The following is a 54,852-nucleotide window of genomic DNA, read 5'->3' as shown; positions in this document are numbered from 1 at the left end:
GCGCGGGCAGCGCGGATCCGGCGCGGGCAGCGCGGATCCAACACGCGAGTCGGTCGGTCCTGAGTCGGTGAGCCGGCGCGCGGGCAGCGCGGATCCGGCGCGCGAGTCGGTCCTGAGTCGGTGAGCCGGCACGCCACTACACCCGTCGCCGCATGCTCCCTACACCGCGCTGGCATCCGTTCGGCGGGATGCAATCACCATCGGTGCCCCGCCCCGGTTGTCTCCGCCCGCTGTCTCCGCCCTGCTGTCTCCGCCCCGCCCCGCCCCCGCTGTCTCCGCCCCGCCCCGCCCCGGTTGTCTCCGCCCCGCCCCGGTTGTGTCCGCCGTGCTGTCTCCGCTCCGGTCTCGGCCTCCGCGAGGTTCCGATCCGTCCTCCGCTTCGGTCTCCGGCGACTTCGTCACCGCTTGCCCGTCAATACGGCGACGGGTCAGGGTGACCGTGACGACCGGTCAGGGTGACCGTCAGGGTGACGGTGACGACCGGTCAGGGTGACGATGACGGTGACGAGAGCCCGGCAGCCATCCCGGCGAACGACCACCCTCTACCACCCGCCACCCATACCGCAGGACCACGGCCGCTCCGGAGGTCCGGCTACGCCAGACGTGTCCACACCGACTGACTCAGGGCACCCCGTCCTGCTGAACACTTGCTTCTGTGCCTGGCTTCCACCCCGAGAAATCGAACGTCCCCACCAACAAGCATCACCGCTACGGGCAATAACCCTTGCGTGCCGCCGGTTGCGCCTTTTCGCTGGCCAACAAACAGTTGAGACGCCTTCAGGGATGTCGACCGCAGAAGCCGGATGCAACGCTGGCGTCAAGCTGACCAGTGTGGACGGAGCTCGGCTACGAAGCGGCGCATGACCGAGACATACGCGACCAGGCGCGTCTTGCCAGCAAGTCCGACTGTCCGCAGGAGGGGCACCTGGCTGAGCGTCGACAGTGTTCGCGCCAAGAACACGGCGCCCGGCAGGGCAGCCTACGTGCAGGCGTCGCGCAAGATCAGCAGAGCCGCGTTCGTCGACGACGGCATCGGCAGGCACAGTCGCTTGAGGTTCCAGCGCGCCGCCCTCCTAGCCTTCTGGGTCGGAGACATTCCGGCATCGCACCTTCTTAACCAGGACGCTATGCGGCTTTCGAGCCATTTGTCGCCGCGACCGAACGGGGAGCCAGAGGTGATTCACATCACGTCGATCTTGCCTTGCGCCGCAAGGCCCGTCCACCTTCAACCTGAACCCCCACCCGGAGAGGGCGCCGCCGCATCCCCTCGAATTCACAGAGGGTAACGGCCAGCCGCAGGCGACGACGCCCCCCAGAAGTAGACATTCAACGATATGCTAGCCCTGGCTACTTCCGCACCTGGCGAATCGCGCCGCCGCCGCCCTTCTGGACGTCGGCGACCTCCGCCGCCGTCTTCGAGTTGTACTCGCCACCGGCACGGCCGTCCTCGTAGGACAGCACCCACACGGTGCGCCGCGCCTTACTGCCGCGGTTGCAGCCCACCAGCTTCCCCCTTACCTGCTGTGCACCTCGGCGGCCAATGCCGCCACGAGCGTGCGCCGGTCGCGGCCGGTCGCGGCCGATCGTCGCGGCGATCCTGTCGGCGACCGCCGCGTTCGCGACCCGCTGCCGCTCGGCGGCGAACCCGGCGGCGACCGCACGTCGCACCGCTGCGTCCAGAACGGCCGGGGACAGTCCGGCCGCGTCCTGCCGGCCGGCGGCCGGGCTGGTCACCTTCCAGCCAGCCCAGCCGGAGGCGATCATCGCGTAGGCCCGCCCGCCCGACGACCGTCCCCGGACGACAGGGAACCCGCCGACGTTGACGCACAGCGCCGCCACGAGCTGCCGGGCTCCGCCGATCCACCGCCAGTCCCCGGACAACGGCGACCGGCGCAGCAGCTGCACCTGCTCCTCCGTGGCCTCCGGCACCAGCGAACCGGCGACCCACGTGCCGTGCGCGTCGCGGCCGGCTCGGACCACCGCCACCTGCGTGCCGGTGTCGTCGTAGTGCGCCACCGCACTGGCCGCGCTGGCCGCCAGGTCCGCGTGCCTGGTCGACGCCGTGATATGCCCGACCGCGACCAGCCCCCCTTTGGCGGTCTGGACCTCCGGCCGGTGGAACCAGTCGAACCCGCCCTCGGCCGGCGGCAGCACGCACTGCCCGCCCGTCAGGAACGACAGGTGGCAGTCGTTGTCCGCGAGGTGCCCGAACACCCGCCCGTCTGCGGTCACCTGGATGGGCGTCAGCTCGGACAGGCCCGGGTCGTCGAACCACGCCCGGGGCGGGTACAGCGGCGCGACCTGCTTCGGCGTGCTGCCCGCGCCGGCCGCGGTGACGGCGGCTTCCTCGTCCTCCGCCTCGTCCGAGGCCGACTCCTCCCCCTCGTCGTCGTCGGCCGCCTCGTCGTCGACCAGGTCCAGCCGTGCCTTTATGAACGCCTGCGTGCCGAGCATGGTCACCGCCATGACCGGCCCTTCGTCACCGTGGTGTACGGCTCCTCGCCGGACTCGATGAACGCCCCCACTCCTCGTCGCTTATGTCCTCGATCCGCGTGCCGTCGGCGTCGGCGTCGGCGTCGGCGTACACGAACTCGAAGTCGTCCAGATCCACGCTCGGGAACAAAATCCCGGCCCGCCGCAGCTCCAGGGCCTCGGCCAGCTGCGTCGAATGCACCTCACAGGCCGCGATCCGTCCGGCCGGTGAGCGGAGTGCGCGAGAGGCTGCTCACCCTACAGCGGCATTTGCACCAAGAGCATCTGGTAGCAGGTGCAACAGCCATGCGTACGTGTCTGGAGCTAGGTCTTCGGGTACTTCGGCGTCGCGTGCGTTCATGAGTTCGCCGAGTAGGTTGCGGAGTTCGGCGGAGTGTCCCTCGATGTAGGCGGCGCGCATGAGGTCGTGCCATGGCCCGTCGTCGCCTCTGTGGGGGTCGGCTGCCCAAGCTTGTTGTACGGCCCAGCGGGCGTTCGTTGTGTCGCTGGCGTCCAGGTACATGGTCGCGAGTTGGTGGGCGGTGTCCACAATGGCGGAGGTGATGTGTCCGGGGTAAATGTCGGATTCGGCGAGCCATGTGTATGGGTTTCTGGCTCCTGCCGCGTAGGCACGGTCGGCGCCGTCGAGCGGTACGCCACGGACCAGTTCAAGGGCTGCGCGTAGGTCTCGGATTCCGGCTGGGCCGTGAGCTTCGCCGCGACTGCGGAGTCGCTTGAACAGATGCCAGTCGAGTAGGTAGCCGTCTTCGAGGCGGTAGACGCGGTCCGGGCCCATCTCCGGTAGCCACGGGCTGCCGTCTAGTGTCTCGCCGAGCCATCTGCGGGCGCGGGTGATGGCCACGCGGCGGGAGGTGTCTTTGACTTGTTGGTCTGGCCACATGGCTTCGGTGAGTTGTTCTCTCGTGGCGCCGCGGGCTCCTCGTTGGGCGAGGTAGACGATGAGTTCCCCGTGGAATCGGCGGCGTTGGTCGGGGACGGCGCCCGGGGCGTCGACGGTGACTGGGCCGAGGATTCCGACGCGGGGTCGGGTGTGGTCGTGTTGCTGCCAGGCGTCAAGGTCTGCGTCGAGGTTGGGGTCGGCCTGCTTGCGGCGCTGGCGGGCGGCTGCGGTGAAGGCTCGTTGGGTGGCGGTGGTGGTTGCTGGTCCGGCGGTGAGCGGCTGATGCGGGATGTGGAGGATCGAACTCGGTCGGCGTTCGGGTTCTGCGGAGGTGGGGCGCTGCGCCGTCTCATCGTTCGGGTCGGGTAGGTCCTCGGCGAGTGGGAGAAGACGGCCGGCTGCGTCGGTGTCCGTCGCCCAACATTCGGTTTCGGCTGCTACGGGGGTGGGCTCGTCGATGGCGGCTCGGGCTTGGCGCATGATGTCGGCGAGCGGTTCCAGCTCGGCTGCGGGCAGTCCAGCTGCGGTGGCGGTGGTCTGGAGGAAGGGCAGCGCGACGTGCAGTGTGGCGTCGCTGTCGACCGTGATGTTGATCGGCCTGATGCTCTGGCCAGGCTTGGCGATGGTGACGACGGCGACCGCGCACCGGCCGCGGTTGTCGAGGTCGTTGGCGAGGTCGGTGAGGCTGGCCATTGTCTGCTCGTCGGTGTCGGCGACGAGCAGGAGTTGCGGGGCCCATGCATCGCCGACGTCGGCGATGCGGCCGTGCAGGGTGTCGCTTACATCGGCGTGGCGGAGGGCGCTGGTGATTGCCGCTGCTCGTCGCCGTAGCCGTGCGGTCGTTTCCGCTGTGTTGCTGACGGCTCGGATGCGGTCGGGGTTGAGGGCGATCAGTTGCTCGGCTTGGTCGAGGGGGAATCCGGCCAGGATGACTTCGACGTCGTCGCTCCACTTGTTGCAGGCCGCTTCGCTGGCGATGTATCGGAGAAGAGCGAGGGCGCGTTCGGCGTCGCCGCCGATGGTGAGGCTTCCAAGACGTTCGAGGTCGAGCATGAGGTGGCGGCCTGGTTCGGAGCCGACGGCGACGAGTATGGGAAGCGGGGCGAGTTGTCCCTCGGCGGCGGTGAGGGTGGCGTCGGCGGGCAGGGTCCAGTGGGTGCCGTCCGCCGTCCAGGGCGCCGGTGGATGGGGGTGGGGGCGCGTGAGGATCAGGTTGATGGTGCCGTCATGGATCGAGGCGGCGGTGACGTCGGGGAGATCTGCGGAGTCTCGGTCGGAGAGGGTCTCCGTGAGGCTGCGCAGTGCGGTGTCGAGTCGGTCGACGTCGGCGGGTTGTTCGGCGACGAGGAGGGTCTTCTCGATGGCGCCGTTTTGGGGGTGCGGTAGGCGTCGCCCTGGTCGGCGGTGTTGACGCTGCTGGCGACGGAGCCGACGGACGGTGGTCAGGATGAGTGCGGCCACGAGGGAGGCGCTGGTCAGTGCGGTGACCGTGACGATGGCGTTGCTGTTGTCGTCTTCGTCTGTTGAGGGCTGGTCATGGGCGCCGGCTTCCGGATTCTCGGTGGTGCTGTGGCCGGCGTCCGGCTCAGCAGGTGGTGCTGGGGCCGGTGACGAAGGCTCTGGTGTATCCGGTTGCTCTGATGCGGTGTCTGACGGCTCGGGGTTGGGCTGCGGGGCGGGTGCTTCCAGGTCGGTTGAGGGGGCGGGCTGTTGTGGGGTGGGTGTGTCGCTGGCGAGACGTCCTCGGGCGTGACCGCGGAGTCCGCGGTCGTGTGCGTCGGAGGGAAGTCGGATCTGCTGGCCGCGGACGATGTGGTCGGGGAACCGTGAGTCTTTGGCTTTGAGGTCGGGGTTGAGTTCGGCGATCTCGGGGTAGCGGTCGCCATCACCGAGGAACCGTTCGGCGACGTAGTACAGCCAGTCGTTGCGGACGACCGTGTAGACGAGTTCGCTGGTGGCTGCCTCGGTCGCACCCTGGGCCACTGCCTTATGGGTGTGCTGACCGGTGCCGCCTGTCGGCACTCGCACCGTCCACTCCGGGTACACGCGGGTGCTGCCTGGTTGTAGTTGCCGGCCGTCGGGCTGTTCGATGCCGTGGGTCGCCTCGGCGATGCGTTTCCAGGGCACGTTGTAGCGGTCTGCGATGTCGAGCAGACTCTCGCCTCGACCGACGCGGTGGTCGACGTACCCGTGGGTGGGCTGCGGTTGTTCGCGGGTGCTGGTTGGAGTGTGGGCTTCGGTGGCGCTGTGGTTGGCGGTGATGGCGGCCGGGGCGGGTGCCGGGGTTGTCGATACGGACGCCGACGACAGCGCCGGGGCGGCGAAGACGCCGATAGCGGCGGCGACGAGGAACGCGGCGGCGCGCTGTTGCAGGCGCATGCCGGGGATTCGTCGGGGCTGAGGTGGGATGCCACCGGTGCGGCGGCTGCGGAGTTGGGTGGGGATCTCGACGGTGAGGGCGGCCAGGAAGCTGAGCCAGCCCCAGCCTGCGAGCGCGAGGGCGATCCAACCGAGGAGGGTGAGGGCGTGGATGAACAGGGAGCCGTCGTCGGGGGTCGTGATCGCTTGCCCGAGTTGGTGGAGGCTCTCACCTGGGTCGTTCCATGTTTGCGTCGCCCATGCAGCGAGGTCGGGGAGCGGGTTGCCGGCCGCCCATAGCAGGAGCAGGGGCAGGGCGACGATGAGCAGCATGGTGGCCAGCGCGCCGAGCCCGGTGAGGATCTGGCTGAGGCGGCGGTTCCTCGCCGGTGCGGTTGGTGCCACGGGTTGCTCCTTGTTTGCTGCTATTGGGACACGAGGGTGACGGTTGCTGTTCCGGTCACGGTCGTGCTGCCGAGGGCGCCGAAGAGGTCGAGCAGGAGTGGGTCCCAGGTCAGAGACACGGTGGCGGTGAGGTTCTGGCGGTCCGGCGCTACCGTCACGGAGCCGGTGACTCCGTCGAGGTCGGCGAGGTACGCCTGGGCGGCTTCTGCGGCGAGCGTGGGGTCTACTTCCTTGGTTCCGCCGGTTATGGCCTGGCCCGCGTTGATGGCTTGGCCGGCGGTGCGGGCGGTTTCGGACGCGATGTTGTCGGCTCGCTGGAGGGCTCGTACCTTGGCGCCGCCGTCGACGATGAGACCGAGCATGGCGAGGAACGCGGGCGCGAGGATGGCGAAGTACACGGTGACTCGGCCGTGGTCGTCGCGGAGCCTGGTGCGTGCCGCGCGGGTCATCCTCGGCTCCGGTATTGGTCGAGCGGGCTGGTGAAGGAGGCTGTCAGGGGTGCGCTGCCGGGCATGCCGGGCAGGGCGATGTCGGTGAAGGTGGCGTGGCAGGTCAGCGTCGCGGTGACGGTGGCGGGTTCACCGACCGGCACGCTGAAGCCCTGGGTGCTGATGGTGACGGTGAGGCTGCTACAGCTCAGTCCTTGTGCGTCGAGGGTCGAGGTTGCGGCGGCGGTCGCCTGGGACTGGGCGGTGCTGGCGTCGCGGGCCAGCGATGCTGTGCGCGCGGCATCGAACGCGGCGGCTTCGATGGACTGGCGGGCCAGGTTCACCCGGCCCCCGATGAACAGCGCGGCGATGAGCGCGAGAACGGCGGGGGCGACCACGGCCAGCTCGACGGATGCCGAGCCGCGGTCGGAGGGCGGAGCTGGGGCAGGGGTCATGGTGAGGGGTCTGTGACGCGTTCGATGCTGCCGTGGGCGGTGCGGCTGATCGAGAAGGTCATCCCGGGTAGTAGGGAGATGGAGTTTCCGGTGACGGTGACGCGGACATCCGTCGTGGTGCGGGTGACGCTGACCTGGGAGTGTGACAATCCCATTCCGGCGCTGGTGAGGAAGTTGTTCGCGTGGTCGGCGCCGCTGCCGGGTGGGGCGTTGTAGCCGCGTTCGACGTTGACGCCCTGGGTGGCGGCTGCCAGGGCGATCGAGTTGGCGTAGTACACGATCCCCACCTGGAAGCCGCCAAACCCGAGCAGCAGCATCGGGGCGGCGACGATGACGAACTCGACGGGGGAACTGCCCCGCTCACGCTCCGAGTGGAGTCTCCGCCGTAAGCGGGCCGGCCACCGCGCTCTCGGCGGCCGTCGGGCTCCCGATGACAGGACCATGGTCACTCCCCTGCCTGGGGAATCAGGGCGACCCAGCCATTGGCGGCGGCGACGATGAGGCCGGCGATGGTGACAGCCAGCCCAGCGATGATCGCGGTGATGATGGCGGTGGAGATAGGGCTGTCGCCGCGTTCGCGCTGCTGCGGGTCGATGATGTCCTGCCAGCGCTGTGCCAGTACGACGAGCAGTCGACGTCCCTGCTTCATGTCGTTTCCTTTCGCTTCGATTGCCCTGTTAGTGCTGAAACAGTTGGGTCATGAATGGATAGATGACGAGGACGAGAACGATGAAGATCAGGGCGGCGGCGGGAACGTCCAGCTTGCTGGTGCGAAGTTCCGCCTCAGCGAGCGCTTCCGTCCGGAGTTGGTCGCGGAGGGAGTCCGCTCGTGCCCGCAACGTGTCGTACACGTCGGCGCCGTCGGAGCCTGCGGTCCGCATGATGTCGGCGAGGTCGCCGAGTTCGATGACCTCGATGTCACGGGAGAGGGCTTTGAGCTGGTCCCACGGCGGTGAGAGTTGCAGTTGTGCGTTCAACAGCGAATCTCTGGTGCGGGCGAAGACCCAGCCCTGGCAGATCGAGGCGGCACGATCGAGGGATTCCACCGGGCCGTGACCAGCGATGACCTGGTGTGCGGCCAGATCAAGGTAGGTGCACATAGCCCGGCGGAACTCGTTGCGGGCTGCGGTGGCCTTGGTCAACACCTCGCGGTGGGCGAGCCAGGCGGCGCCGAGCGAGGCAAGGATGGCCCCGCCTGCGGGGATGGCGGGCGGAATGGGGATCCGCAGAACGATGACCGCAATGGTGAGCAGTGCCGGGAAGGCGAGCGCGAGCAGCGCGGACAGGCCGAGCGTCAGGTAATACTGCTCTGGGGTGCGGCCCAGGAGACGCAGGTCGGTGTGTGGGACCTGGGTGTAGCGGCGGAGCCAGCCGACCATGGGCGGTGGTGGGGTTACGCCGGCTACCGGATGGAGTCGGCGCAGGGCCGGTCCGAGGGCGGGCGCTGCGGGTATCGCCTGCATCAGCAGCAGGAACACGCCAAGGCCGAGCATGCCTCCCGCGAGGAGCATGGCGATCTGCGTGCCGCTCACGCCAGGGCCTCCGTCTGCTGGGCGCCGGTGGGCGGTAGCAGGCGTGGTCGGGGTGGCGGCAGGCTCAACCGCCGGACGAGGACCATGAGGAGCACGTACAGCCCGGCGAGTCCGAGGAGGACGAGTTGACCGAGTGGTGTGCTGTAGGGGCGTAGGTAGTCCGGGTTGAAAGCTCCGTAGATGATCAGTGCGAGGGTCATCCCGGACAGGAAACGCACGGCGAAACGTGGGCCGGCCCGTTTCGCGTCGATGGTGCTCCGCATGTCGATCTCGGCGGCGATTGAGCGGGAGATCGCGGCGAGCACCTCGTGTAGTCCTTGGCCTCGGTCCCTGAGGTGCAGCATCAGCGGTGCGATGACCTGGTCGCACGTGTAGTCGTCGACCTCGTCGGCGAACTGTTGCAGCGCGGTGGCGGGCTCGACGTTGGCCTGTATCCGCGCGGCGAGGTCCCGTACTTCCTGCTCGATGGCGCTGGGGGCGGTGGCGACGGTGGCGACGATCGCCTGCTGGAGTCCGATGCCTTGGGCGACGATGTCGGCCAGCCGGCGGGTCCAGAACTCGACGCCCTTCAACCGGCTGAGTGCCTTCTGTTCGATGCTGGCGGCTGAGAACAGCCACGGGATGCCGGGTAGCGCTACCCCGACGATGAGCCCGGCCGCGGGCCATCCGGACAGCAGCCATGCGATCGCGCCTCCGCCGACTCCCGCCACGATCTTGTATTGGTGGGAGCGTTGTTCACGGCGCGTCCGGCCGGCGCCGGTCCACAGGTCGAGAAGACGCGCGGCAAGCGCGGACGGTGGCCGGGGCGGGCGGGTGGTGCCGACCACGCCGACAATGCCGACCACGACACCACCGATGGCGAGCAGCCCGGCGAGGATGGCGGTCAGGTCCAGGATCATGCCCGCCTCGTGAGGCTGATCAGCGGCGTTGTCCAGGTGCCGTGGTTGGCGTTGCCGAGCTGGATGTAGCCGGTGAGCACCCGTGGGTCGTAGCCGGCACGGACGAGCTGGTCGCGTAGCCGGTCGGGAAGGTGGCGGGGCACGGCGCGCCCGTCTGGTCCGGGTCCGAAGATCGTTGTCGTGACCATGAGGTCGTCGTGCATGCCGCCGACCTCGACCACCTCCGAGACGTGGCGGTGCTTGCGGCCACCGAGGCGGGTCTCGTCCTCGACGGTGATGTAGACGATCAGGTCGATGGCGCCGGCCGCCATGCGCCGGGCGAGGTCGGCGGTCATCTCCGGGCCGTGTTGCAGCGCCAGTTCGATGATGCGGTCGATGACCGAGCGCGCGTTGCGGGCGTGGATGGTGCACATCGATCCGCGGCTGGTGGACATGGCTTGGAGCATCGGCACGATCTCGCGGGACCGGACTTCACCGACGATGATCCGCTGCACCGACAGCCGCAGCGTGATCGGGATCATGTCGGAGATGGTGACTTCCCCGGCAGGTCGCCCATCGGCGGCGCGGGCGCCGTGTCCTTCGCGGGCTTCGAGGCTCATCACCCACCGCCGTTTGCGGTGGGTGCCCAGCTCCCGGCTCTCTTCGAGGGTGATGTACTGCTCATCCTCCGGGATCCGGGCGGACAGCCCGCGCAGCATGGTGGTCTTTCCCGCGTCCGCCAGGCCGGCGATCATGATGTTGAGGCCGGCGTCGACGGCAGCCGCCAGGAAGTCGTACAGCAGGGCGTCGATCGCCCCGTACTTGTCGCGGAGATCCTCCAGCGTGACGTCGATCAGGGTGTGCTTGCGGATGACGACGTACGGTCGGACCGCGACCTGGTAGATGACGGTGAGCCGGCTGCCGTCGGGGAGCTGCATGTCGAGCCACGGCTTGCTGGCCGACAGCGACCGCTCGGTGGCCCCGGCGCGCATCGCGAGCACCTGGCACATGCTGACCAGTTCGTCATCGCTGTCGGCCACCGGCGGCCCGCTGCTGATGTGCCCGTCGGTGTGTTCGATCCGAACGTTGTCGCAGCCGACGATGTGCACGTTCACGATGTCTCGGCGGTCGAGCAGGCTCTGAAGGCGGCCCAGACCAAACAGGTCCGCGGCGACCGCGTCGAGCAGTTCGGTTTCCTGCCGCAGGGAGACCGGCTGGCCGGCTTGCCCGAGGGCGTCGACGTGTTCGCGGACCACGCGCGCCGCGATCCGCTCCCCCTCCGCCTGGCGGTGCTCGTGCGACACGTTCGGCGTTTCGCGCAGGACGGCGGTGAGCTGCTCCGAGATCCTGCGGCGCAGTTGCCGCACAACCGTGTAGTCGATCGACGCCGAGGAAGCGGGTTCCTCCAGAGTCGGGGTGGGCGGCCTGGGTGCTGGCGGGCGCGAACCGTTCGCCGTCATGGCGGGCGACTGCCAGCCGGCGCCGTTGAGGTGCTGTCGGTCAGGCACGACTCACCTCGCTCCGGGAGGCCGTAGCGGAGAACCGGGCGCGGCGCGCCGCGATGGCGCGGCTGGCGACCGGCTCGATCGACGCGGCGGCCCGCAGCAGTTCGGGGTTGCGTCGTAGCCGGCCGCCGTCGCTGAGTACCGTCGCGGTACGCGGGTCGTCGGGCACGCTGGCCAGAATCGGGAGTTGAAGCCGCTGTTCGAGGTCCCGGCTGGCGTAGGCGCCCTCGCCGATCGTCACCAAAGCTATCGCGCTGGGATCGCGGCCGTGTTCGGTCAGCTCGCGGCGTAGGTGCGCGATCGCCGGTAGGACCGGAGAGATCGTGCGTAGAGTCAACGGGCGCAGGACGAGCAGGATCAGGTCGGCGCGATGCAGCAGCGGCCACGGCGCGGCCGACGTCGTCAGCCGGCCGCAGTCGGCGATGACGTCCACACCCCGGCCCTGATATTCGAGGTCGGCGAAGAAGGTCGTCAGCCGCTCCCACGTCGGGCGCAGGGTGCCGGCCTGGACCGGATCGGTGATGCCGGGCAGGACGAGCCGGCGGCCGGGATCACCCGAGTCGAGGTCGATCAGTTGGCTCGGGAACTCCTCGCGTACCCGCCCCCGCAGGTCGGCGACGGCCAGGGGCAGCAGCCCTCTGGGTGGGATCTCCAGGCCCGACAGGTAGCCGGCGAGGATGTCCCCGCCAGCCGGATCACATTCGGCAAGCAAGGTGGGACGGGACCACGAGAGGGTGCAGGCGAGCGCGAGCGTGCTCACCCCCGGTGACCCCTTGGACGAAACCATCGCAATCACTGCCATGACCGTCAGTCCCCGGGGATCAAGACGACGGCAATCCGACCCGCGGCGGCACGGGCCGCGACGAGAGGCCCGTCGCGGTCGGCCACGGCAACGTTGACGAGCATCGTCCCGTCCTTGCTGCCGTCGGCCACATCGGTAACGGTTGCCGGGATGTTCACTGGCGGCCCGGCGGCCGGCTGCTGCTGCGTTCCGTTGTCGTCAGTTGTAATCACCAGCAGGACCGAGGCGCCCGGGGCAAGACGCTCGTGGGGTAACCGGTTCTGCGCCAGGCTGATGCCGACGAGCTGCTGTCCCGGCCCCGGGTATGCCTGCTCGGTGAGCTGATCGGCAGCCAGCAACGTGCCGGGTACCAGGCCGACTGCGGCATGCCGCCCCACGGCCTGGTCGGGCTGGTCGGCGGGGATCGGCTTGAGCGCCGGGTCGACGGTGATCCGGACCGTGGTGAGGTGTGCCTCGGTGATTGCCTCGCCCATCGCGACAGGCCGGACGACCGCCAGGTACTCACCGGTGGCGCCGATGGTGAGGAGGACTCGCCAGGCGATGAGTCCCCCCGCTGCGATCAGGGCCACGGCGAGCCAGACCAGGGCGGGACGCCACCGTCGTTGCGGCGCCACCCGAGGTACGGCGATCGCGGCGGCTACCGGAGACGTCGTGCCCCGGGCGGAAGGCTCCGTCGCGGTCGTCATCGTGTAACCACCTGCAACTCCTCGATCGCGATCGTTGTCGACGATGTGCGTGTGACGGTGAGCGCTCCGGTTTGGCCGCCGCCGGCCCACGTCACCTGCCAGGTGGTGGTGCCTTCGATGGTGTAGCGGCCTCCGGGCCGGGTGCTGCTCGGCTGGCGGTAACCCTGGTGGTATCCGCATGTCGGCGACGTGGCCCGGCCAAAGGACGCCTTGTAGGCGGTGCCGGGGTTGTCGCAGGTCACGCGGTTGCCGTCGCCCAGGCTCCAGGTGATCTTCTCGGCGCGGGCCGTCGCGGTGACCGACAGCCCCGGTACGGAAGCGGTGGCGCTGGCGGGCCCCCACGTCGCCGCAGAGGCGGGCGTCCACAACCAGACGGGTAGGCCCACCAGACCCGCGCTGCCGGGCGAGTCGTCGGGGGCGATCCCGATGTCCGGGCCCCGAATCGGAAGCTGGTTCACCGCCTGGGCAGCCAGCTCCGCCGGTGTGGGCAGGCCACCGAAGCCGGGTGGCGGTGCGGCCCTCCAGAACGGTGTGAAGCCGGTGAGGCCGGGCCAGCCACAGGCTGCGAGGTAGATGCGGCCGTCACCTGGTGCGTGGCCCTGCCAGATGGGGTCGCCTGCCGGCGGCTGCGGATCAGCCAGCTCCCAGAAGCACTCGTCCTCTGGGTTGTACCAGCCGAGGCCGGGCTTGTAGCAGCCGGGCCACGGCTCTCCCTCGCAGGTCTTTGAGGAGCCTCCGCCACCGCTGCCGCCGCCGGGGTCGCCAGGGCTCCCTGGCCCGCCCGGCGTCTCCACCACGATGTAGCAGTCCCCACCGTCGGGCGGGCAATAGACGTAGTCGGCGTAGGCTGGCGAGCCGCCGAGGGCCAGGCCGCCTGCCAGCATCACCAGGCCGATCAGACCGACTGCGATGCGTCTCAACATGGTCGCTCCCGCTGGGCGCTGGATTCCCGGATGAGCCAACGACCGTCGTCGTACAGAGCGGCTTCGGCGGTGACGATGTACCGCTTCGCCTGTCCCGGGACGCCGGCAGGCTTGCCGTTCGACTTGTAGACGGTCTGCCAGTTGGTGCCGTCAAAGCAGTCCTCGATTGTGGCGGTGAAGGGGCGGCTGTCGACGTTGACCTCGGTGACCTGTGCGTTCCAAACCGGTTGACCCTTGGTGGTCAGCCCCTGGTCATGCTTCTGGATCAGCTCGTACCTGAGTTGTCGCAGCAACGGGTCGGCCGTGTACTTGGCCAACTCGTCGCCATCGAGGTCTTCGGCAGCGGCGGCGGTGACATATGCCTTGCGGTAGTTGTCGTAAGCCGCCAACGCGCTGGTACGCGCCTCCTGCTCAGCCGTGTCAGCCTGAGGCGCAGTCGTCGACGGCGCCGAAGTCGGCGATGGCGTCGTACCGGGGTCGGTGCCGGGGTCTGCGCTACAGCCGGCCAACAGAGCAGCCGTCACCGCTGCCGCGATGGTGAATCGGTGCCGTCGTCGTGCGATCACCTGAGTGCCTCCTGCCTCGTGTAGCCGCCAGTTGGCGGCGTTAGGGCAGGACGACCGGGCCGCAGCTGTCCCGCCCTACGGCAGGATCTCACCGGAGTTGCGGCACTGCCGATGCCCCGATCAGCGACCGCGCATCGGTATCCCCGATGCGGGCACGGCTCGCGGCGCGATGAACGGGACGTTGTCCCGGTGTGGTCGCCGAACGACAGCAAAGGAACCGGCCGGAACAGGCTGCTGGCCACCACGTCACCTCCCCCCGACGGCGTGGGCACCCGTTAGGTCCTACCTCATCCTGGAGCCGCACCGCTACGCACCGTTATGTACGCACCTCCAAGGACAACCTCCGTGTTCGCACACCGAAGAACGCTCACCGGAGTACGCACCCTGGAGAGCGGAGACGGGCCTACTGCACAGCACCGGCTCGGGAGAAGGCCCCTGGGCAGCGCAGGTTTGCAGGATGAGGCAAGGTGACCACTTGTCGCCTGACGAATCGAGGTCCACACTGACGCCAGCGCGGCATGCACCCGCACCAATACCTAGCTCTGGATGGATCGAATGGACGTCGCCGAGGAGCGCGGTGACCTACGACACGCCGTCGAGTTCTTCGCGACACCGCTGATCGTTGATCTCTTGAGAGCTGTCAGAGACAGCACCAAGGCGGACGACTGCCTCACGGTTCCCAGCGATGACGAGATCGTGCGGCACGCCGTCGAGGTGTTGACCGCCAACGGGACCGTGAGGTGCGTGGACGGCCCACCCTCGGCCGACGCACAGCAGCTAACCCTCACCCCCAAGGGCTTCCAGGTCTGCGACCTGGTAGACGAAGTGGTGGGATCCGGCTACGACGTTGGCGAATGGTTCGTTGATCGCCATGGCGACCATGGGCGGACGCAGATGGAGCCGTCGGAGCCGACCACGGATCGAGCTTCGACGGAATGATGCATGGCTAACTTTCTTTTCAGGTCATTCGGGTGCAAAACCTGGCAAGCACGGTCTTTCTTTGCCGCCAGGCATGGCCTAAACCCTTGACAGCACCGCCGTACGCCGATGACATGGCATGCGCAATGTCAGATGCCCGACACCTGGAGTAAGCGGAACCGCTCGGGGTCGACGGGGGGGCCGAGGGATGGTGCAGTGGAGTTTGCCGACCTCATCGAGATTCGCGAACTGGTCCAGTATCAGCATGTCGTCGCCGCCGTAGCCTGCCTCGGCGAGCGCCCCATGCGTTACGGGGAGCTAGGAACTGCCATCAGCGAGTGGACGGGTTCGCGGATCGCCGATGGCGAGCTAACCCGCACCGTTCGTCGCCTGGAAGCCGGAGGGTTGGTAAAGGTCGTCCCGGACAACGACGGGCATCGCCTCTTCATGCTGACGCCCGAGGGCCACAACCGCAGGAAGAAAGCCGCCGCACTGGGCAAGGTCTTACGTAGCTGGACTGGTGATTAGGAAGGGGAACAGAGTCCGGAGGTAGCATCTCCGTCCAGTCGGCCTGCCTCAGACACCAGAGGTGATGCGATACGCGTCGAAGACACAGTCGACCTTGCGGACCGCGGCGAGCAGGTGCCCGAGGTGCTTCGGGTCGGCCATCTCGAAGCTGAACCGGCTCACCGCCACCCGGTCGCGGGTGGTGGTGACGGTGGCGGAGAGGATGTTGACCCGCTCCTCGGAGAGCACCCGGGTGACGTCCGCGAGGAGCTTGTGCCGGTCGAGGGCCTCCACCTGGATGGCGACCAGGAACGTGGAGGCGGAGGTGAGCTTCCAGCTCACCTCGACCACCCGCTCGCCCTGGGCCCGCAGGTCCTCGGCGTTGGCGCAGTCGTCCCGGTGCACGCTCACCCCGCCGGAGCGGGTCACGAAGCCGAAGACCGAGTCCGGCGGGACCGGGGTGCAGCAGCGGGCCAGCTTGATCCACACGTCGCTGACGCCGCGTACCACCACGCCCGGGTCGTGGCTGGAGGCCCGGCTGCGCGGTGGCCGGGTGGCCACGGCGGTCTCGGCGATGTCCTCGGCCGCGCCCTCCTCGCCGCCGTAGGAGGCCATCAGCTTCTGCACCACGGACTGGGCGGAGAGCTGACTGTCGCCGACCGCCGCGTACAGCGATGCCACGTCGGCGAGGTGCAGGTCCCGGGTGATCGCCATCAGCGCGTCCGAGGTGAGCATCCGCTTCAACGGCAAGCCCTGCTTGCGCATCGCCTTGACGATCGCGTCCTTGCCGGCCTCGATCGCCTCCTCGCGGCGTTGCTTGTTGAAGTACTGGCGGATCCTCTTACGGGTCCGAGGGCTCTGGACAAACCTGAGCCAATCCCGGACCGGGCCGGCCTTATCCGGCTTCGAGGTGAAGATCTCGATCACGTCGCCGTTGGACAGCGTCGACTCCAGCGGCACCAACTTGCCGTTGACCCGCGCGCCCACGCATTTGTGCCCCACCTCGGTGTGCACCGCGTACGCGAAGTCCACCGGCGTCGAACCTGCGGGCAGGGGAATGATTCTGCCCCGGGGTGTGAGAACCTGCATCTTCTGGTTGGACAGGTCAAACCGCAACGAGTCTATGAATCCACCGGGATCGGCTGCCTTCAACTGCCAGGCCAGCAGTTGGCGCAGCCAGGAGCCTTCCCCCGAATACGCCGCCTGACCCAGTTGGCCCTTCCTCTGTTCTGCGTGAGCCCAGTACGCCGCGATGCCGAACTCCGCCGTGTGGTGCATCGCGTACGTTAGGATCCGCATTTCCACCGACTCACCGGTTGGTCCGACCACCGTAGTATGGATCGATTGGTACATGTTGAGCTTGGGCATAGCGATGTAGTCCTTGAACTGATCTGACACCGGCTGGAAATTCGCATGAATAACGCCTAGCGCCGCGTAGCAGTCCCGCTCCGTGTCGACCAAAATCCGAACACTCGCCGTGCCATAGGCACCCTTTGAATCCCGCCCACGCACGATCATCTTCTGATAAATCGAATGGAGGTGCGGCGGTTGTTCGACTACCTCAGCCTTAACACGCGCCCAGCGCAGCATCGTCAAGACACTCTGTGTAACCGAGCGCACTATCCCAGACCACCGCGACCGACGTACACTAAGCAGTCGTTCGACTTCCTCATAACGTTCCGGGTATGTGGCACGGAATGCCAGGTCATCCAACTCCTTATGAATTCGATAAATTCCCAGCTGCCGCGCTAGAGGGCTGTAGGCTGCGAGAGCTTCCCTTGCTATCCGGCGCCGCTCAGGTGCAGACCATAAGGCCGGGGATCGAAGTGCCTGCAACGAGGTCGCTAGTCTGATTAGCAAAACGCGAGGCTCAACAGCAGAACATATGATCGACAGTTGAGCAAACTCGAAGCCGGCCGCAAAATTGAGGTTGATGGACGAAATTCTGGATGCGCCATCAACGAGGTCGGCGACCTCATACCCGAAGATATCTCGGAGGTCGGCCCTCGGGAAATTCGTTAGGTGTAACAGAGTCGCCGCAAGAACGGCCGCATCCATACCTAGTTCAATTAAAACCTTGAGGACCCTCAGAGCGAATTCAAGTAGGGGGTCGTGACCACTCTTACTTCTTGAAGTTTGCAGTCGTTGCGAGAAGTCGTACGCCCGTTCGAGCAGAATTATGTCCTGCAGCGATTGGGCTTGCCGATAGTCCCCGAGAACTTGGCCCAAATCGTCGCTTCGCCCCGAAGCACCACCAACGGCACGTCGCCTGAAAGGCTTCGGAAGAGCACGCCATACTAACCTCAACCCACGGGTACAGGGCAACGGGGTTCCCGCGCGTTCGCTAATGAGATCAATGGTAAGAGATCCCGCCGTAGAATCTTTCCTGTGAACTTCTTCTAAAGCCAACCTCCGATCAAAAGCCGGAACTGTGGCGTCCTTAGAAATTCTGCGCAGGAGTGGCAGACCTCGCCTATCATCGACTTCTACTAGCGCCTCTGCACACCATCGCCTATCGACGCCATCCATCGTTGGATCGTCCGCAAGCATCGCGAGCAGGTCTCGCCAAGACGTTAAGGGTAAGCGGGCAATGGCACGCACCGAGCCCTTACTATACGCCTGCCTCCTCGATGTAACAGACCTCGGACCACCTGCTTCTTGGACAAGAACATCAAAAAGAAGCGCAATCGCCCACCGGCGAGTGCCATGATCAAGCCTTCGCCTTAGTGATGCCACTCTGAGTGCAGCCTTTGCTTGCTCGACATCTAGAAGGCAAAGCAACTCAATCGCTGGTTGCAAGTTCTTGCCAGACCTCGCACTTGCCATCTCAGTCAGGACTTCCGTAGCCTTCGCAACGACCCTATTGTCCAGAGCAATTCCGTCGGAACCGAGTGCGCATACCAGCCGGCATCCATCTACCCCCCCTTTGGTTGTCAGCCGCTTCAGTAAAGGCGTCAAATCCTTTTCTCTAGCCCAGCCGTCTATCAAAAACCTTAGAAATGACTGTCGTGTGGTTAACCACTCCTGGTTGTCAAACCATGAGCGGCGGCTCCAGACGCTACGAAGCTCGCGAGCGCTTTCCCTCGGATCTTTGACAACGAGGCGGGCAGCCAAGTACTCTTCTATCGTCTTGTGTGCGAACACAAAGTCCCCGCCACGTTCGGTTAAGACCCCGCTTCGTCTAACCAACTCCCGCAAGAGAGACTGCCACGCACGGTCAGGCAGATTCTCCGGCTTGAGGTCACGGGTCCATAAGGTCAATGCCCCAACAGCTGTATCCGATTTCCCGGACTGGCGCAACCAAGCCAACCGCTCCACAAGCTTTGTCGCAGAGCCTAGCAACTGCTCTCCTGCAGCGATTGCATCAACTCCATAGTGTTCGGTTACGGAATTGATCTGCTGACGGATTCCGCTGGGCAAGGCACTGTACTGACGCTCCAACAAAAGGTTCACAAAGGTGTCGTAGAGCTGGCTACGCCCTGTAGGGAAGAGCTGCTCAGGGTAGGCAATGTGAAGCTGACACAACATCACCGCCATGAGTGGGTTGCGGGCAAGCTCGTCGAGACCGGCTTCATTAATCTTGTCTACGAAACGATGTGCGGCCTGTTCTGACGATTGCTCTTCAAGATGCGCTAACCAACCTTCAGCGAAATTGAAAAGTTGCTCACCACTGAAGAGTAGAAGCTCGAATAGCGCAAGCTTAGGAAACATCCGTCGAGGTAACAGATTGTCAGGCCGACTGGTAATAATAAACTGTCGAACTCCACTGTCAGGCTCGTCAACCCACTCGTAAAGACGCCTAATGATGGCGACCCGCTGGTAAGAACTCATCACCTCATCAAGCCCGTCGACCAGCAGCAGCCAGGAGGCGTCGTTCGTAGGCGGCCTGTGGAAAAAATCTGCAGAATAACCCACTGCGAGCCCCACGCTGCTGAGATCCTCGTTCACGCTCTTAGCGATTGCTTCCGGCAGCGGCTTACCAGGAGTCAGATCTGCAGCCAGCACGTGCACTGGTATTTTCGAACTAAGGCCATCCTCGAACTTGCCTATTAGTGAACCAGTTGCGGTGCGAAGTAGGCTAGACTTGCCAGATCCGGCATCACCTAACACAATTGCGTTAGCCGCGCTATCGAATATTTCCTCCGCGCGGATGGCTTGCGTCGAATGATGCGACCCCACTTCTTCGGGGCTCTCGTTCGGCTCCACGAGTTGCTGGACGTATACTGCAGATAGTGGGGGCTGAGGAGTTTCCGGAAAGACTGCCGGATAGGGGTGAAGGGTGGTTGCCTTCTTAGCCACTCGCAGGTACTCACGAAGACGAGGCCCAGGGAAGCGCCAGCCTCCGGCAGCTATCTGCGCATCAGTAAGCCTGATAAGCCAGTTGTGGTATAACTGCGGAGTTCCTTGCAACAATCTGGCGCCATCAGCTCGATCGAGAATTTCGTCGGCCGAAATAAGGTGGGCGCTACCAGCGTTGTCCGACATGCACACAATACCACATATGGCACCGGTGCGCCTGTTGAGGACCGGGCTCCCACTATATCCGCTGCCTATCGGTACTCCGTAGAGTCGACCGAGGTCGAGATCACTCGCACCTTCTCGCAGCGACTCTCCTTGGTAGTCAAAGGAAGCCGCTTGGCCATTACGAAACTTTCCGACCGGGTATCCGTACGTCCACATGGGGTCGGAGGAGGCGGCGGCGCCTAAGAGCAAGACGGCATGCCTGTTTAGAGAACTTTCCTTCGCGGGTATCTTCAGAAAGGCCAGGTCAAGGCCGTCAGCGTTCCGAAAGTATTGACTGTGAGAGGTTTCGAGGGTTATGACCCGACGGCTTCCGGCGCGCCTCGCTGTAACTTCGGCGGGCAAGGAGTCAGGTGAAGTTCCTAGCACGTGTGCGCAAGTCACAATTGTATCGGCACCGATCAAGAAGCCTGTCCCGAAGCGCGCCTTACTCGCACCGTGAGGTGGGACATCAATCGCAACAGTCGCCAACTTAGTCAAGTACTCTAAGCTGTCTGGCGCATCGACATGCAACTTCGCAGGGTTGTCCATTCTTGTCGATCATCACCCCTACTCACGCTTTAAGTAGAACGAACTTCGCCGGATGGGCGTCACGTGGGCTACTAAGCTTCGGCACAGATCCTTATAGTCGCCTCGATTAACCAACCTCCGGTCGCGACCATTCAAGCATAACCTTGAATGACGATCTCGCACTCGCCTTACCAATTACCGCCACAAGCGAGCCGGAGTCTAAGGCGAACTCACATCCAAATTCAATGGCGATTTTTGATATTGCTTCATGCTGGAGTTTGTTAGAGAATTTTTGTGCGAGCTCCGCCACCGCATCTAACGCCCCGTCAAGAGAGGGGCGCTGCCCCGCAATTTCGACCTCGTCGCGCACATAAGGCCGCCGGCCAACCTCTTTACTTACCACGAATATCGTGTGATCGTCGAGCTGCACTTCAACGATTTGTTCATCGTCCCGTGAGGCATTACTGGACTCGATCAAGTTCCTCACCCTTCGTCGACATTTCACCAGCGAGATCGAGCAAGATCGTAGCGTTAGACCACAAGAGAGGAATCCTCCGTTGGCTCAGGGTGCCATCAGCATGGTGGATGGCAGCAACCGACCCGGTTGACCGGCAGGCGCACCAGTCGACGCCGCGCCTGCTGCGGCACCCGCGACGTCGTGATTAGTCTTCATGTTAGGCATCGGCTGTCCGAAGCAGGTTGGATGACGCGGATACGATCGCCATCGAGCTTGCCCTCAAGGCGTCACGATTGTCACCCTGATGCACCGAGTCGGGCTCGCCCCTGCTCGGCGGGCTCGTAGTCACCTGACAGTAATTCAGACCTGGGTGTATAGGGTGCAGCGGGCCTGCTTGGAGGGTGACTTGGGACGGGTGCGGCCCGTCGATGGTCAGGAAGTTGCTGAGACAACATGACACCCACAAGGACCACACGCGTATGTCACCATCGCTGATCGACGTGATTCGCCGGCACGCCCCTGCCCCGACCGACTCCCGGCCATCTGGTCGTAAGTCGCATGGGACTGTTGAAGGCCCTGGCGCGGTTCCTGATCCGCATCGTCGTTCATGGATCACCGACTGCCTACGAAACCCCTGGCTCGGTTCGCCGAGCCCGGCTTCGGCGGGGCGAAATGGGATGCTCTTGATGGTTTGGCCGTAGACGCACCCTGGGGCGAGGGTGCGCCGACTGGTGACTGCCAGCTGCGGCTGGAGGAGGCCTGGCGGCTCGGAAATAGGGCACCTCGCCCTACGTCAGCGATGCGTCTCCGCAGTTTCAATGATCGCGCCTGAGCTGCGCTTATGTAGTGAACGATCTTGCGTAGGAGGTTTCCGCGGGTGGTCGGGGGCGGCCATGGATCTGCCAGCGGTAGGTCGGTGTGGGCGGTGCGGTGACCGACGGCGATGCGGAGTTGGGGATTGGGTTCGCCGGTGGCGCCGAGGCTGATGTAGACGCCGTTGTAGGCGAGTCGGGCGCCGACTCCGCCGGTGCGGCGTACCCATTCGATCATCGTGTTGAACGCGTCGATGGCCTGGGCTGGGGTAAGTGGCTGGGGTGGCTGGCCGGGTCGGTGGAGGTACATGCCGGGGTGGTTGGTCGTTGCGGCGAGTTGTGTCCATCGTTCGTACATTGCCGCGCGGTCTTCCCACTGGCGGAGGTCGTCGGGTTCGCTGCGGGGCGGGGTGGGGCGATGGGTTGCGGGTCGTTCGGGAGTGGCCGTTGGGGTGGGCTGCCGGGTACGTGTGGTTCGGGTGGGCGGTGATGCTGGTTCCCGGCGGCTGGTGGAGCGAGGTTCGGCGGGCTGCTGCCGGTGTCCGCTGGGGGTTGGTGGCGGGGTTGGTTGTGGTGGGGCGAGGTGTGACGGCGCCTGGGCGTGGCGGGCTGCGGTGATCCGTGCGCGGATGTCGGTCCAGGTCGTTCTGGGTGGTTGGTAGTCGGGGGATGCGGTCTGGGCCTGGTCGATGAGCGCTTGGGCTGTGTCCAGGTCGCCAGCTTTGAAGGCGCGGTAGCTGGCCTTGGAGAGGTTCTGAGCCTGCTCGTTGCGTTGTTGTTGGCGCTGGTTGCGCTGCTCGTCGGTGAGGCGACCCGTGTGAAGGATCTCTGGGTGGGCGTCGAGGTGGGCTTCGACGGCTGCCATGACCTCGGCGAGGGAGTGTCCCTGGAGCTGTTGGAGGTGGCCCTCGGCGACGTACCGGATCGCGTCCTGCCGGCCGAAGGTAGAGCCGGTGACCTGTCCGTGCCAGTTTGCTGCCCAGTCTTCGGTGGCGTGGGCGATCCGGGCGGCTTCCACGGGGGTGAAGGGCGCGAACGGGTCGGCCGGTGCGGTGGCCGGCGTCGCGTCGTCGGCTGAGTCCTGTCGGGGCGTGGTCAGGTCTTCTGCTTCGTGGGTGGGGTTGGCGTGCAGCCGGTCACTGTTCGGAGGGCGCGCCGCGTTGTCGCCAGGGTCCTCTGCGTGCGGTGTGATCGGCGCCGGGGGCTCTTCAGCTGTCTGCTTCGTCTCCGGCAAGGCTGGCTGCGCGGACTGCCCGGCGGGCGAGGATTCGTCGTCGGCGGTTGTGGAGTCGTCTGCTGTGGCTGGGCTTGGTGGGGTTTCGGGGGCTGGTGTGGGGGGTTGGTGGTTGGCTGCTTCGGCCCGGATGAACTGGCGGTATTGATCCCAGGGTTCGATGTGTAGGTAGAGGGGCTCGGCTTCGTCGACGATGGCGAGGGCGGTGTCGTAGTCGCCTGTTTCGAGGGCTCTCTCGGCGCGGACGGACAGGTCTTGGGAGGCAGCGCGGTCGCGTTCGCGTAGCTCGTCCTGGCTCAGCGGTCGGCGGTGGAGGATGTCGGGGTGTTCGGCGATGTAGTCGGAGATCCATGTCCACTCCTCGTTGCTGGCGCCGCCGGGCACGTGGGTGGTGGCGACGTATCGGGCTGGGGAGTTGACGTATCCGTTGGTGTTCTGCGCGGTGTAGCGGGACGCGTGGTCCTCGATGGCCTTGATGAGTTGGGCTCGACGCGCTGGCGTTGGCCATGCCGAGGGCTCGGAGGTGTCGTCGGCAGGCTCGGGCGGGACGTCGCCGGTGGTGGCGAGGATGGGGACAGGGTCGGGTACTGGGGCGGCAGGCGCCGCAGCGGTTTCTGCGGTGGGGATCGGGTCGTGAGCGGCCGGCGGCGAATCGGCCTGTTCCTGGGTGGGCTCGGTGGTGGCTGCCGCAGGGTTCGTGCCGGATTCTGGCCGCGGCGTCTCGCGAGCGCTGTGATCGACAGCGCTATCCTCCGCTGATAGGGCTGATACGTCGACGTTTTCCGGGTCGAGGTTGACGGGCTTCGGTAGCGCGGTGGTGGAGGCGGGCTGAGGTAGGTCGTTGGGAAGTTGGGCGGCAAGCCAGGTGCGCTCGTCGGCGTTGAGTGGGCGCCGTGTGTTTGGGCTGCGCCAGTCTTTGGCGTAGTACCACTCGTCAGTGGTGGGATCGACGAAGGCGTACGCGGAACCTGAGTCCTCCACGACCTTGATCCAGCGTTTGCCGCGCTCGACGCGGAAGGTGCTGTTCACCGACGTGTATCGGGTCATGACGGCTACTGGCGTTGAGCCTGGTCTCAGGTTCGGCGGGTCGTCTTGGGCGACAGCGGGCTCCGGTGGCTCCTCATCGGTCCCGGACTGGTGCGAGTCGGCGGATGAGGGCGGATGCTCGCCTTCCTCCGCACCTTGAACTGGCTCCGGGTGATCGTCCTCGGGTGTCGGCGGGCCACCGGCCTGTTCGCGGGCTGGTTCATGCAGCGGCGTCGCCGGGGTCTGGTGGTGCTCCTGTTCATCTTTGGTGGTGGCCGTGTTGTCGGTAGGCGGGACCGTCGCGAACAGGTCGAGTTGCTGCGGCGCTGCCTCGGCGGCGGTTTGGGTGGCGGGGGTTCGGCCGGTGTCCGGTGTCGCCGCAGTTGGTGGGGAGCCGGCGAGGTTCTGGATCCAGTCCAGTGATCCGAGGTCGAGGCGTTCTTTGGCTCGGGTGGCGGTGACGTACGCCAGGCGCAGCATCTCGGCGGCGGGCAGAACGACTTCTCCGGTCTCGGTGCTCTCCTGCGGTTGTGGAAAGTCGTCGGCGATCCGGACGTGGGGCCACTCACGGCCCTTGGATTTGTGGGCGGTGCTGACGATGACGTCGTATGCGGGTTTGCCGTGGTCGTCGGTCCGCTCCTCGGGGACGAGTTCCTTGGCCATGTAGATCAGTTCGTCGGCGCCACGGCGGTCGACGAGGCGGACGAAGGCTCGCAGGGACTGCGCGTCCTCGTCCGACTCGACGTACTCGCGCACTTCGCCCCAGTGAGCGAAGCCGGACAGTTCGGGGTGCGTGGTGGGGCGGCCGGCTTGGAGATCTTTGGCGGCTTTGGCGATGTCCTCGATGGTGCGTCCACCGCCGACGAGGGCCACGGTGCGGCCGGCGTCGAACGACTCGTACACGGCGGCGACCGCCCCGGCGTTGGTCCAGGCGAGAATCGCGTCTGGCTCGGTGACGGGTCCGATGGTGGAGGTGAGGGCGGGGTTGCCGACCAGGCGCCAGGTGGAGTCGAGCAGCGCGAGGAACTGGTTGCCGATGTCGGCGACCGCAGGCCCGAACCGCCAACTCTGGGTCAACGGAAGGACCACGTCCGCCGGCCAGCCCCGCAGGGCGTCCACCGCACCTCGGAAGCCGTAGATCGACTGGTTGGAGTCGCCCACGACGACCTTCTGCACCGGCTGGTCGTTGATGACCTTCGCTAGGACCGGCGAGATGTCTTGGGCCTCGTCGAAGAAGATCACGTCGTAGGGCAGACGGGGCCTGCCCAGTGCCCAGACCTTGACGTAGTCGTCGTGGTCCATGCGCAGGCGGCCGTCGGGACTGGTGAGGTCGGCCCATGCCTGCTCGGCGAGTACGAGGACGGCGGCGGCGACCGTGTGCGCCTCGGGCTGCCGGAGGGTGTCGGGCAGGTGCTGTGGCCTGATGGTGTCGTCGGCGCTCTCGCGGAACTTGCGGACGGCGGCCATGACGAACTTGGCCACTGCTTCGGGAGCGAGGGCCTGTGGACCCAAGGGTTCGGTGATGCCGAGGGTGTCGGCCCATTCCTCGGGCCACCGGGCGCCTTCGCTGCGTGGTCCGACCTTGGCGACCTTGTCGCGTAGTGGCGTGTGGTGGAGTCCGGCGCGGGCGTAGGCGTGGGAGGTGTCTGCGGTGACGTGGCGGGGGAACTTCCGTTGCGCCTCGTCGGCGATGCTTCGGTTGAAGGCGATGTAGGCGATGCGCCGGGTGTCGAGGCGGGCCAGCATCAACAGGGTGCTGGTCTTGCCGGTGCCGGCCAGGGCTTGCACGACGATCGTCTTGCCCTGCTGATAGGCGTCGAGGATGCGCTGCTGCTGCTCAGTGGGGGTGATCTGTGGCAGCGGGGCGTCGCCGGCCTGCTCCGCGTCATCGTGTTCCTGCAACCAGGTGGTGATGTCGTCGAGCGCACGGTCACGGTCGGCGCGGCGCCCGAAGTATCGCCATCGGCCGTCGACGTAGCGGAACCGGTGGCCCTTCAGGACGGAACGCAGGCCGTCCTCCTGTGGGCCTCCCCGCGTTCCGGTGATGGTGATACCGGCGTCGTCGACGGTGATCTGGATACGGCTGCTCCAGGTGTCGCGGAGCAGGTACGGGTCGGGGTCGGGGCGTAGTGCCGGCTCGCCCGCCGGCAGTTCGTCAGCCGGCGGCTCGGCTACGGCAGCGGGAGACCGAGGTGTGTCGGTGACGGCTGGCCCGGTTGGCTGTTGGGTGTCGTCGACAGCCTGCACGACGGGTGAACTCGGTGAGGACGGTGTGGCCGTAGAGGGTGGCTCGCCACTGGAGGCTATGTCTTTCGACGCGAGGGGCTGGACTGGTGGTAGGGGCGGGGTGGCTGACGTGGGGAAGATGCGCTGCCAGGTTTTGGAGTTGGCGGCGGTGGCCACCAGGTTCGCGGCGAGGGTGGACGAGATTCGGGCGAGGTCGTGCAGCATCGCCAAGACAGGGTCAACGCCGGGCCGGTCCCGTGCTGCGCGTACGGCACGGGACTGGCGTGCCAGTTGTACGGACAGGTCAAGCAGTGCGTGCGGATCGCTGTCGACGGTGAGTGTCTTGAACTCGTCGATGGTGGCCGCGAGCTTCTTCTCGGCCTGGTACTGCCCGGCGGGCGACTGGGTCATGGACTTCCAGCGGGGCAGGCGGACGACCTGATTTGCCGCCGTCTTGGTGCTACGCAGTGGTCCCCGGATGCGGTTGCGGCTCGTGTAGGGGGTGCCGCCGGGGAAGGCTGCCGTAATGTCGCGGTCGAGGGGTGGAGGTCCGCCGGTTGGGCGGGTCGTGCCGCCATCCGCGGCATCAGCAGCCGGCGGGGCGTCGTCGGTGGGCGGCTGTGGGTCGATGGCTTTCGGGGCTTCGGCGCGCTCAGGTGGGGCTGGGGCCGGCGCGACGGAAGAATCGGTGTCATGGCCCGATTTGTGGGGCACGGTGGGTGTTGGCGGTTCCGGTTCGGTGTGCGGCAGCGATGGGCTCTGGTCTGCCTGTGGGGCTGGTTCCGCAGCTACAGCGGTCGCTCGGGTGTCTGCCCTCCAGCCGGGCAGGTTTGCCTCACGGGCTGGTTTGGGAGTCCAGTGCAGGTCCCGCTCAACGATCAGTAGACCCCGGTTGGCGCGGATCTTTTCGAGTTCGACCAGGCTGACGTAGCCCCATTCCGTGTTCTGGTCGTCGCCGTTGGCGCAGAGGTAGCCGAAGCCCAGGCCGGTCTTCGGGTCGTACTCGGCCAGCCACCAGTCGCTACTCGGGCTGAAGTAGTGCAAGAAGATCGTCTTGTCGCCGGGAGATTGCCGTTCGGTGGCATACAGCGGTGGCACTGGGAGGTCGGCAGGCGGGTAGAACGCGTGCCCACGTCGAACCCGCTGTGTCTCCGGAGGTATGCCGTTCGCCTGGTCCTGCTGCTCTGGCCGGTTCTCGTCGTCATTGATGGAAGGAGCACGCGTTGCGCCCTGGTCGTGCGGCGGCTCCGGTTCGATTGGCGGCTGCTGGTGCGACGGCGGTTGATCGTTGCTGTCCGGGATGTCGGCGGTCGTGGGCTCTGTCTGCCGATCCGGCGTCAGCTGCCCTGATGTGCGACCAGCGTGAGCAGCATCGTGCGGTGCCGCGCCGCCGGTCGTGTGCTCACCGTGGGCGGTCACCGGCGAAGCGGGTGGTGCCTCGTTCGTGTCGGTGGAGCCTTCGGCTGACTGCGGGGCCGGCTGCGCAGCCTGCCTGGCGGGGTTGGTGGGCTTCTGGTCGGTGCTGGCGTCGGCGTGGGTTTCGCTGTCACGAGGCGCGTTGTCGTGGTGTACCCGATGCCGCACCTGCTCGCCGAGGGTTTGTTCGAGCTGGCGCACGACGCGAGAGTCGGCGAGGTAGGCGCGGGCCAGTTCGTTGTTCGGGTCGGTGTCGAACGTAGCCATCATCTGGTCGTTGAGCCAGGGCGCGATCACGTGGACGAAATTGTCCAGATCGTTGACGTGGGCCGCCTGCCGCAGCCGGTCATCGTCGCAGGCGCGAGCCAGCAGAGCGGCAACGTGAGGATGGTCAGCGCCGAGGGCTTCCTGAGCCTCGTCGGACTCCTGGCCATCCAAATTGCCGAAAGTGGCTCCACCGGACTGGGAGGTGACGCGCTCCGGAAGGCCGGGCGCGTCGGGCTCGCGAGCGGATGCCGTGGGTGCGGCGGTGCCCCCTACGGCCGGGACCTGTGCTGGGGCGTGCAGGTTCGCGTCGTGCCGGGTGGTCGGCGCGGAGGCGACCGAGGTTGACGGCGGGTGATGGTCGACCGGGTCAGGTACGGGCTCGACGTCAGTGGCAGGGGTGGCGTCAAGGATTTTCAGCTCTGCCTGAAGTTCTCGCAGCCGGGCCGCGTTGTGGTCAAGGTCGTCTTGACGCGGAAAGGGCTGACCGACACGGCTTTCTGCCTGCTCGATGTTGATGCGTAGGCGTGCGATGTGGTCGGCGTCGCGCTGGCGGACGGTGTCGACGTTGGTCAGCCGGTTCTCGATCTTGCGGATGAGTCCGGTGGGGTCCTGGTCGGGTAGGTCTTTGACGTCGAGCCAGAGCATCCCCTCGGGTACCTCGTGAAGGGTGATCGTGGCGATGGTGGAGCCGATGACGGGGTATTCGATGAGGGCGCTGAGCGGAAACGGGCCCAACGTGCCGAGTTCGAGGTGTTTCTTGCCGCCTCGGGACAGGTTGCGGGCGGCGGCGTGCAGGCCACCGATGAGCGCGGCGCCTGCGTCGGCACGTCGCTCGTAGGTGCGGTCGGCGAGGGTGATGGAGAACGCGTCGCCGCGTAGGTCGGGACGGCGGGCGATGACGTGGTCCGCCTGCTGGAGTCTGTGTTCAAGGTCGGTGATGGTGCGGCGGCTTTGGGCGATGGTGGTCTTGAAGGTGAACTGCTCGTTGTGCCAGATGCGCCGCTCCAGTTCCAGGGCGCTGAAGGTTTCTTCGACTCGGGCGAGTTCGAGGAGTTCGGGTCGTCCGGCGCCGACGGCGAACATGACGGCGGGTTCGATCCGTCCGCCGGTGTCGTCCTCGGCGGCGTCGATGGTGCGGGCGGTGTTGTTCGCGTCGAGGATCTGGTCGGTGAACTTGGCTTTGGTGTCGACCTTCTGCCAGAAAAACGGATCGTAGGAGTTCTCGGTGACCAGGAAGATGTGGTGGATGGCGGGGTTGGCGTTGCCCTGCCGTTGGCCGCGTCCCAGGCTCTGCGTGATCGGGGTCAGCTTCCAGGTGGGGTCCATCTGGATGATGGCGATGACCCGGCGTTGGATGTTGACGCCGGTGCCGAGTTTGGCGCGGCTGCCGACGAGGACGGAGATCTTTCCGTCGCGGGCGTCCTGCTGGAGCAGGGCCTTTCGCCGTTGGTCTTTCGCTTCCTGAGCGAAACGGATCTCCGCGGCGGGGACTCCTCGGCTGACGAGTTTGTCACGCAGTTCCTCGTAGACGTTCCAGCCGTCCTTGGGCACGCCGAGGTCGCAGAAGACGAGGATGAGGCTGCCTCGGCGGGGCTCGGGCTCGCCGTTCGCGTCGAAGTAGACATCGTCCTTGTGGTCGGACCAGATGTCGGCGATCCGGTCGGCGGTGACGTCGATCTTCTGGGGTTGGCGGGTGGAGCTGCCGACGAGGCGCAGGTCCAGCGATCCGGCCCGACCGTCGTTGGAGATCCACAGGATGTTGTCTTCCTTCATCTCCCCGTTCACGGTGAGGCGCAGCGGTGGCCGGCCGCCGCCGGTGACCGCGCGGGCGCGCATCGCGAGTCCGGCCATGTGGGCGCGAAGTTGCGGCGAGGCGGGGACGGTGAGGATCTCCTGTTGGCCACCGATGATGGTCGGCTCGCCCAGCTTGAGGTCTTTCTTGGTCTTGATGTCCGCGTAGCTGAACAGGAGTCGTTGCAGCTCGGGGATGTTCACGAAGCGGGCGTAGCGGGTCTTGGACTCGAACCGGCTGCCGTCGGCGGTCATCTCCACCCGGCGTCGGGGTTGGATGAAGGTGGCGTGGAACTGGTCGTCTTCCTCGATGCCGGCGTCGGCCAGTAGCTCGGGGGCGGCGTACTTGGTCATGGTCATGATCTCGGCTGGGGAGTTGTCCAGCGGTGTCGCCGTGGCGAGGGTGACCACCCGGCGGCCGTAGGTGCGGCGTAGGTAGCCGAGCTTCATATCGAGGTCGGCGGTGATCTGGTTGCCCTTGTGGGCCAGCTCGGTGATGGACGAGATCACGCGCAGGTTCTTGTAGACGTGCGCTTCGTCGATGAACAGGTAGCCGATGCCGGTGCGCTCGAACTCAACGCCCGCGTCGCTGGGCTTGGCGAGCAGTTCCTTGATCTCTTCCTTTAGGTTTTCGACCTGCTTCTCGATGTCCTTGACGGTGAACCTGTCCGCGTCTTCGGCGTTGGTCAGGTGCGCCTGGAGGCGGTCGAGTTGGGCGTTCATGTAGTCGACCTGGACGGCTTTGCTGACCGGGATCTTCTTGAAGGCGTTGTGGGACAGGATGATCGCGTCCCAGGTGCCCGTCGAGCAGCGGGCTACGAACTGTCGCCGCTTGTCGCCGCGGAGGTCGTCGGAATCCGCCGCGAGGATCCGGGCCCGGGGGTAGGCGCGCAGGAACTCGCGTTGGAACTGGCCGAGGACGTCCTTGGGGACGACGTAGGCGGGCTTGCTGACCAGTCCGAGGCGGACGAGTTCCATCCCGCCCACGATCATCTCCAGCGTCTTGCCGGCGCCGGTGCCGTGATACAGGCCGACGCCAGCGGTGTTGCGGATGCGGGCGACGGCCGCCATCTGGTGCGGGAGCAGACGGTATGCGGCGGAGGACATGCCGGGCGCGGTGACGATCTCTCCGTCGAAGGACTGCGGGACGAGAGCGTTGAACCGGTCGTTGTAGGTCGCGCTGAGGGCGGCGGAACGCTGCGGTTCTTCCCACAGCCAGGCACGGAACCGGGCGTCGAGTTGCTGCGCTTTGGCCTGGGCGAACGCGGTGGCCTCGGTGTCCTTGACCGTGGCCTTCTTGCCGCCACCGACGTCTTTGGTCTTGGTGACCTCGATGGCCTGGCTGTTGAGCAGGTTCGCCGCGATGTCCTGGGCGCAACGGGCCTTCGTGCCCCAGACCGTGTGGGCGAGGACGGTGTCTTTGCTGCCCCCGCTGACCGACCAGCGGGCGCCGATGTTGCTGACGGTTATCCGCTCGTCTTCCAGGATCTCGCGGAGGAACTGCTGGACGTAGCGGGCGTCGATCCACGGGGAGCCGAGGCGGGCCTCGATCTCGCCGGGTGTCAGGTCCCGGGGTACCACCCGACGGAGGGCCTCGACGTTGGTGGCGAACCGCGCGTCGGTCTGCGCGGCGGCGTGGGCGGCGGCGAGTTTGCGGCGCACGTTGCCGGACAGGTACTCCGCCTTGCGGATGAGCTGTCCGGTGCCGGGCTCTTCGTAGACCAAGTCGCCCAGTGCCTCGCGGGCCTGCTCTTCGTTGTCGAGGTCGAGCAGCGCGGCGATGTGGTCGAGGCGGATCTCGTTGTACGTGTCCCAGCAGATGACGAGGGCGTCGTCCGGGGATTCCGCGCGGGTGATCGGTGACGGGGGGACGACGACGCGGGTGTGGAAGACGTCGGCTTTGGTGCTGTCCTGTGTCTCGTCGTCGAAGTCCTCCAGCGCGCTGACGTACGGCCAGAACGGGTCAGAGCGGAAGCCGCCCATCGGCGGGTACCGGCGTTGTTCGCTCTCGACCTGCTGGCCGGTCTTGGCGTCGCGGCGGGTGCTGGTGGAGGACTTGTACCGGTTGATGTGGCCGTACAGGGAGACGTAGGTGTCGTAGGAGCGGTTGAGGTCGGTGCGCAGGGTGGCCATCGTGGGGGTGTCTTCGCGATGCGCGGCCTCTTCGTCGAGCAGCGCGACCACGGTGGCGCGGAGCCGGATCAGCGCCCGCAGTTCCGCGAGCTGGGTCTTGGGCGGGTCATGGCAGGCGGGCCGTCCGTTGATGATCTGGGTGACCCGTCCGTCGCCGAGGTCCTCGAAGAGACCTTCCTGCCGTTGGAGTTCGCCGTGGAACACGATGTCGGGCTGGTTCTCGACGGCCGCAGCGGCGGGGGTGACGACGAGGCCGCGGGTACGCGCATCGGTGGTGATGTGGCGCAGCGCGTCGATGAGCGCGTCGTCGGTCGGCCCGGTGCACCGCACGGTGAGTGCGGGTCCGGTGCGGCTGGTGTCGACGACGATGTCGCCGAGGACCAGCTCGGGGTGGGCGAGGAAATATTCGTTGACGGGGATGTTGGCCGCCTCGATGCCGTCGCGGGCGCCGGGCAGGACGGTTGGCTGCGCGGTCAGCCAGGTCGCGGGTGTGGGGGTGGCGTCCGGTGGGCGGCGACGCAGGATCAGTAGGTCGGTGACGACCTCGGTGCCGGCCGCGACGGCGTGTGCCGTGGCGGGCAGCCGGACGGCGCCGACGAGGTCAGCGAGGTCCGCCATCTGTGCACGGGCTTGGTGGTGGGCGGTGTCGGTGCCGTCCATGGTGTAGCGGGAGGTGATCAGGGCGACGACACCGCCGGGCCGCACAAGGTGCAGGGCCTTGAGGATGAAGTGATTGTGGATGGAGTGTCGACGGTCGGGGTTGTACTGCGGGTCGTGGGGCCTGTGGCTGCCGAAGGGCACGTTGCCAATGGCGGCGTCGAAGGTGTGTTCGCTGATGCGGGTGTCGGCGAACGACTCAGCGAGGATCTGAGCGTCCGGGTAGAGCGCCTGGGCGATCTGTGCGGTGGTGGGGTCCAGTTCCACGCCGACCATCTGGACGCCGTCGGGTGCCAGGCCGATCATGTTGCCGCTGCCGCAGCCGGGTTCGAGTACCCGCCCGCTGGTCAGGCCAAGGTCGCGAAGGGCGTCCCACATTGCTTGGGCGTAGGACGCGTCGGTGTAGTGCGCGTTCAGTGTTGTCGTGCGGGCGGCTTGGTAGCCGTCGTCGCCGAGCAGGTCCCGCAGCTCGGCGCGTTCGGCGGCGAATCGGTGGGCGTACTTGTCCCGCTCGTCGAACAGTTGCGGCGTGGCGCCCCAGCCGGACCATCGGGCAAGCAGTTGTTGCTCGTCCGGGGTGGCGGGCCGCTGCTCGGCGTGCAGGGCACGCAGGATCCGCACGGCGACGAGGTTGGCGTCGACTCGTGCGCGTTCTCCCGACGGCGCGAGGTCGTGCTGACCTGTGGGCCGGAACCGAGGGCGGGCGGAATCTAGTCGGTCTGGTCGGGCTCCAGGTAGACCATCGTCCGCATCACGTGGCTCTCCGCCGTGTGCCGGGCGGTGTTGAGCCGCTGGAGGCGGCTCAGGTAGCTCTCCCCTGCCGGGGGTTCGCCGGCGAGCGTTCGTGTCGTCGTCTCGATCGCCTCGGCGATGTCCTGGCCCAGTTGGGTGAAGAACGCCTCCGGGTCCTCCAGGTCCCGAACCCGGTCCGGCCAGGTCCGCGTCCAGTGCTCCTTGGCTTGGGCTGCGTACAGCTGCGACATCCGTGGGCTCCTCCGCTGCGTGGTCAGAGTGTGGCGCGGCCACCGGGTCGTGCGTCAAATCGGCGGTGGAGATTTCTCGTCGGCCATCCGGGCGGGTCATCGTGTCTGGCCTGGGCTGGGTGGGAACCGGTACGGCGGATCGGTCCGGTGTCCGTTGGCGATGGGAGGGCTCGGTCGGGTGGCGACCGTCAGCGGTGCGAACGCCAAGCGTGTCGCGGGTGATCGGCCAGGTTGCTGCGCCGCGGCGGTCGCGGATCGGTCTTCCTGGTCGGGTGCCGGCGCTGGCAGGGGGAAGGCGACGAGTGGTGAGAGGTCCGGTGGGCTTTGGTAGTCGGGGTGGGAGATGCGGCGGAGTCCGTCCGCGTTCGCTGCCCATCGCGCGTCGACCTCGGCGGTGCGCAGCCACTCGTACCCGTTGCGCCCGTCGATCAGCAGGGACTGCTGGATGTACTCGGGTATGACGTTGTTGACCCGGTCGAGGACGTTGCCGGCGAGTGACCAGCTTCCGGCGTCGTGGCCTTGGCGCAAGCCGTGCACGTATCCCACGCGGACGGCTGCGGCGAGGCGCCCGGCCTCGGTGTCGTCGGTCCAGTCCCCGAGCGCGGTGCGGTAGTCCGTGTCCTGTGGGCCTCGGTCGGGGCCTTCGTCACGTAGGACCGGTGCGGCCAGGGTCGCGTCTTTGGTCGCCTGGTACGCCACGGCGAGCAGGTCCAGTGCCCGCAGGCTCATCGGCGCGCGGGCCGGCGGTGACGGGGCGAGGTCTTCGAGGACCTGGGTGACGTCGCGCTGTTCCAGCCCAGCCAGCAACGTGGCGGCGTGGAGCATCGCCAGCTCGTGATCCGCGTGGTGGGCGTGCGGCACGGCGACCGTCGGCCGGGGCGTGCTTGCGGTGATCGAGCCCTTGGCCGTGTAGAGGTCGGCGTTCTGTTGTGTCGCGGTGTGCTGCCAGCCGGCTTGGGTCAGGTAGCCGCTGAGGCGGTGTGGCTCCACGCGGGCGGCGTGCAGCCAGGTGGCGACCAGCCGGTGGATGCTGGGCATCCCGGGCTGGGGCGGCTCCGCGCGGCGCAGGATCGTGGAGGCCAGGAAGGCGCCGGTGATCTGCTGACCACGCTGGACGCCGGCCCGCTGGCCCGGTCCCCATGCGGCGTCGACGACTGCGCGCATCGCGGCGACCTGCATGAGGCTGGTGTCGCGGTGCGCGTTCCAGGCCGCCGACGCCGCTGCCGCCAAGTCGTGAATTGGTGCGCCCATCAGGCGAGGGGTCATCGCCTGGAGCGCTGCGGTGGCGGTGTGCTGGTCCATCACGCTCTCCTCGGGATGGTCAGGGGTGGTACGTCGGCCGCGCGGTGAGGTGCGGATTTGCTACAGCTCGACGCCGACGCCCCGGAGGAACGGGACCGGGTCGATGGTGGTGGCGTTCGAGATCGGCGGTGCGGGTTGATGCACCTGGAAGTGCAGGTGCGGGCCGCTGGAGTGACCGGTGGAGCCGACCTGCCCGATGTGCTGGCCGGCGGTGACGCGGTCGCCGACGCGCACGCTGAGGGAGCTGGCGTGGCAGTAGGTGGTGCCGACCCCGTCGCCGTGGTCGATCTCGACCGCCAGGCCGCATCCGGGGACATTGAACGAACCGGGCCGGTCGCAGAACGGGCTCGTGCATTGCGCGCTGGTGACGGTGCCTGCGGCGGCGGCGAGGATCGGGGTGCCGGTGGGCGCGGCGAGGTCGATCCCGCGGTGCATCCGCCCCCACCGCATGCCGTAGGGAGACACGAACGCGTAGCTGTCCTTCGGCAGGGGCAGGTGCCAGGGTCCGCCTGCGCTGACGGTGCAGGTGATCCCGAGTCGAGCGGTGATCAGGTCGACGAGGTGCTGTGCCTCGGACTGCCATTTGGCGTACGCGTCGGGGTACGCGGATATCTGCACGGCTTGGGCGGCGGCGGTGAGCGACATGCTCTGCCAGCCGGGAACGTGCAGCAGCTTCTCGTAGAACTTCGTCGCCGCGTACCGGGGGTCAAGGATCTGCTCGGGGCTGCCCCACCCCTGGCTGGGGCGCTGCTGGAACAACCCGAGGCTGTCGCGGTCACCGCGCGGGAGATTCCGCAGCGACGACTCCTGCATGGCGGTGGCCACGGCGATGACCCAGCCGAAGCCGGGCATGTTGAGGTGCGCGCCGACGTCGACGATGACGGCGGCGTTGCTGACCTGCTCGCTGTCCCATGACCCTTCGGCAGGCCAGGCCGGCGCCGGGGTGGCGGCGGGTGTGGCAGCCGGCAGGCCAGACGAGGCGACGGGTCTGCTGGTGCAGGCGTAGGACGGCGCAGACATCACGACGGCGGTGACGACAACGAGGGCCAGCGGGACGAGCACGACGACGGTGACGGCCAGCACCAGGAGGCTGCGGGTCTTGGCAGGCATCACGACCTCGCCGGGACCAGGTCGTAATACCTCACCCGCCAGCCCGAGTCGGTGCGGCGCAGAGTGCAGTAGACCGTGGTGTGCTCGGTCCATCCCCGCCAGCCGTTGACGCCGACGGGTGTGACCGTGGCCCGCTGGGCGCGGTACGCCTCGACGCTGCTGTCCGGCGGTTGATGGATGTCGGCGTGCGCCGACTGCTCGACCGTCAGGCGGGCACGGTTGGCCGTCCAGGTCGCCCAGCGTCCATCGTGCCGCGTGGCCTGGCTCTGGGCGGCGAGCGCACCGTCCATGAACGCGCTGGCTCGTTGGTAGGCCGCTCCGGGTCCCGCGTCACGGCGCGTGTCCGCGCTGAACAGTGCGGACACCAACGCGCGGCACACCTGTCCGGGGTCGGTGTAGTCGATTCCGGCCGCTGGAGGCGGCTCCTGCACAGCGGCGTGGTGGCTCGGCGGGGTCTGGCTCGGTGCGCTTGCGCTGTCGCCGTTCGGGTCGGGTTGCCGTCCGCAGCCGGCGACGAGCGTCATGACGGCGAGCGTCAGCACGGCTGCCGGTGTCCGGTGTCCTGTTCGCGCATACATGCCCCGACGCTCGCCGGTCACCGATGGCGTTACCGCTGCCACACCTGGCGGGAGAGGTGGTAGCGCCGCCGTCAACGGCGGCGGTAACGGTGCCGTCAGCCCTGGGCGATCAGCGTCGTCGGCAGACGCGCATCCCGCGCGTCGTCACCTCGGACTCGGAGGACGACGTGCTCACTCACTACCTCACCGTGGCCGCCGACATCGTCGTCGCGGCCCCCACGCCGGACCCAGTCATTCCGAACCCGGCCCCGGTGGCGCCCGACGGCCTCGGCGAGCTGGGCAACCTGTTCATCGGCTGGATGAAATGGATCTTGGTTGTTGGTGGCGTTGGTGGCCTGCTGGCGTGCGGGATCATGATGGCCGTCGGTCGGCGCAACCGCAGTTCCTTTGCCGCCGACGGTGCCGCCGGGATCCCGTGGGTGCTCGGCGGGCTCACTCTTGGTGCCGTCGCCGCGCTGATCGTCGGGGCGGTGATGTGACGTGACCGAGGATGTGATCGCGCGTGCCCGCCGCACGACAACCCGTCGGCTGACCGCCGCCAGTGTCGTTGTCGCGGCTCTGATGCTCGCCGCCGCCGTGGTTGTCTTCGTCACCCGCGAGAAGGCCACTCCGGCGCTGTCGCCGGTCCCGGCCCCGCATGCCGCTCCCGGTGGAGTCGAAGCCGATCTATCGGCCGATCTGCGGTGGGTCGACGTGGCGGGCGTCGTGGTGCCGGTATCGGCATTGTGTGGCCCGTTCGATGCCTCGTCCGGGCTGGCGCGGGGGTTTTCCCACGATCGTGGTGGTGCGGTTCTCGCCGCCGTGCACATCGTGGCCCGGGTAGCGCCTCAGGTCGGCGCGGACATCTTCCACCCGACGTTCGACGCGCAGGTCGTCGGTCCCGATGCTGCGGCGATGCGGGCGCGGGTGGCGCAGGAGTACGACGAGCTGCGCGGCCCGGCGCGAGCCCGCTACGGCGGACCGGTCGGTGATCTGCACGCGGCGCTGCGCGGCTACCGGATCACGGCGTATGAGCCGGGTGAGGCGGCGGTGGAACTGCTGACGGAGTCGGCCACCGACGCTGGTCGGCGCGTTCTGGCCGCCTCTGCGGTCCGGGTGAGCTGGACCGGGTCGGACTGGGCGCTGATCGCCCCGGCGGGTGGCAGCTTCGACGGCAGCGTGTGGCTGGTCACCGATGTCAGCGGGTTCACGGTGTTCCCGGGCGGCAGGTGAGTCAGCGATGTGTAACCCGTTCATGCCGATCACCTGTCCCGGTGTGATCGCCGGGGGCGCCGCCGTCGTCACTGCCCCGGGGCAGATCCGCGACTCCATGGTCGACCAGGTCGTCAGTGGGCTCGCTGGGGCGGTCGAGGAGGCGGTCACGTGGATGGTGACGGTCCTGGCGTCATGGCTGCTGGTGCCGAGCACCAACCTGTGCCCGGCAGGTACCGCTCCTAGTGACTGGGTCGCCCAGTGCAACACCGCCGACGGGCCGGCACAGCAGCTCCGTGGCTACCTGCTGCCGATCACGGTCCTGGTGTTGGTGGCCGGGCTGGTGTGGCAGGGCATCACGATGACCATTACGCGCAAGGGTGAGCCGCTGCTCCAGGCCGTGCGAGGTGTCTGGACGGCTGGCCTGTGGGGTGCCGTCGGTATCGCCGGCACCCACATGGTCCTCAAGGCCGGCGACAGCTACGCCCATTGGCTGCTGAACGAGGCGGTGCTGAAGGACTCGACGCAACCACCGAACGAGGCGATGAGCGCGGCGATGGCCGCGGTGCTGCTACCTGCGGTGGCGACCGCGCCGTTCATCACGCTCGTCGTGGGCATGGTGGTGCTGCTGGCGACTCTGCTGCAAACGATCCTGATGGTGTTCCGCGAGGGCTCCGTCGTCGTTCTCGCCGGCCTCCTGCAACTCGCGGCGGCCGGCAAGGTCACCCAGGGAACCTCGTCGTGGCTGCCCAAGGTGCTGTCGTGGGCGCTGACGCTCGCGACGTACAAGGCTGCGGCGGCAACCGTCTACGCCACCTCGTTCACGATGATGGGCGGCAACGGCCGCGACTTCATCATGGGCCTGGCGATGCTGCTGCTGTCGATCATCGCTTTGCCGGCGATGGCCAAGTTCTTCCAACTGTTCACCGGAACACTCAGTTCCGGCGGTGGCAACAGCATCGGGATGCTCGGCGCCGGTATGGCGGCGGGGCTGCACGCGGCGTCGTCCCTGCGGGCGGTCGGTGGCAGCAGCGCGTCCGACCATGCCCGCTACATCGACACCGCCCTTCCCCGGTCTGGTGAGCACGGCCCGACCGGCGCGGTAGCCGCTCCTCCGTCCACACCTGCCGCGACGGTGACCAACGGCCACGTCACCCCGGCCGCCAGTAGCGCGGCGACGACCACCCCGGCCAGCGCGGGAACAACCACCGGGTCGGGCGGCGCGGCAGCGGCGGGCGCCGCAACGGGTCCGGCAGCGCCGATCGTCATCGCCGGAGTGGCAGCGGCGCAGGCAGGCGCGCAGGCCGCCAAGTCCGCAGCGAACACCACCAGCGCGACGATGCAGGAAGGACGCTGACATGGCCTCCGACCAGGCACCCGTACGCACCTACGGCGGATGGCGCCGGTCCCGCGGCATGGGGTTGCTCGGGCTCGGCCCGATGCAGACCGGGGTCGTGCTCGCCGCGATCACCGTCCTGATCATCTCCGGATCCGTCGGGATTCGGGCCCTCGCGGTCGTCGCGGCACCATGCCTGATCACCATCGGTCTCATCGTCGTGCGGTGGGACGGTATGCCGCTGTCGGCCGGCATCGCCCAGCGGGTGCGCTGGGCGATCGGCACCACCCGGGGCTACACCTCGTACCGCTCAGGGGTGATGGTCGCGGGCGAGCACGCCTGGCAACTGCCGGGCCTGCTCGCCCCTACCGTTCTGCTCGACGTGGCCGACGAGCACGGCGGTGACTTCGGTGTCGTCTACAACCGGCGGCTCGGCACGATGACCGTGACGCTGCGGTGCGCGGCAACGTCCACCTGGCTCGCGGACCCCGACACCACCGCGACCTGGGTCGCCAACTGGGGCGGATGGATGGCCAACCTCGGCTACCTGCCCATCGTGCGGTGGGTGGCGGTCACGGTGGACACCGCCCCCGACCCCGGGTCCCGGCTGACCGACTACGTCAGCCGGCGGATCGCGCCCAACGCCCCGGCCAGCGCACGCCGAGTCCTCCAGCGTCTCGTGGAGGTGTCCCCCGCCGCTGCGGCGGACGTGGAAACCAGGCTCTCGATCACGTTCAACCCCGCCGCGTCGCCCGCGAAGCCACGCACCGTCGATGAGGCGTTGGACGAGGTCAGCCGGGCGCTACCAGGGCTGCAAGACTCGCTCGGCGGCTGCGGCGTCACGGTGCTCGGCCGCGCCACCGCCGCCCACCTCGCGGCCACCGTCCGCGTCGCGTTCGACCCCGCTATCCGGGGCGAGGTGTCGCGGCTGTCCGGCCAGCAGGGCGTCGACATGAGTCGCTGGCTGGACTGGGAAACCGCCGGGCCGGTCATGGCCGAAGAACACCTCGACCGGTACGTGCACGACTCGGGAGTCTCGGTGTCCTGGGCTCTGCACGAGGCACCTCGCCAGCAGGTACACGCCGACGTGTTGGCAAGGCTGCTCGCCCCCGGCCCGCACCCGAAGCGGGTCACCATCTTCTACCGTCCGCTGCCCGCCGGGGAAGCCGCCCGCATCGTCGAAGCCGAGGTCAACGCCGCCCAGTTCCGACAGGCTTACCACCGCTCCCAGCGCCGCGACGAGTCGGCCCGCGACCTAGCCGACCGGGAGCGGGCGCTGCGCGCGGCCCGCGAAGAGGCCACCGGCTCCGGGGTGGGCTTCTTCAGCCTCTTCACCACCGTCACCGTCCTGGACAACGAGCAACTCGGCCGCGCCGTCGCCGACATCGAAAGCCGCGCCGACACCGCCAAGATCCGACTCCGGCGGCTACGGGCCAGTCAATCCGCCGGCTTCGCCGCGACGTTGCCGTGCGGCATCTGCCCACCGCAGCTCGCCCGTCACTGGCCCCGCTGACCTGTCGCGCCTACTCCCCTCGTCGCGGACATCGCGGCGGGCCGGGTGATCCCTGTCCGCGCTGATTCCACCGCTCGTTTGAAGGAGCACACTGCGATGCCACGCACCCGTACCGCCTTCGGGGACACCGCTGGGCTCGCCCCCGCCTGGGGCGTACGCGCCCCGGGCGCCGGCCGCGCCAGCCACGTCCACCCCGGAATGGAGTACCAGGGCACCACCGTTCAGCTCTGCGGCCTCTACCCCTACGTCGCCGGCAGCGGCGCACCGACGCTGGGTGTCCCGATCGGCCGACACCAGTTGTGGGGCGAGGTCGTCTGCCTCGACCCGCTGGAGTGGCTACGCGCCGGACTGATCACCAACCCCGGAATGTTCGTCCTCGGCCAGCCCGGCGCCGGCAAGAGCACCATCGTCAAGCGCCTGATCACCGGCATGGTCGCCTGCGGCACCCACGCCCTGATCCTGGGCGACACCAAACCCGACTACACCCCCCTCGTGGAACACCTGGGCGGCCAGGTCATCACCATCGGCCGGGGCCTGGACCGGCTGAACCCGCTGGACTCCGGACCACTCGGTGCCGCGCTCACCCGGATGAGCGGCCTCGAACAACGGCAACTCCGGCTCGAAATCCGTGGCCGGCGGATGGCGCTACTGCTCGCCCTGTGTGCCCTGGTCCGCGGGCGCCCCATCACCAACCCCGAAGAAGTCGTCCTCGGCAGAGTCATCGACGTTCTCGCCGAACGGCTCGATCGCGACCCGACGGTGCCCGACGTGCTGAAGCTCATCGAGGACGGCAGCGACGAGCTACGCGCCGCCGCCCGCGCCCGCACCGACGGCGAGTACCGGCGCCGGGTCGACGAACTGATCCCCACCCTCGCCCTGCTGCTAGAGGGATCGCTGCGCGGCGTGTTCGACGCCCCGACGAGCACCCCCATCGACCTGGACGCACCCGCTGTCTCCGTCGACATCGGCCACGTCGCCGCCGCCGGTGACCAGCTCGTCAGCGCCGCCATGCTCTCGGTCTGGGCGTACGCGTTCGGGGTGGTCGACGCCGCCGCCGTCCTCGCGGACAAGGGCCTCGCCCCCCGGCGACAGTTCCTCGCCGTCATGGACGAACTCTGGCGGGCATTGCGCGGCGCGTCCGGACTCGTCGAGCACGCCGACGCGTTGACCCGCCTGAACCGCCAGCGCGGCATGGCCAGCGTCATGGTGACGCACTCACTCGCCGACCTCGACGCGCTACCCACCACGGAGGACCGCAGCAAAGCCCAAGGCTTCATCGAACGCTCCGCAATCAAGATCCTGGCCGGGCTACCGCCCCGGGAACTGGCCCGCGTCAACGAGGTCGTGCGACTGTCCGGCCCGGAACGGGAACTGGTCGCCAGTTGGGCCGCTCCCGAAGCCTGGATCCCCGGCAGCGTGCACCCCGGCCGTGGGCGATACCTCGTCAAGACGGGAGAACGGCCCGGCCTACCGGTGTCACTGACCCTGGTCGGCGACGAATGGCGCCTCTACGACACCGACGCCGCCATGCGCGAGGACCGGCCATGAGTACCCGGCCCGTCGAGCCACGGGGCAACGCCGGTGGCCCCTTGACCCCGTACGTCCTGCTAGGAATCGTCTGGGCGGCCATCGCGCTGGTGTGGCTGGTCTGGCTATCCGGGCGGATCGCCGCCGTACTCACCGGACGGCCGTGGGACACCGGGCCGCCATTCGGTGGCGCTTTCGCGCAAGGGCTGCTGCGGGGCGACTGGGACGCGTTGTGGCCGGGCCTACCGTTGCTGCTGGTCGCCGCCATATACGGGCTCATGCTGGCGGTCGTTCTGTTCCCCACCGTCGGTGGCTGGCTGTGGTGGCTCGCCCGCCGCCCCTCCGCCGAGGACCCGCTGCGGTCACTGGCAACGCCCGGCGACATCGAGGCGCTGACGCTGCCAGCCGTTACCAGCAAGGCCCGACGCCTGCGACCCAGCCTCGCCGACGAGCCGGGCAAGCACATCGACCCCGAGTCGGCCGGCGTAGCGCTTGGCACACTGCGCCGCCGCACCGGACGCTCCCCCGTCCTCTACGCCTCGTGGGAAGACGTCGTCCTCGCGGTGATGGCGCCCCGGGCTGCGAAGACGACCGCGCTCGCGGTGCCCGCGGTACTCCACGCCCCTGGCGCGGCCATCGCCACCAGCAACAAGTCGGACCTGTGGGCCACGACAGCAGCACTGCGCGCCGAACACGGGCGGGTGTGGGTCTTCGACCCGCAGCAGATCGCCCACGTCGCTCAGGAATGGTGGTGGAACCCGCTCACGGTCGTCCGCGACGTGGAAAGCGCGCACCGGCTCGCCGACCACTTCATCCAGCAGATCCGCAACGAACACCAGGGCGACGACTTCTGGTCGATGGGCGCTCTGGACCTGCTGACTTCCCTGATCCTCGCCGCCGCCACCAGCGGCGGGACGCTGCTTGACGTTCAACGCTGGCTGTCCGACTCCACCAGCCGCGTCCCGGCAGGAATCCTGCACGACGCCGGATACCTCGCCTCCGCGCGAGCCCTCACCGGCCGCCAAGCCGGTGCCCCCGAGACGCGCGAGGGCATCTACGAAACGGCCCGCACCGCCGCCGCCTGCCTGGCCAACCCCGCGATCATGGCGTGGGTCACCCCACCAACACGACCCATGCCAGCGCTCGACGTGGCCGGATTCGCACGCACCTCCGACACCGTCTACCTGCTGTCCAAAGACGGCGCCGGCAACGCCGCACCGCTGGTGGCCGGCCTGACCGACCAGATCCTGCGCGCCGCAGTACAAGCGGCGGAGGTAGCCGGTGGCCGGCTCGACCCGCCGCTCATCGCCTGCCTCGATGAAGCCGCCAACATCTGCAAGATCCGCGACCTTCCGGACCAGTATTCGCACCTCGGAAGTCGGGGCGTCGTCGCTATCACGATCTTGCAGTCCTACCGGCAAGGCACCCGGGTTTGGGGCGAACGCGGCATGGACGCCCTGTGGAGCGCCGCCACCTGCAAGCTGGTCGGTGCGGGCATCGACGACGCACGGTTCGCCGAAGACCTGTCGCGGCTTGTCGGTGACCACGACGTCGCGGTGGCGTCCCGAACCCGGGGCAGCGCCGGGCACGACTCGTGGCAGACCAGTACCCGGCGGCAACGCATCCTCGACGCCGCGCACGTACGCGCTCTGCCCAAAGGCACCGCACTGCTGCTGGCCACCGGCATGCGGGCAGCGCTGATCACCCTCCAGCCCTGGTTTGAAGGCCCCCTCGCCGCCCGGCTGACGCAGGCGGTAGCGGCCTCCACCGAAGCGATGAAGACCTCCGCACAGGCCAAGTCCCACACCGAGCACCCCTGATCGACCACCTGGCGCGAGGAGGTCGCGATGGCCATCGACCACCCGACCCCGATATCCGACCAGCCAGCGCCGCCGGATCCGCGACGACTGCGCGCCGCGAACCGCGCCGCCGTGGCCTTCTACCGCGAACAACTCGGCGGAGAGCACGCCCGCGGAGTACGCGACTACCTGAGAATCCGAGGTCTCGGCACGCTCGCTCGACACGACAGCGACGAGGGTCCGGCGCGGTGGCTCGTCGGCTACGCGCCGCGCGCCTGGACCGCGCTCACCCATCAACTGCGGGCGGAGGGCTTCACGGGTCAGGAACTCGTCGCGGCAGGACTATCGGTGCGAACCCGCAACCAACGACTGATCGACCGTTTCCGCGACCGTCTGATGTTTCCCATCCGCGATCCGGCAGGACACCCGCTCGGGTTCATCGGCCGGGCCGCCCCCGCCGCCGGCCCGGCCGTTCCGAAGTACCTGAACACTCCCGAAACCGCCCTCTACCGCAAGGGCACCGTGCTGTTCGGTGTCGCCGAACAGCAGGACCGGATACAGGCAGGCTGGCGCCCCGTCGTGGTCGAGGGCCCCATCGACGCCATCGCCGTCCGGCTGTCCCACACGTCCCACGGCCGCAGCGGAGCCATCGGTGTCGCCTCCTGCGGCACCACGCTCACCCACGCCCAAGCCACGATCCTGTGCAACATGCCCGGCGCCGGGAACGGCATCGTCGTCGCCTACGACGACGACCCCGCCGGACACACGGCCACCGAACGCGCATGGTCAGTGCTACGCAACGCCGTTCCGCCCGGCCCACTGCTCGCCGCCGCACTCGCCGGAGGCGACCCCGCCGACCTCCTGAGATCCGATGGTGGCCGCGCGGCGGTACGGAACGCAGTGCAGGGTCAGGCGTATCCGCTCGTACAAGCCGTGATCGACCACCGCCTCACCAAGCTCACCACCCGACATCCACGGCTCTTTGAGGACATCGCCGGCCGATGCGCTGCGGTCCGGGCGGTCGTGCCCCTGCTGTTCGATGCAGTCAATGCAGCGCAGGCAACCGAGCTGGCAACCCGGGTCACCGAACGGCTCGGAGTCGGCCTCGACACCGTGGCCATCGCGATGGCCGAACACGTCGACGGGTCCCTCCACGACGCCGGCACCGCGCTCGAACAAGCTGCCCTTGGCCGCCCCCCACCGGTGCGTTCAATCCACCGGTCACCAAGCGCGGCGATCTTGGCCTTTCCGACGCTTCGGATGGTCGGGACAACGCACCGGACTGATGCGCTCGCCACGACAGGCGAACGTCCTGTCGGGCGCCGGGACAGCATCGGACGTACACAAGGTAGTTGTTAGAACCTGCGCCGACCCGAGCTGATCAAGGGCCGACGCTGGACAGCCGCCAGGACCAAGTAGTGGTCCTCCGCTGCCGTCGCGACGCGATCATCAAAAGCAAACGGTACTCGCTCAAGATCTGCCGCTGTGGCGCCAGCTCGTCGCGGTGCAGAACAAGATTGCTACGCGCGTCGCTGTTGGTCAAAGAGGACACTTGCGCGGGCGGCTCGCTACAGTGTCTCCTGCGCAGTGCAATTGCCAACTCGAACCCCAGCTCGATCGAACTCACTGGGGTGCGGATGGCTCCAACGGACGAGAGTGCATCCGCCCCTCGAACCCGACGAGCTGGATGAGGTGGCAGTGGCAAAGCGTCGTAGGAGGAGGGCCTCGGGCCCAAGTAGGAACCGCCGGAACGCCACCACCCGGTGGCGGAACGTCATGGAGTGGGGGGCGCTGGCAATCAAGGTGATCAGCTCCGCCATCGCCCTAGCGGTAACGCTGGGCCAAAGGGGGTGCGGACCCAACTGGTGACCAGCTAAGCCCGCACCTCGGAACGACCGTTGCCCACGGCGTGACATCCAAGAGGCATGGTCTTCCCCCGTACGGCGTCGTCGGACCATGTCCGGCGGCGCCGTACATCTACCTTTGGGGCTAAAGATAGCCCGCCGAACCCATTTAATCCACGACACCGCGGTCGGCGTTTCCGTAACACGGTCACCAAATAGGGGTCCGGTACGAGGTGCGTCAAGACACCGCGGTTGGCGTTTCCGCATCACGGTAACGCCACGACGGACCGGTCTGAGGTGCTTCAGGACGCCGTGGCTCTTGCTGCTCGACTGGCGATCAGCCCCACCAGTCCCACCAGTTGGACGGAGCTGTCTGTACCGGGGCGATGGTGGGCATCTGGTGTCGGGCGACGCCGTGCAGACCCGATCCGACGGCGCAGTCGCGGAAGGGTCCGTCCTCGCCGCACAGTAGCGGCAGGTGGTGGTCCAGCTCGCGCAGCCAGCCGAGCATGCCGGTCATTTCCAGTCGCGCGTGTTCCCACCCGTACCACAGCGCGGTCAGCCGAGTGACGGCCTCGTCGTGGCGCCACCACTGTTCGCACCAGTGCCAGCGGATCATGCCGACCTCGCCGACGGGGCGGGCGAAGGTCGGCAGGAGATAGTCCCGGACCCACTCCTCGACGGTGGCATACACGGGCTGCTGTCCTGCGGTGTCCCCGTCAGCGGTCCGCTCCTTGTTGATCTGCTGCTGCTCGCGTACCAGCTCGGTCAGCTGCGCGACCTGGGCGGCGAGTGTCATGAGCCGGAAGTCCTCGCTGCCGTTGGCGGTAGCCGGGGTCGTCGTGTCGGTCATCGGCTCCTCCTCAGGGTCGCGGCGGCAGCGTTGGCGGGCTGCTTGTTCGCCAACGCGGTGGGTACACCGACGGTCAGGGGTGCGAAGGTGCGGCCCCATCTCGCGCGCTGCGCCTCTGCTCCGGCCTGGTCGTGCTCGGCTCGTCCGCTCGCCAGGGCGGCAGTCTCCTGGCCTTCGGTGTGCTCGTCGGGGTCGGTCCGGGGAAGGTCCGCCGTTCCGGATGCCGTAGTGGCTTCGGCGCGCTGCCGGGCCGCATGGGAGTCGAGTTGTTGCCGTGTGGCCTCGGCGACGGCGTCAGGAAGCAGGCCCTCTGCCGCCGCGTCTCGTGCGTACTGGCGGAGCAGTCCAGCGGCCTCGGCAGCCGGAGTTTTGCCGCCGGACCGGTAGGCACGTTGCAGCCGGTCCAGCGCCTCGGGGCTGACGTGTTCGGCCAGCTTCACCGCCTCGGCACGCACCGCCGCGTCAAGCTCGTCGAGACGTGCGCCACTGGCAGGTAGCGCCCGCCCGTTCGCGCCCGCGCGCAGGGTCTCCCGCTCGCGAGTGCCATGTGGGCGTGCCGCGCGGTGGGGCTGCTTCGCCTTCGCCTCGGTTTCCCACACGTCGTAAGCGGCGGACCGCATGGCTTCTTCCATGCTCTTCGCGGTCGCGCGAAGCCGGTCGTAGGTAGCCATGAACGGTGGGTGGATCTGGCGGATCCGGTCCTGCGCGAGGCGGACCGCCTCAACGGCAACCGGATCGCCGCCGGCAGCGTGGGCTGCGGCCGTACGCCACACCGTCGCGGCTTCCACGAAGCTCGCCTTCTCGGTCAGCCAGGATCCATCCAATGAACGGGCAAGCCGCTCGCGTTCCTCCTTCACCGCCGCCGCCAGCCTTTCGCCCTGGCGCTGCGCCTGACGCTGCACGGCATTGGTCGCGCGGTCGCGGCCGGCGGCCTGCTCTGCCTCCGCCGCGCGTCGCTGGATACCGACCGCTCCCATCCGTGCTCCGGCCTCTCCCAGCGTCGCCAGCACGCTGAGCCCCTGGATGAGTTGATGGCGTACATCGATTACCGGATCGTCGTGCTGCTGTGGTTGCACCGCACCTCCCGTGCTCCGCCGCCGCTGCACAGCGGCGGCATGCCGAGCCTCAGCAGGAGGCGTTGGTGGTGGCGTGAGCGGCGGCGTTACCAGACACATTCAGGCGTTACCGCCGCGTTCGCGGCAGTCAGCACGGCGGGTCACCTGCCCACGTCGGTGCGGCGGGGGGTAGCCACGCTCGGGCCGGTAGCCGGCGTGGGCGTCAGGCTCGATCCCGCTGGCTGGCCTGGCCTATCGGCGAGTTCCCGAAGCGCGGCGGCGGCCGATCGAGCGGCTTGTGCCTGGTGGAGACAGCGTTGAGCGTCGCGGAGATGCTCCAGGGCATCCGCCAGGCGAGCGAGATCCATCATCAGGGCCAGCGCGGCGAACGTGTCGTCGTCGCCCGAAACCCTCCCCATCAGAACGACGAGACGCGACATCGTCCGCAGCTCGTAAGACCGACCGGTGTGCCCTACCACCCGGCCCCGGATGTCCCGGGCCGCCCGGTCGAACGTCTCGGCCACCCGGGTCAGGTTGCCCCTCCGATCGCCCTCGACCGCGTATGCCAGCGCGGTGAGTAGGTCAGAGGCGGCCAACGCTGCCGCCTGAGCCCGCGCGGGATCGGCGTATGCCGCCTGCCGGATCTCGTCGGCCGCCGCCCGCGTCACTCGTGCCGCGTCGGCGAGCGCCGCTGTGCGTTCGGCACGGCCGACCGGCGGCACGTTAGTCGATGCCGGGCCTTCCCACCGTCGACGCAGTTTCGGCAGGGCCAAGTCCGCCGCCAGCTTGCCGCCGCCGTAGTACACCGGCCTGCCGTCCGCAGTAAGGTCCGCAGGCAGCGCGACGGCATACCCGGTGACCTGGCCGGACTCCGTCGTGCTGTATCGCAGGCGAAGAAGAAGCCCCGCACCACGCAAACGATCGAAGAACTCGGTCTCCGTCGCGGCACCCGCCACCGCCAGCCGGACCCGCCGCCGCAGCTCGTCGCGCGGTGTCTCACGCCGGCCACGCCGGGCGGACTTGTTCAACTCCGCCGCGCTCGGCCGGCGATGCGCGGTGCGGTCCGCCGGAGCGACCGCACGACGCAACCCGTACCGGCGGGCCACGGCGTACGTGGCCGCCACGGTCCGTGGGTAGTCGTTCTTCAACCAGTTGATGCGGCCATCCTCGCGGACCAACGTCGCCACGATGTGCACATGGTCGTCACCGTGGCGGACCACCACCCACCGCAGGCCCGCTTCGTCGGCCGGCGTCGCTACCCCGATTTCGCGGAGCATCTCACGGGCCATGTGCCCCCACGTAGCGTCAGAAAACGACCGGTCGCGGTCCTCCGGCGCCAGCCGCATCGAGGTGTGCCACACGTATCGTGCCGGCGGACACTCGATGCTCCGGACCGGTTCTTCGAGCAACGTGATCAGCCGACGGAAGTCGCGCTTTCCCGCAGCGGTACGGCGGGGCTCCAGGGATTGGAGGTCCCCGGCGCCGTCCCACGCCGCTACCAGGCGCGGGTTGCGGTGCTCCTCGCGGCGCCCCGGCCCATACAGGTACCTAAGCAGACCAGCGACCCGGCGTCCCCGACGATGTACTCGCGAGATCACCGCAGCCGCCGATGGATCCGCGCCGTCACCTCATCGAGCCGGTCGACAGCCCTCGCACACATCCGGACGGCCTCAGCCGCCCACCCGGGTACCTTGCCCGTAGAGTTCCATCCAGCTGCCGCCTGATTAACGTTGCTACCGAACAAGGTGACCGAACGACGGGCTGCGAACAGTTCGCGTTGCAGCTCGCGCAGGTCCCCACTGGTACCCCGACCGTTCTCACCACTGGCAGCCGCGATGGCGGCCTTGGCCGCGAAGCCGGCAACCGTCAGGCCGGCCTCGGCCGCCGCAACCTCCAACAGACTCAACTCCTGCCCAGACAGCCGCAGGTACACCCGGTGCGGACGACCCGGCTGCTGATGGGCACGATGTTGCCGACGCGTGCCGGCCCCGTGGCGTTCCTCCATGCGAGCACAGTCCCGGGTAGGCGTTACTCGCCTGGTGACCATGCGTTACCAGCGTCCCGGCCCACGCGTTATCGCTACTTCATCGAGATCGGCTCGTACGGTGCCCAGCCTGCACCTGCCAGGCGGCCGAAGCCCCAACCTCTACCGGAGGTACCATCTCGAAGCTGCGCCCGCGGCACAGCTGACTGCACGTACGCGACCAGCAGCGCATATAGCTATGGGCGAGGGCGAGGAATAATGTCTAAAACCGGCAAAGATAGTTCTCGGAACTCGATGATAAAGATCGTTTACTTCGACGAGGAGTCTGCCTCGGACTATCTTGACATCTCGGTCGGTGGCAGGGCCGCGTCGACCAGCGAGCAGGTTAGGGAACGGAATGTAGAGATGCAGTCTCGGGTCCAGGCGCGCATCGCAGCCAAGCTAAATTGGTTGTTGCCGGTCCTAGGTGCTTCCGCAGAGACAGACGCTGGGCTCGTCGCGTCGAGAGCTGGGCGGAGTATCCTCAGCAAGACCCTATCGAACACGATCCTCACTGATTACCTTGCCCAGGCCGAAGGCGACGATCGGATTAAGAGGCTGAGCGACCTCCGCGTAACCGCGCCTGAGAATTCGATGGCGTTCATAAAGATGTATACGCCTTACATGGTCATCGCCAGAACGGAGGATCAAGGCGTCGACTTGGCCCGACTCGATGAGGCACTTGAAGGCGCAAAAGGCTACTACGAACTGCTTGGCGAGAAGCTAGCGGACGGACCAGCGTACGTTCTGCGGTTCAACATCAAGGCATTCCGGAACAACTACGGCCTCACTGACCTCGGCCGAATGCGGCTTGTATTCCACGGCATTCTCGTGGGGCAGACCACCGAAGAACGGCTCGATATGAAGGCAGAGATGTCGAGCGAGATCAGCGAAGAGCCGATGACCCCACAGGAACTGATCGATGGAGCCACTGCATCAGATGACACACTCCTCGATGTGTACGACGTGATCTTGGCAGGCGTTGAGCATGCCAAGTGACACAAGGGTGACCATCTTCTACGGCCCGCTGTCATGGTTCGACAAGCAGCTCGGAAATCGCAGATATGAAAGCTTCCCAGAGATCGTCCACGCGCGCGACGAGGCTGACCGTCAAATTAAGGTATCGGGCCCGAACCACAGCGATGCCGAGCCGAACGGCCGGCAGCCAGAGCGGCCGAAGCGAGTGGTTGCAGAGTCGAGTGACTACGCGAGCCTGCGCGAGCATGCGATCACCAACTTTTCAGGGCTAATCCGTTCGATCAATCCGAAACACCTGTACCTACACAACCCTCCTACCGACGTACATGCGCAACTGAAGCGCACCCACCCCACAAAGGTGAAGAGGTACGAATATCCTGCGGTGCCTCGGGAAATGCTCATCCACTTCCGCGACGGCTTTGCGGACAACCTGGTAGGACAGACGGCAGCAAGGGACAGGGTTCTGGCCGCGCTGTACCCGCTCACAACCCAGCGCCGCACGAAGCCTGTCGTGCTGATGTTCTACGGCCCCTCCGGCGTCGGGAAGACGGAAACCGCACAGTTCGTAAATAGACTTCTCAACGGCACGCTCTTACGCAAGCAACTTTCGATGTTCCACAACGACAAGTTCGCCTCATATCTGTTTGGCGGGGCACACTCCGAGTCGTCGTTCGCCAAGGACCTGCTGGACCGAGAATCAGGAGTAATTCTGATAGATGAGTTCGACAAGGCAAACGCCGTCTTCCACAGCGCCTTTTATGAGATCTTTGACAGCGGCGTCTTTGAGGACAAGAACTACAGAGTGCGACTCGGCGCCTCATTGATAATCTGCACCTCCAACTACGGTTCGGAGAAAGAGATACAAGAAGCACTCGGCGATGCCCTCTACTCCCGGTTCGATTCGCTAATCCGCTTCAATCAACTCTCCCGGGACGAGATCCTCCAGGTTATCGACCGGCTAGTCGACTGCCGCTTCGCCGATCTTGCGCCCGAGGAACAGAAGCGACTGGACCCGAGCGAAACAAAGTCCTTCTTACATCCACTAGCAGACAAATTTGCCAATGTCCGAAAGCTGGGTAAATATGCGGACGAGGTCATCTCGCTCCAGCTCGTCCGCACCTTGCTCGATGAGCAGCCTTCGCTTGAAACAGGTCTCAAAGCAACTGCCTAGCGTCGAGTGCCGTAAGTGGTCTTGTGCCGGGGGACAATGGGAAAGGTCTGTTGCCACGCCGTTGGTGCTCCGCTCAGGGGTGGGGCTCGTCTGCGCACGCTGACGGGTCGTCGCAGGCGGCGGCTGGGCTGGTGCAGCGGGCACGGATCGTTTGCTGGCCACTGGAGGGGCTGGTCCGTCTCGTCCAACGCGTCCACCAGCAGACCCCGCCGCCGACGACGGCTCGCTGCCTCGCCCAGACCAGCAGCGGCGTACCGCCGGGCATGGCTCATCGCCGCCCTCGTTGTCCACACCGCCTGGTTCAACAGCCGCTGCATCCGGTCCGGCGTAGCGTCCCCGACCTATTCGGCAACGATCCTTCCCGTTCCGCTTCGATATCTGACTAACCAGCGCCGACACGTACCGGCCCGCATGCCGCCACGTCTGCATCCGCACAAACACGACCGCACGTCTCCAACAGCTCGCCCCGTGCCCACACCGCACGCCTTGCCGCTACCCGGGCAGCAGCAGCCTTAGTCGGCAGCGTCCACGTTTGCACCGCTCCACCATATCCCGCTAGGTCAGACCCCTAACGGAGCTTCGGGCATCAGGCATGATCATCTCAGTCGACAGATCTTCACGTCGAATGCTGCACACCGAGTTTGCCGGCCATGCACGAATCTGGCGTTACCACTTCGGTGCCACTACTGTGTGCGTCGGCGCCGCAGAGGCTAATCTCGACCGCGCCCGGTCGAGATTAGGCGACCAAAGGATGCGTCGCCCACGGGGGCGTAATTGCCGCTTCGCTGCCAGGCGTCGCTTTACATATGGGACTGCGATGAGGTGGCAGTCCACCAGTTGATGACACTGCCTCTCACAAGATACTCGAACATCTGTAAGCTCATGGTCCGTGGGCATTCCAATGTGGAAGCCGGCCATATCATCTCGGAGGCAATTCCAGCCCTCTCCGAGACGAAGGGAGGCCGACACATAGCCTGAGGAACGGGAGTCCCAACATGAAGATCCTTTGAACGTGCAGAATATACAGCCTTCAAGTATTGGGGAAGCTCGGTCCATTTCATGCGATCACTGCCGCCCACTGGACGCCGGTTTGGAGGTGGCGGCTTGAACTCGTCGAAGAACTTGAGGAACTTGGCGATGACCTTCTGGTGGTCGACCAACAACTCTGTTACGCGGCCGGCGAGAGTCTCATCGTTAATGCTAGCCACCCAGTCCGCGATATCGGGATGGAGGCTGCGCAGGCGGACCAGAGGTGGATCGTCCTGCGTGAACTGGGCGATGGCTTCGGCTGCTGTCACAAGCCTCAACCATGCCTGACGGGGATCGGTATTGGCGATCCAAACCGCCTCCTGATAGGAACGCGCAGCTCGGACAAGTGCACGCGATTGCCTCATGCTGAGCTTTGCGTAGGAACCGAGAAGGGATAATCGCTCGACATCGACTGTCCGCCCGGCGTGTTCGAGATATGGAAGCATCGGGCGTGAGGTAGTCTGTGGAATATGGGGAGCCGTACCGGGATCGTGGAGGTCCCCAAATGGGTTGCCGGAGCTAAAGTCGAAAGATCGCGAAATGCCCGCAGCGCGAAGCCGAATACCTAAAAGAAGCGAAATTAGTGCCGCGAGCTCCTGCCCAGCATCACCACCGTGACTGACATCGCGCTCGCCTTGCTCCCACGTGAAGTCCACATAGTATTCGGAGGATCGTGGTAGGTGCTGCTCGATACGGACTATCAAGCCAAGTCTAGCCGAGCCGTATACTCGATCCCATGCTTCCGTGTCCTCGACAGTGGAGACCACCGTGTATGGACCTTCGCTTCTTTCAACCGAGACATCGAACCGGTCGGTATAACAGGGTATTTCAAGCGCACCTGTAACGGGGCTGCCCGCGAGCTTGGCTCTTGCGTTCTCCCAGCCCCACGGACCACGCGGCTCACGTGACATCGCATCACATTAGCGTCAGTATCGAGTGTGTGCACCAAGCAGTTGGTTGACCCTCGGCCGGTGTGCGGAGGAGCCGCGACCCGCGCACGTCCCTCCGCCCTGCGGGTGACCAAACGCCGCCAGACGAAGCGACCGCGCCTGCTGGCGATGGCGCATCTGACGGCTGACAGCCAACGCTGGCCACTGCTCCACCACGGAACCTTCAGGAACGGCAAGTGAGCACGGGCTTCACCGTTGGGGCGGACAACACGCCGCCCGCTCAGCTCGCTCGACCGCGCCCGGTCGAGCGCAATTGGCCGCCAATGGGCATATCTTGCTCCGACCGGCGTTAGCCGTGGTCGGGTCCAGGTGGTGTCCAGTCCCGCTTGAACGTGTCCACCCGCCCCGTGCCGGGATGCCGCGGTGCCCCGATCGAAGCACCGGAGGCCGACCTCATAGGTGGAGGATACGGCAGTGTGATAAATGTCAACGCATGGATGGCGACCCGCCGGATGGCTACCCCCTGCCCTGTGTATATCGGCCGATCAGCGGGCGCATCCTGACAAAGATGCCCTATGACGGTGGCAGCAATCGCGGCTGGCTTCATAACCACCTGGGCGAGCTGATTCGGCCCGAACATCAGGGCAAAGGCGTGTGGGCGATCGCCCGGACCCACATGCAAGACCTGATCGACGGGCTGGCCAGCCGGTTCGGCCACGTTGACGTCGTGATGGACTTCCGGACCGCCGAGCGGTGCGACAGACGATGCCAACGGGCCGAGCACGACGAGTGCACCTGCTCCTGCCTGGGGAAAAACCACCGTGGCGCCGCGCACTGGCTGAACTGGATCGACGTCGGGGGCACCACGCTCGTCGCCGCCGGTGAGATCCAGCGTCGGCACCTGCGCGTGCTGGCGCGCTGGGCAGCGTTGGGCGCAGAAGCGGCGCACCACGCAAAATGACCAGCTTCGTCCGGACGGTTGCCTCCGAGGCCGTCCGGACAGACTTGTCCCGCCCCAGCTCAGCCGCATAGGCAGTGGCCAACTTCGAGCGGACCCGACAAGGTGGCACCGGACTGTCGGAGCCGGGTACTACGGTGCCCAGTCATGCGCGGGGTTCGGCAGATCATGGGAAGCGGCAGTCCAGGGTTCCTGTACGTGATCCGCTTCGATACCGGGGTGATCAAGGCTGGTCGCACTAACGATCTTCGACGGCGGTCTCGCGAGCACCTGAGGGATGCCGCGCGGTTCGGGGTGGGAGTCACGGTGGACTGGACATCCGAACT

Annotated in this window: 40 protein-coding genes and 1 pseudogene (1 of these 41 running past the window's edge); 14 read left to right on the top strand and 27 right to left on the bottom strand. The window is 67.1% G+C overall.

The annotated features are described in order from the left end of the window. Positions 1-1,347 precede the first annotated feature (1,347 nt). The 14 genes from ACIBMZ_RS26755 to ACIBMZ_RS26690 form a co-directional block, all read right to left on the bottom strand. On the bottom strand, positions 1,348-2,466 hold the full coding sequence (locus ACIBMZ_RS26755) for a hypothetical protein (protein ID WP_396698383.1): 1,119 nt from the start codon (positions 2,464-2,466) through the stop codon (positions 1,348-1,350). 13 nt (positions 2,467-2,479) lie between these two features. Then, positions 2,480-2,674 carry a hypothetical protein gene (locus ACIBMZ_RS26750; RefSeq protein WP_396698381.1) on the bottom strand — a complete coding sequence of 65 codons (195 nt, stop codon included), beginning with the start codon at positions 2,672-2,674 and terminating at the stop codon, positions 2,480-2,482. 51 nt (positions 2,675-2,725) lie between these two features. Further along, positions 2,726-6,136: a LysM peptidoglycan-binding domain-containing protein gene (locus ACIBMZ_RS26745; RefSeq protein WP_396698380.1), complete on the bottom strand. Its 3,411-nt coding sequence runs from the start codon at positions 6,134-6,136 to the stop codon at positions 2,726-2,728. Positions 6,137-6,156: 20 nt separating this feature from the next. Beyond that, a complete protein-coding gene (locus ACIBMZ_RS26740) occupies positions 6,157-6,534 on the bottom strand; it encodes a TadE family protein (protein WP_396698378.1) in 378 nt (125 codons plus the stop codon). Positions 6,535-6,581: 47 nt separating this feature from the next. Then, positions 6,582-7,019, bottom strand: a complete 438-nt coding sequence (locus ACIBMZ_RS26735; RefSeq protein WP_396698376.1) for a TadE family protein — start codon at positions 7,017-7,019, stop codon at positions 6,582-6,584. After that, complete coding sequence (locus tag ACIBMZ_RS26730; RefSeq protein ID WP_396698374.1) at positions 7,016-7,462, bottom strand: TadE family protein; 447 nt, start codon at positions 7,460-7,462, stop codon at positions 7,016-7,018. The genes ACIBMZ_RS26735 and ACIBMZ_RS26730 overlap by 4 nt, the downstream gene beginning before the upstream one ends. A 2-nt stretch (positions 7,463-7,464) precedes the next feature. Then, positions 7,465-7,668, bottom strand: a complete 204-nt coding sequence (locus ACIBMZ_RS26725; protein ID WP_396698372.1) for a hypothetical protein — start codon at positions 7,666-7,668, stop codon at positions 7,465-7,467. A 28-nt stretch (positions 7,669-7,696) separates the two neighbouring features. Further along, positions 7,697-8,530, bottom strand: a complete 834-nt coding sequence (locus ACIBMZ_RS26720; RefSeq protein WP_396698401.1) for a type II secretion system F family protein — start codon at positions 8,528-8,530, stop codon at positions 7,697-7,699. Between the two features lie 17 nt (positions 8,531-8,547). Beyond that, positions 8,548-9,450, bottom strand: coding sequence for a type II secretion system F family protein (locus tag ACIBMZ_RS26715; RefSeq protein WP_396698370.1), 903 nt, complete (start codon positions 9,448-9,450; stop codon positions 8,548-8,550). Then, positions 9,447-10,889 carry a CpaF family protein gene (locus ACIBMZ_RS26710; protein ID WP_396698399.1) on the bottom strand — a complete coding sequence of 481 codons (1,443 nt, stop codon included), beginning with the start codon at positions 10,887-10,889 and terminating at the stop codon, positions 9,447-9,449. The genes ACIBMZ_RS26715 and ACIBMZ_RS26710 overlap by 4 nt, the downstream gene beginning before the upstream one ends. A 40-nt stretch (positions 10,890-10,929) precedes the next feature. Then, complete coding sequence (locus ACIBMZ_RS26705) at positions 10,930-11,646, bottom strand: ParA family protein (protein WP_396698368.1); 717 nt, start codon at positions 11,644-11,646, stop codon at positions 10,930-10,932. A 95-nt stretch (positions 11,647-11,741) separates the two neighbouring features. Further along, positions 11,742-12,305 carry an SAF domain-containing protein gene (locus tag ACIBMZ_RS26700; protein ID WP_396698366.1) on the bottom strand — a complete coding sequence of 188 codons (564 nt, stop codon included), beginning with the start codon at positions 12,303-12,305 and terminating at the stop codon, positions 11,742-11,744. 113 nt (positions 12,306-12,418) lie between these two features. Further along, positions 12,419-13,345 carry a hypothetical protein gene (locus ACIBMZ_RS26695; RefSeq protein ID WP_396698364.1) on the bottom strand — a complete coding sequence of 309 codons (927 nt, stop codon included), beginning with the start codon at positions 13,343-13,345 and terminating at the stop codon, positions 12,419-12,421. Then, positions 13,339-13,911, bottom strand: coding sequence for a hypothetical protein (locus ACIBMZ_RS26690; RefSeq protein ID WP_396698362.1), 573 nt, complete (start codon positions 13,909-13,911; stop codon positions 13,339-13,341). The genes ACIBMZ_RS26695 and ACIBMZ_RS26690 overlap by 7 nt, the downstream gene beginning before the upstream one ends. Before the next feature lie 555 nt (positions 13,912-14,466). Here ACIBMZ_RS26690 and ACIBMZ_RS26685 point away from each other — a divergent pair. Together ACIBMZ_RS26685 and ACIBMZ_RS26680 are read left to right on the top strand one after the other, a co-directional pair. Then, positions 14,467-14,850, top strand: coding sequence for a hypothetical protein (locus ACIBMZ_RS26685; protein WP_396698360.1), 384 nt, complete (start codon positions 14,467-14,469; stop codon positions 14,848-14,850). Positions 14,851-15,045: 195 nt separating this feature from the next. Then, positions 15,046-15,357 carry a hypothetical protein gene (locus ACIBMZ_RS26680; protein WP_396698358.1) on the top strand — a complete coding sequence of 104 codons (312 nt, stop codon included), beginning with the start codon at positions 15,046-15,048 and terminating at the stop codon, positions 15,355-15,357. Positions 15,358-15,405: 48 nt separating this feature from the next. Here the strand turns inward: ACIBMZ_RS26680 and ACIBMZ_RS26675 are convergent, their stop codons facing one another. Next, on the bottom strand, positions 15,406-17,802 hold the full coding sequence (locus ACIBMZ_RS26675) for a RelA/SpoT family protein (RefSeq protein WP_396698397.1): 2,397 nt from the start codon (positions 17,800-17,802) through the stop codon (positions 15,406-15,408). A 909-nt stretch (positions 17,803-18,711) separates the two neighbouring features. Here ACIBMZ_RS26675 and ACIBMZ_RS26670 point away from each other — a divergent pair. Continuing rightward, positions 18,712-18,948, top strand: a complete 237-nt coding sequence (locus ACIBMZ_RS26670; protein WP_396698411.1) for a hypothetical protein — start codon at positions 18,712-18,714, stop codon at positions 18,946-18,948. Between the two features lie 864 nt (positions 18,949-19,812). On the opposite strand, the pseudogene ACIBMZ_RS26665 reads toward ACIBMZ_RS26670, so the two are convergent. The 7 genes and pseudogenes from ACIBMZ_RS26665 to ACIBMZ_RS26635 form a co-directional block, all read right to left on the bottom strand. Beyond that, positions 19,813-20,388: pseudogene (locus tag ACIBMZ_RS26665) on the bottom strand (serine protease); the annotation flags it as partial. A gap of 106 nt (positions 20,389-20,494) precedes the next feature. Continuing rightward, complete coding sequence (locus ACIBMZ_RS26660; protein WP_396698356.1) at positions 20,495-20,845, bottom strand: CU044_2847 family protein; 351 nt, start codon at positions 20,843-20,845, stop codon at positions 20,495-20,497. Between the two features lie 591 nt (positions 20,846-21,436). Then, complete coding sequence (locus ACIBMZ_RS26655) at positions 21,437-33,007, bottom strand: UvrD-helicase domain-containing protein (RefSeq protein WP_396698354.1); 11,571 nt, start codon at positions 33,005-33,007, stop codon at positions 21,437-21,439. Between the two features lie 89 nt (positions 33,008-33,096). Further along, the gene (locus tag ACIBMZ_RS26650) at positions 33,097-33,369 is read right to left on the bottom strand and encodes a hypothetical protein (RefSeq protein ID WP_396698352.1); all 273 of its coding nucleotides are present in this window, start codon (positions 33,367-33,369) and stop codon (positions 33,097-33,099) included. A 96-nt stretch (positions 33,370-33,465) separates the two neighbouring features. Next, complete coding sequence (locus ACIBMZ_RS26645) at positions 33,466-34,671, bottom strand: hypothetical protein (protein ID WP_396698350.1); 1,206 nt, start codon at positions 34,669-34,671, stop codon at positions 33,466-33,468. A gap of 60 nt (positions 34,672-34,731) precedes the next feature. Next, positions 34,732-35,781 carry a M23 family metallopeptidase gene (locus tag ACIBMZ_RS26640; protein WP_396698348.1) on the bottom strand — a complete coding sequence of 350 codons (1,050 nt, stop codon included), beginning with the start codon at positions 35,779-35,781 and terminating at the stop codon, positions 34,732-34,734. Beyond that, on the bottom strand, positions 35,781-36,305 hold the full coding sequence (locus ACIBMZ_RS26635; RefSeq protein WP_396698346.1) for a hypothetical protein: 525 nt from the start codon (positions 36,303-36,305) through the stop codon (positions 35,781-35,783). Before ACIBMZ_RS26635 ends, ACIBMZ_RS26640 begins: the two co-directional genes overlap by 1 nt. Positions 36,306-36,448: 143 nt before the next feature. Here ACIBMZ_RS26635 and ACIBMZ_RS26630 point away from each other — a divergent pair, with 143 nt between their 5' ends. The 7 genes from ACIBMZ_RS26630 (at position 36,449) to ACIBMZ_RS26600 (ending at position 45,084) form a co-directional block, all read left to right on the top strand. Beyond that, positions 36,449-36,838 carry a hypothetical protein gene (locus ACIBMZ_RS26630; RefSeq protein ID WP_396698344.1) on the top strand — a complete coding sequence of 130 codons (390 nt, stop codon included), beginning with the start codon at positions 36,449-36,451 and terminating at the stop codon, positions 36,836-36,838. Between the two features lies 1 nt (position 36,839). Further along, complete coding sequence (locus ACIBMZ_RS26625) at positions 36,840-37,571, top strand: hypothetical protein (RefSeq protein WP_396698342.1); 732 nt, start codon at positions 36,840-36,842, stop codon at positions 37,569-37,571. A 7-nt stretch (positions 37,572-37,578) separates the two neighbouring features. Beyond that, positions 37,579-38,907: a hypothetical protein gene (locus ACIBMZ_RS26620; protein WP_396698340.1), complete on the top strand. Its 1,329-nt coding sequence runs from the start codon at positions 37,579-37,581 to the stop codon at positions 38,905-38,907. A 1-nt stretch (position 38,908) separates the two neighbouring features. Further along, entirely contained in the window at positions 38,909-40,399 is a 1,491-nt protein-coding gene (locus ACIBMZ_RS26615) for an SCO6880 family protein (protein WP_396698338.1), read from the top strand. Positions 40,400-40,495: 96 nt separating this feature from the next. Continuing rightward, on the top strand, positions 40,496-41,947 hold the full coding sequence (locus ACIBMZ_RS26610; RefSeq protein ID WP_396698336.1) for a hypothetical protein: 1,452 nt from the start codon (positions 40,496-40,498) through the stop codon (positions 41,945-41,947). An 89-nt stretch (positions 41,948-42,036) separates the two neighbouring features. Then, a complete protein-coding gene (locus tag ACIBMZ_RS26605; protein WP_396698334.1) occupies positions 42,037-43,746 on the top strand; it encodes a type IV secretory system conjugative DNA transfer family protein in 1,710 nt (569 codons plus the stop codon). A gap of 27 nt (positions 43,747-43,773) precedes the next feature. After that, positions 43,774-45,084 carry a toprim domain-containing protein gene (locus ACIBMZ_RS26600; RefSeq protein WP_396698332.1) on the top strand — a complete coding sequence of 437 codons (1,311 nt, stop codon included), beginning with the start codon at positions 43,774-43,776 and terminating at the stop codon, positions 45,082-45,084. An 822-nt stretch (positions 45,085-45,906) separates the two neighbouring features. Here the strand turns inward: ACIBMZ_RS26600 and ACIBMZ_RS26595 are convergent. From ACIBMZ_RS26595 to ACIBMZ_RS26580, 4 genes are all read right to left on the bottom strand, one after another. Continuing rightward, positions 45,907-46,422 carry a DUF4913 domain-containing protein gene (locus ACIBMZ_RS26595; RefSeq protein WP_396698330.1) on the bottom strand — a complete coding sequence of 172 codons (516 nt, stop codon included), beginning with the start codon at positions 46,420-46,422 and terminating at the stop codon, positions 45,907-45,909. Then, a complete protein-coding gene (locus ACIBMZ_RS26590; RefSeq protein ID WP_396698328.1) occupies positions 46,419-47,498 on the bottom strand; it encodes a hypothetical protein in 1,080 nt (359 codons plus the stop codon). Before ACIBMZ_RS26590 ends, ACIBMZ_RS26595 begins: the two co-directional genes overlap by 4 nt. A 140-nt stretch (positions 47,499-47,638) precedes the next feature. Further along, a complete protein-coding gene (locus ACIBMZ_RS26585) occupies positions 47,639-48,838 on the bottom strand; it encodes a relaxase (protein WP_396698395.1) in 1,200 nt (399 codons plus the stop codon). 233 nt (positions 48,839-49,071) lie between these two features. Then, positions 49,072-49,482 carry a hypothetical protein gene (locus tag ACIBMZ_RS26580; protein ID WP_396698326.1) on the bottom strand — a complete coding sequence of 137 codons (411 nt, stop codon included), beginning with the start codon at positions 49,480-49,482 and terminating at the stop codon, positions 49,072-49,074. A 273-nt stretch (positions 49,483-49,755) separates the two neighbouring features. Here ACIBMZ_RS26580 and ACIBMZ_RS26575 point away from each other — a divergent pair, with 273 nt between their 5' ends. Beyond that, positions 49,756-50,499: a DUF6414 family protein gene (locus tag ACIBMZ_RS26575; RefSeq protein ID WP_396698325.1), complete on the top strand. Its 744-nt coding sequence runs from the start codon at positions 49,756-49,758 to the stop codon at positions 50,497-50,499. A 7-nt stretch (positions 50,500-50,506) separates the two neighbouring features. Then, a complete protein-coding gene (locus tag ACIBMZ_RS26570; protein ID WP_396698323.1) occupies positions 50,507-51,649 on the top strand; it encodes an AAA family ATPase in 1,143 nt (380 codons plus the stop codon). Between the two features lie 800 nt (positions 51,650-52,449). Here the strand turns inward: ACIBMZ_RS26570 and ACIBMZ_RS26565 are convergent. Beyond that, positions 52,450-53,589 (bottom strand): hypothetical protein, encoded by a 1,140-nt coding sequence (locus ACIBMZ_RS26565; protein ID WP_396698321.1) that lies wholly within the window; start codon positions 53,587-53,589, stop codon positions 52,450-52,452. Positions 53,590-54,061: 472 nt separating this feature from the next. On the opposite strand from ACIBMZ_RS26565, the gene ACIBMZ_RS26560 reads away from it, so the two are divergent. Both ACIBMZ_RS26560 and ACIBMZ_RS26555 read left to right on the top strand, forming a co-directional pair. After that, positions 54,062-54,529 (top strand): hypothetical protein, encoded by a 468-nt coding sequence (locus tag ACIBMZ_RS26560; RefSeq protein WP_396698319.1) that lies wholly within the window; start codon positions 54,062-54,064, stop codon positions 54,527-54,529. A gap of 144 nt (positions 54,530-54,673) precedes the next feature. Further along, positions 54,674-54,852, top strand: the start of a protein-coding gene (locus tag ACIBMZ_RS26555) for a GIY-YIG nuclease family protein (protein ID WP_396698317.1). It continues 424 nt past the right edge of the window; only the first 179 of its 603 coding nucleotides appear in the window; its start codon is at positions 54,674-54,676; its stop codon lies beyond the right edge, outside the window.

The sequence above is a fragment of the Micromonospora sp. NPDC049900 genome (assembly GCF_044461025.1).
Lineage (GTDB): Bacteria > Actinomycetota > Actinomycetes > Mycobacteriales > Micromonosporaceae > Micromonospora.
The sequence above is the reverse complement of the archived record's forward strand: the minus strand, read 5'-3'. Positions and strand labels throughout refer to the sequence as shown.

Coding starts and splice junctions, on each gene's coding strand:
- ACIBMZ_RS26755 (WP_396698383.1), bottom strand. CDS start 2,466: ATGGCGGTGACCATGCTCGGCACGCAGGCGTTCATAAAGGCACGGCTG.
- ACIBMZ_RS26735 (WP_396698376.1), bottom strand. CDS start 7,019: ATGACCCCTGCCCCAGCTCCGCCCTCCGACCGCGGCTCGGCATCCGTC.
- ACIBMZ_RS26730 (WP_396698374.1), bottom strand. CDS start 7,462: ATGGTCCTGTCATCGGGAGCCCGACGGCCGCCGAGAGCGCGGTGGCCG.
- ACIBMZ_RS26725 (WP_396698372.1), bottom strand. CDS start 7,668: ATGAAGCAGGGACGTCGACTGCTCGTCGTACTGGCACAGCGCTGGCAG.
- ACIBMZ_RS26720 (WP_396698401.1), bottom strand. CDS start 8,530: ATGCTCCTCGCGGGAGGCATGCTCGGCCTTGGCGTGTTCCTGCTGCTG.
- ACIBMZ_RS26715 (WP_396698370.1), bottom strand. CDS start 9,450: ATGATCCTGGACCTGACCGCCATCCTCGCCGGGCTGCTCGCCATCGGT.
- ACIBMZ_RS26710 (WP_396698399.1), bottom strand. CDS start 10,889: ATGACGGCGAACGGTTCGCGCCCGCCAGCACCCAGGCCGCCCACCCCG.
- ACIBMZ_RS26695 (WP_396698364.1), bottom strand. CDS start 13,345: ATGTTGAGACGCATCGCAGTCGGTCTGATCGGCCTGGTGATGCTGGCA.
- ACIBMZ_RS26685 (WP_396698360.1), top strand. CDS start 14,467: ATGGACGTCGCCGAGGAGCGCGGTGACCTACGACACGCCGTCGAGTTC.
- ACIBMZ_RS26650 (WP_396698352.1), bottom strand. CDS start 33,369: ATGTCGCAGCTGTACGCAGCCCAAGCCAAGGAGCACTGGACGCGGACC.
- ACIBMZ_RS26645 (WP_396698350.1), bottom strand. CDS start 34,671: ATGGACCAGCACACCGCCACCGCAGCGCTCCAGGCGATGACCCCTCGC.
- ACIBMZ_RS26640 (WP_396698348.1), bottom strand. CDS start 35,781: ATGCCTGCCAAGACCCGCAGCCTCCTGGTGCTGGCCGTCACCGTCGTC.
- ACIBMZ_RS26635 (WP_396698346.1), bottom strand. CDS start 36,305: ATGACGCTCGTCGCCGGCTGCGGACGGCAACCCGACCCGAACGGCGAC.
- ACIBMZ_RS26620 (WP_396698340.1), top strand. CDS start 37,579: ATGTGTAACCCGTTCATGCCGATCACCTGTCCCGGTGTGATCGCCGGG.
- ACIBMZ_RS26615 (WP_396698338.1), top strand. CDS start 38,909: ATGGCCTCCGACCAGGCACCCGTACGCACCTACGGCGGATGGCGCCGG.
- ACIBMZ_RS26610 (WP_396698336.1), top strand. CDS start 40,496: ATGCCACGCACCCGTACCGCCTTCGGGGACACCGCTGGGCTCGCCCCC.
- ACIBMZ_RS26600 (WP_396698332.1), top strand. CDS start 43,774: ATGGCCATCGACCACCCGACCCCGATATCCGACCAGCCAGCGCCGCCG.
- ACIBMZ_RS26595 (WP_396698330.1), bottom strand. CDS start 46,422: ATGACCGACACGACGACCCCGGCTACCGCCAACGGCAGCGAGGACTTC.
- ACIBMZ_RS26580 (WP_396698326.1), bottom strand. CDS start 49,482: ATGGAGGAACGCCACGGGGCCGGCACGCGTCGGCAACATCGTGCCCAT.
- ACIBMZ_RS26575 (WP_396698325.1), top strand. CDS start 49,756: ATGATAAAGATCGTTTACTTCGACGAGGAGTCTGCCTCGGACTATCTT.
- ACIBMZ_RS26565 (WP_396698321.1), bottom strand. CDS start 53,589: ATGTCACGTGAGCCGCGTGGTCCGTGGGGCTGGGAGAACGCAAGAGCC.
- ACIBMZ_RS26560 (WP_396698319.1), top strand. CDS start 54,062: ATGGATGGCGACCCGCCGGATGGCTACCCCCTGCCCTGTGTATATCGG.